The 55,972-nt window shown below is 54.1% G+C and carries 55 protein-coding genes, 1 other RNA gene, 1 pseudogene and 1 other annotated feature (1 of these 58 cut by a window edge); of the genes and pseudogenes, 39 read left to right on the top strand and 18 right to left on the bottom strand.

The genetic code is table 11. The features are described 5' to 3' along the window. Positions 1 to 962, bottom strand: partial view of a muropeptide MFS transporter AmpG gene (ampG, locus tag BTJ39_RS20260; protein ID WP_078004533.1) — the 5' portion only. It extends 523 nt beyond the left edge of the window; 962 of the gene's 1,485 nt are visible here — the first part of the coding sequence; it begins with the start codon at positions 960 to 962; its stop codon lies off the left edge, out of view. Positions 963 to 1,009: 47 nt separating this feature from the next. Further along, complete coding sequence (locus tag BTJ39_RS20255; RefSeq protein ID WP_078004552.1) at positions 1,010 to 1,588, bottom strand: lipoprotein; 579 nt, start codon at positions 1,586 to 1,588, stop codon at positions 1,010 to 1,012. A gap of 286 nt (positions 1,589 to 1,874) precedes the next feature. Between BTJ39_RS20255 and bolA the strand changes: the two genes are divergently transcribed. From bolA to ppiD, 7 genes are all read left to right on the top strand, one after another. After that, positions 1,875 to 2,189, top strand: coding sequence for a transcriptional regulator BolA (bolA, locus tag BTJ39_RS20250; RefSeq protein WP_078004532.1), 315 nt, complete (start codon positions 1,875 to 1,877; stop codon positions 2,187 to 2,189). Between the two features lie 284 nt (positions 2,190 to 2,473). Next, positions 2,474 to 3,778: a trigger factor gene (gene tig, locus BTJ39_RS20245; protein ID WP_078004531.1), complete on the top strand. Its 1,305-nt coding sequence runs from the start codon at positions 2,474 to 2,476 to the stop codon at positions 3,776 to 3,778. A gap of 325 nt (positions 3,779 to 4,103) precedes the next feature. Continuing rightward, entirely contained in the window at positions 4,104 to 4,727 is a 624-nt protein-coding gene (clpP, locus tag BTJ39_RS20240) for an ATP-dependent Clp endopeptidase proteolytic subunit ClpP (protein WP_078004530.1), read from the top strand. A gap of 125 nt (positions 4,728 to 4,852) precedes the next feature. Continuing rightward, on the top strand, positions 4,853 to 6,127 hold the full coding sequence (gene clpX, locus BTJ39_RS20235) for an ATP-dependent protease ATP-binding subunit ClpX (protein ID WP_078004529.1): 1,275 nt from the start codon (positions 4,853 to 4,855) through the stop codon (positions 6,125 to 6,127). A 189-nt stretch (positions 6,128 to 6,316) separates the two neighbouring features. Next, entirely contained in the window at positions 6,317 to 8,671 is a 2,355-nt protein-coding gene (gene lon / locus BTJ39_RS20230; protein ID WP_078004528.1) for an endopeptidase La, read from the top strand. A 225-nt stretch (positions 8,672 to 8,896) separates the two neighbouring features. Further along, positions 8,897 to 9,169 carry a nucleoid-associated protein HU-beta gene (gene hupB, locus BTJ39_RS20225; protein WP_078004551.1) on the top strand — a complete coding sequence of 91 codons (273 nt, stop codon included), beginning with the start codon at positions 8,897 to 8,899 and terminating at the stop codon, positions 9,167 to 9,169. Between the two features lie 236 nt (positions 9,170 to 9,405). Then, positions 9,406 to 11,277, top strand: a complete 1,872-nt coding sequence (gene ppiD / locus BTJ39_RS20220) for a peptidylprolyl isomerase (protein ID WP_078004527.1) — start codon at positions 9,406 to 9,408, stop codon at positions 11,275 to 11,277. A 23-nt stretch (positions 11,278 to 11,300) separates the two neighbouring features. On the opposite strand, the gene BTJ39_RS24920 is transcribed toward ppiD, so the two are convergent. Continuing rightward, positions 11,301 to 11,462, bottom strand: a complete 162-nt coding sequence (locus tag BTJ39_RS24920) for a hypothetical protein (protein ID WP_176110386.1) — start codon at positions 11,460 to 11,462, stop codon at positions 11,301 to 11,303. A 61-nt stretch (positions 11,463 to 11,523) separates the two neighbouring features. Here BTJ39_RS24920 and BTJ39_RS20215 point away from each other — a divergent pair, with 61 nt between their 5' ends. Both BTJ39_RS20215 and BTJ39_RS20210 read left to right on the top strand, forming a co-directional pair. Then, positions 11,524 to 11,871 carry a ComEA family DNA-binding protein gene (locus tag BTJ39_RS20215; RefSeq protein WP_078004526.1) on the top strand — a complete coding sequence of 116 codons (348 nt, stop codon included), beginning with the start codon at positions 11,524 to 11,526 and terminating at the stop codon, positions 11,869 to 11,871. Between the two features lie 101 nt (positions 11,872 to 11,972). After that, positions 11,973 to 12,386, top strand: coding sequence for an acyl-CoA thioesterase (locus BTJ39_RS20210; protein ID WP_078004525.1), 414 nt, complete (start codon positions 11,973 to 11,975; stop codon positions 12,384 to 12,386). A 28-nt stretch (positions 12,387 to 12,414) separates the two neighbouring features. On the opposite strand, the gene queC is transcribed toward BTJ39_RS20210, so the two are convergent. Both queC and BTJ39_RS20200 read right to left on the bottom strand, forming a co-directional pair. Continuing rightward, the gene (gene queC / locus BTJ39_RS20205; protein ID WP_078004524.1) at positions 12,415 to 13,110 is read right to left on the bottom strand and encodes a 7-cyano-7-deazaguanine synthase QueC; all 696 of its coding nucleotides are present in this window, start codon (positions 13,108 to 13,110) and stop codon (positions 12,415 to 12,417) included. Positions 13,111 to 13,173: 63 nt separating this feature from the next. Then, complete coding sequence (locus BTJ39_RS20200) at positions 13,174 to 14,862, bottom strand: SgrR family transcriptional regulator (RefSeq protein ID WP_078004523.1); 1,689 nt, start codon at positions 14,860 to 14,862, stop codon at positions 13,174 to 13,176. 91 nt (positions 14,863 to 14,953) lie between these two features. On the opposite strand from BTJ39_RS20200, the gene cof reads away from it, so the two are divergent. Beyond that, entirely contained in the window at positions 14,954 to 15,775 is an 822-nt protein-coding gene (gene cof / locus BTJ39_RS20195; protein WP_078004522.1) for an HMP-PP phosphatase, read from the top strand. Between the two features lie 52 nt (positions 15,776 to 15,827). On the opposite strand, the gene BTJ39_RS20190 is transcribed toward cof, so the two are convergent. Then, positions 15,828 to 16,763: a DMT family transporter gene (locus BTJ39_RS20190; protein ID WP_078004521.1), complete on the bottom strand. Its 936-nt coding sequence runs from the start codon at positions 16,761 to 16,763 to the stop codon at positions 15,828 to 15,830. A 103-nt stretch (positions 16,764 to 16,866) separates the two neighbouring features. On the opposite strand from BTJ39_RS20190, the gene BTJ39_RS20185 reads away from it, so the two are divergent. The 5 genes from BTJ39_RS20185 (at position 16,867) to amtB (ending at position 22,831) form a co-directional block, all read left to right on the top strand. Further along, positions 16,867 to 17,349 carry an Lrp/AsnC family transcriptional regulator gene (locus BTJ39_RS20185; RefSeq protein ID WP_422386054.1) on the top strand — a complete coding sequence of 161 codons (483 nt, stop codon included), beginning with the start codon at positions 16,867 to 16,869 and terminating at the stop codon, positions 17,347 to 17,349. A 27-nt stretch (positions 17,350 to 17,376) separates the two neighbouring features. Beyond that, on the top strand, positions 17,377 to 19,143 hold the full coding sequence (locus tag BTJ39_RS20180; RefSeq protein WP_078004519.1) for a SmdA family multidrug ABC transporter permease/ATP-binding protein: 1,767 nt from the start codon (positions 17,377 to 17,379) through the stop codon (positions 19,141 to 19,143). Next, positions 19,136 to 20,905, top strand: coding sequence for a SmdB family multidrug efflux ABC transporter permease/ATP-binding protein (locus BTJ39_RS20175; protein ID WP_078004518.1), 1,770 nt, complete (start codon positions 19,136 to 19,138; stop codon positions 20,903 to 20,905). Before BTJ39_RS20180 ends, BTJ39_RS20175 begins: the two co-directional genes overlap by 8 nt. Before the next feature lie 262 nt (positions 20,906 to 21,167). After that, positions 21,168 to 21,506 carry a P-II family nitrogen regulator gene (glnK, locus tag BTJ39_RS20170; RefSeq protein WP_078004517.1) on the top strand — a complete coding sequence of 113 codons (339 nt, stop codon included), beginning with the start codon at positions 21,168 to 21,170 and terminating at the stop codon, positions 21,504 to 21,506. A gap of 35 nt (positions 21,507 to 21,541) precedes the next feature. Then, the gene (amtB, locus tag BTJ39_RS20165; protein ID WP_078004516.1) at positions 21,542 to 22,831 is read left to right on the top strand and encodes an ammonium transporter AmtB; all 1,290 of its coding nucleotides are present in this window, start codon (positions 21,542 to 21,544) and stop codon (positions 22,829 to 22,831) included. 76 nt (positions 22,832 to 22,907) lie between these two features. On the opposite strand, the gene tesB is transcribed toward amtB, so the two are convergent. Beyond that, complete coding sequence (gene tesB, locus BTJ39_RS20160) at positions 22,908 to 23,765, bottom strand: acyl-CoA thioesterase II (RefSeq protein ID WP_078004515.1); 858 nt, start codon at positions 23,763 to 23,765, stop codon at positions 22,908 to 22,910. A 218-nt stretch (positions 23,766 to 23,983) separates the two neighbouring features. Between tesB and BTJ39_RS20155 the strand changes: the two genes are divergently transcribed. Beyond that, entirely contained in the window at positions 23,984 to 24,541 is a 558-nt protein-coding gene (locus BTJ39_RS20155; RefSeq protein ID WP_078004550.1) for a YbaY family lipoprotein, read from the top strand. Between the two features lie 34 nt (positions 24,542 to 24,575). On the opposite strand, the gene BTJ39_RS20150 is transcribed toward BTJ39_RS20155, so the two are convergent. Next, positions 24,576 to 24,887: an MGMT family protein gene (locus BTJ39_RS20150; protein WP_078004514.1), complete on the bottom strand. Its 312-nt coding sequence runs from the start codon at positions 24,885 to 24,887 to the stop codon at positions 24,576 to 24,578. 161 nt (positions 24,888 to 25,048) lie between these two features. Between BTJ39_RS20150 and ffs the strand changes: the two genes are divergently transcribed. Beyond that, positions 25,049 to 25,145, top strand: an RNA gene (gene ffs / locus BTJ39_RS20145) — signal recognition particle sRNA small type. 61 nt (positions 25,146 to 25,206) lie between these two features. Here ffs and BTJ39_RS20140 read toward each other — a convergent pair. Together BTJ39_RS20140 and tomB are read right to left on the bottom strand one after the other, a co-directional pair. Then, positions 25,207 to 25,425: an HHA domain-containing protein gene (locus BTJ39_RS20140; protein WP_078004513.1), complete on the bottom strand. Its 219-nt coding sequence runs from the start codon at positions 25,423 to 25,425 to the stop codon at positions 25,207 to 25,209. 26 nt (positions 25,426 to 25,451) lie between these two features. Then, positions 25,452 to 25,835, bottom strand: a complete 384-nt coding sequence (gene tomB / locus BTJ39_RS20135; protein ID WP_078004512.1) for an Hha toxicity modulator TomB — start codon at positions 25,833 to 25,835, stop codon at positions 25,452 to 25,454. Positions 25,836 to 26,722: 887 nt separating this feature from the next. Here tomB and BTJ39_RS20130 point away from each other — a divergent pair. The 3 genes from BTJ39_RS20130 to BTJ39_RS20120 are packed head-to-tail and all read left to right on the top strand — an operon-like array spanning position 26,723 to position 29,156. After that, positions 26,723 to 27,412 (top strand): metal ABC transporter ATP-binding protein, encoded by a 690-nt coding sequence (locus BTJ39_RS20130; protein WP_078004549.1) that lies wholly within the window; start codon positions 26,723 to 26,725, stop codon positions 27,410 to 27,412. After that, positions 27,412 to 28,281 (top strand): metal ABC transporter permease, encoded by an 870-nt coding sequence (locus BTJ39_RS20125; RefSeq protein ID WP_078004511.1) that lies wholly within the window; start codon positions 27,412 to 27,414, stop codon positions 28,279 to 28,281. Before BTJ39_RS20130 ends, BTJ39_RS20125 begins: the two co-directional genes overlap by 1 nt. After that, positions 28,278 to 29,156, top strand: coding sequence for a metal ABC transporter substrate-binding protein (locus BTJ39_RS20120; RefSeq protein ID WP_078004510.1), 879 nt, complete (start codon positions 28,278 to 28,280; stop codon positions 29,154 to 29,156). Before BTJ39_RS20125 ends, BTJ39_RS20120 begins: the two co-directional genes overlap by 4 nt. Before the next feature lie 91 nt (positions 29,157 to 29,247). Here the strand turns inward: BTJ39_RS20120 and ykgO are convergent, their stop codons facing one another. The 4 genes from ykgO to BTJ39_RS20100 form a co-directional block, all read right to left on the bottom strand. Next, positions 29,248 to 29,388: a type B 50S ribosomal protein L36 gene (gene ykgO / locus BTJ39_RS20115; RefSeq protein ID WP_078004509.1), complete on the bottom strand. Its 141-nt coding sequence runs from the start codon at positions 29,386 to 29,388 to the stop codon at positions 29,248 to 29,250. Positions 29,389 to 29,397: 9 nt separating this feature from the next. After that, a complete protein-coding gene (locus BTJ39_RS20110; RefSeq protein WP_078004508.1) occupies positions 29,398 to 29,655 on the bottom strand; it encodes a type B 50S ribosomal protein L31 in 258 nt (85 codons plus the stop codon). Between the two features lie 134 nt (positions 29,656 to 29,789). Then, positions 29,790 to 32,939, bottom strand: coding sequence for a multidrug efflux RND transporter permease subunit AcrB (locus BTJ39_RS20105; RefSeq protein ID WP_078004507.1), 3,150 nt, complete (start codon positions 32,937 to 32,939; stop codon positions 29,790 to 29,792). A 22-nt stretch (positions 32,940 to 32,961) separates the two neighbouring features. Next, positions 32,962 to 34,161, bottom strand: coding sequence for an efflux RND transporter periplasmic adaptor subunit (locus BTJ39_RS20100; protein ID WP_078004506.1), 1,200 nt, complete (start codon positions 34,159 to 34,161; stop codon positions 32,962 to 32,964). A 149-nt stretch (positions 34,162 to 34,310) separates the two neighbouring features. On the opposite strand from BTJ39_RS20100, the gene acrR reads away from it, so the two are divergent. Beyond that, entirely contained in the window at positions 34,311 to 34,961 is a 651-nt protein-coding gene (gene acrR / locus BTJ39_RS20095) for a multidrug efflux transporter transcriptional repressor AcrR (protein ID WP_078004505.1), read from the top strand. Here the strand turns inward: acrR and rsmS are convergent. Next, positions 34,937 to 35,104 (bottom strand): pleiotropic regulatory protein RsmS, encoded by a 168-nt coding sequence (rsmS, locus tag BTJ39_RS20090; protein ID WP_078004504.1) that lies wholly within the window; start codon positions 35,102 to 35,104, stop codon positions 34,937 to 34,939. The genes acrR and rsmS overlap by 25 nt on opposite strands. Before the next feature lie 73 nt (positions 35,105 to 35,177). Continuing rightward, on the bottom strand, positions 35,178 to 35,711 hold the full coding sequence (priC, locus tag BTJ39_RS20085; protein WP_078004503.1) for a primosomal replication protein PriC: 534 nt from the start codon (positions 35,709 to 35,711) through the stop codon (positions 35,178 to 35,180). Between the two features lie 53 nt (positions 35,712 to 35,764). On the opposite strand from priC, the gene BTJ39_RS20080 reads away from it, so the two are divergent. The 10 genes from BTJ39_RS20080 (at position 35,765) to BTJ39_RS20035 (ending at position 46,643) form a co-directional block, all read left to right on the top strand. Continuing rightward, positions 35,765 to 36,142 carry a DUF454 family protein gene (locus tag BTJ39_RS20080; RefSeq protein ID WP_078004502.1) on the top strand — a complete coding sequence of 126 codons (378 nt, stop codon included), beginning with the start codon at positions 35,765 to 35,767 and terminating at the stop codon, positions 36,140 to 36,142. Positions 36,143 to 36,300: 158 nt separating this feature from the next. Further along, on the top strand, positions 36,301 to 36,852 hold the full coding sequence (gene apt, locus BTJ39_RS20075; RefSeq protein ID WP_078004501.1) for an adenine phosphoribosyltransferase: 552 nt from the start codon (positions 36,301 to 36,303) through the stop codon (positions 36,850 to 36,852). Between the two features lie 81 nt (positions 36,853 to 36,933). Then, entirely contained in the window at positions 36,934 to 38,874 is a 1,941-nt protein-coding gene (gene dnaX, locus BTJ39_RS20070; RefSeq protein ID WP_078004500.1) for a DNA polymerase III subunit gamma/tau, read from the top strand. After that, positions 38,210 to 38,271: a sequence feature (DnaX frameshifting element), on the top strand. Its footprint overlaps the gene before it by 62 nt. Positions 38,875 to 38,922: 48 nt before the next feature. Beyond that, positions 38,923 to 39,255, top strand: a complete 333-nt coding sequence (locus BTJ39_RS20065) for a YbaB/EbfC family nucleoid-associated protein (RefSeq protein ID WP_078004499.1) — start codon at positions 38,923 to 38,925, stop codon at positions 39,253 to 39,255. Continuing rightward, positions 39,255 to 39,860, top strand: coding sequence for a recombination mediator RecR (gene recR / locus BTJ39_RS20060; protein ID WP_078004498.1), 606 nt, complete (start codon positions 39,255 to 39,257; stop codon positions 39,858 to 39,860). Before BTJ39_RS20065 ends, recR begins: the two co-directional genes overlap by 1 nt. A 101-nt stretch (positions 39,861 to 39,961) precedes the next feature. After that, on the top strand, positions 39,962 to 41,839 hold the full coding sequence (gene htpG, locus BTJ39_RS20055; protein WP_078004497.1) for a molecular chaperone HtpG: 1,878 nt from the start codon (positions 39,962 to 39,964) through the stop codon (positions 41,837 to 41,839). 479 nt (positions 41,840 to 42,318) lie between these two features. Then, entirely contained in the window at positions 42,319 to 43,194 is an 876-nt protein-coding gene (locus BTJ39_RS20050) for a DUF6024 family protein (protein ID WP_078004496.1), read from the top strand. Between the two features lie 303 nt (positions 43,195 to 43,497). Then, complete coding sequence (adk, locus tag BTJ39_RS20045; RefSeq protein WP_078004495.1) at positions 43,498 to 44,142, top strand: adenylate kinase; 645 nt, start codon at positions 43,498 to 43,500, stop codon at positions 44,140 to 44,142. Between the two features lie 143 nt (positions 44,143 to 44,285). Then, positions 44,286 to 45,260 carry a ferrochelatase gene (gene hemH / locus BTJ39_RS20040; protein ID WP_078004494.1) on the top strand — a complete coding sequence of 325 codons (975 nt, stop codon included), beginning with the start codon at positions 44,286 to 44,288 and terminating at the stop codon, positions 45,258 to 45,260. A 78-nt stretch (positions 45,261 to 45,338) separates the two neighbouring features. Further along, complete coding sequence (locus tag BTJ39_RS20035) at positions 45,339 to 46,643, top strand: inosine/guanosine kinase (protein WP_078004493.1); 1,305 nt, start codon at positions 45,339 to 45,341, stop codon at positions 46,641 to 46,643. A gap of 2 nt (positions 46,644 to 46,645) precedes the next feature. Here BTJ39_RS20035 and ybaL read toward each other — a convergent pair whose 3' ends face one another. Next, on the bottom strand, positions 46,646 to 48,328 hold the full coding sequence (gene ybaL / locus BTJ39_RS20030) for a YbaL family putative K(+) efflux transporter (RefSeq protein ID WP_078004492.1): 1,683 nt from the start codon (positions 48,326 to 48,328) through the stop codon (positions 46,646 to 46,648). A gap of 505 nt (positions 48,329 to 48,833) precedes the next feature. Between ybaL and ushA the strand changes: the two genes are divergently transcribed. Beyond that, positions 48,834 to 50,498, top strand: coding sequence for a bifunctional UDP-sugar hydrolase/5'-nucleotidase UshA (gene ushA, locus BTJ39_RS20025; protein ID WP_078004491.1), 1,665 nt, complete (start codon positions 48,834 to 48,836; stop codon positions 50,496 to 50,498). 58 nt (positions 50,499 to 50,556) lie between these two features. Next, positions 50,557 to 50,742 (top strand): hypothetical protein, encoded by a 186-nt coding sequence (locus tag BTJ39_RS20020; protein WP_139356390.1) that lies wholly within the window; start codon positions 50,557 to 50,559, stop codon positions 50,740 to 50,742. 122 nt (positions 50,743 to 50,864) lie between these two features. Here the strand turns inward: BTJ39_RS20020 and BTJ39_RS20015 are convergent, their stop codons facing one another. After that, positions 50,865 to 51,482 (bottom strand): helix-turn-helix domain-containing protein, encoded by a 618-nt coding sequence (locus BTJ39_RS20015; RefSeq protein ID WP_078004489.1) that lies wholly within the window; start codon positions 51,480 to 51,482, stop codon positions 50,865 to 50,867. Between the two features lie 163 nt (positions 51,483 to 51,645). Here BTJ39_RS20015 and BTJ39_RS20010 point away from each other — a divergent pair, with 163 nt between their 5' ends. The 6 genes and pseudogenes from BTJ39_RS20010 to BTJ39_RS19990 all read left to right on the top strand — a co-directional run. Then, positions 51,646 to 51,894: a helix-turn-helix domain-containing protein gene (locus BTJ39_RS20010; RefSeq protein WP_078004548.1), complete on the top strand. Its 249-nt coding sequence runs from the start codon at positions 51,646 to 51,648 to the stop codon at positions 51,892 to 51,894. A gap of 2 nt (positions 51,895 to 51,896) precedes the next feature. Further along, positions 51,897 to 52,289, top strand: a pseudogene (locus tag BTJ39_RS25460) (DNA-binding protein); the annotation flags it as partial. A 327-nt stretch (positions 52,290 to 52,616) separates the two neighbouring features. Beyond that, complete coding sequence (locus tag BTJ39_RS20005) at positions 52,617 to 54,290, top strand: hypothetical protein (RefSeq protein WP_422386056.1); 1,674 nt, start codon at positions 52,617 to 52,619, stop codon at positions 54,288 to 54,290. Continuing rightward, a complete protein-coding gene (locus BTJ39_RS20000) occupies positions 54,283 to 54,945 on the top strand; it encodes a phage baseplate assembly protein V (protein WP_078004487.1) in 663 nt (220 codons plus the stop codon). The genes BTJ39_RS20005 and BTJ39_RS20000 overlap by 8 nt, the downstream gene beginning before the upstream one ends. 85 nt (positions 54,946 to 55,030) lie before the next feature. Then, positions 55,031 to 55,381: a phage GP46 family protein gene (locus BTJ39_RS19995; protein ID WP_078004486.1), complete on the top strand. Its 351-nt coding sequence runs from the start codon at positions 55,031 to 55,033 to the stop codon at positions 55,379 to 55,381. Positions 55,382 to 55,392: 11 nt separating this feature from the next. Further along, positions 55,393 to 55,972, top strand: a 580-nt coding sequence (locus tag BTJ39_RS19990; RefSeq protein ID WP_139356389.1) for a baseplate J/gp47 family protein, incomplete at its 3' end; no start/stop codon positions are given.

Below are 55,972 nucleotides of genomic sequence, written 5' to 3'. Positions count from 1 at the left end.
AGCGCCATGCTCCAGATATGCGGCGGCGTTACCGCCAGCAGCCAGTAGCCCAGATTGGAAACCCCCTGCAAAATACCGAATAGCACCAGGGCGCGAAAAAGCGTCATCCGCTGCATCAATATTCCGCCGAATAGCGCACCAACTATGGTAGCGGCCAGGCCGAGCGTTTTATTGACGATGCCAACCTGACCGGGATCAAAGCCCAATCCCTTGAGTAAAAAAAGCGTCGACAGGCTGGTGGCAAAAGCATCGCCCAGCTTGTAGAGGATAATTAATGACAGCATCATCCAGGCATTACTGCGACTGAAAAATTCTTTTAGTGGGGTGAAGACGGCCTCTTGCAGCGAGCGCGGCGCCGCAATCTTTTGACTTGGTTCTGGCGCCAGCAGCGTGGCGATTACTCCTGGAATCATGGTCAGGGCCATTAGCCAGTAAGTGGCCTGCCAGCCGAGGTATTTATCGGCAAGCCATAGCGCCAGACCGCCGGAGACCATCATGGCCAGACGGTAGCCCAGTACGGTAATTGCCGCGCCGGCTCCGCGTTCTTCAGCGGGTAAAACGTCGGTTTTCCAGGCGTCAAAAACGATATCCTGCGACGCTGAGCAAAAGGCGACCAGCACCGCCAGCGCTGCCAGCAGGGTTAAATCGCGCGAGGGCTGTAAGGTCCCCATCAGTGCGATCGCCACGATCAGGGCCAGCTGGGTTAGCAGCAGCCAGCCGCGGCGACGGCCAAGGAAAGGCAGCGTGAAGCGGTCCATCAGCGGCGACCAGAGGAATTTTAGTACGTAAGCCTGACCGACCAGCGAAAAGAAACCGATAGTTTTGGTATCGACGTTTTCAACCGACATCCAGGCTTGCAGTGTGCCGGCGGTCAGCGCCAGCGGCAGCCCGGAAGCAAAGCCAAGAATGAGCAGAATTGCGGATTTACGTTGAGTAAAGATGTGCAGATAGTGGCTGGTCATACTGTTCCGGAAGGTGCGCCCGGTCGGTCAACCGGGCGTTGTGCCTGTTAGCGAGCGTTTTGCTTAATGAAATCCTGCATGCTGTTATCCTGAGCCATGTCGCCGATAACGTCGCCAAGGGTCTGGTTAACCGCTTTCGCTATCTTGGCGTTGGTGGCGGCGAATGCGCCCTCTACGCTGTAGGTCTGACGGTAATTTTTAACCTGCTTGTTGCCATTTTTCGCTGTTGCGATAATCGAAATATCGGCATTAGTGGTAATGCTGTAACGCACGTTGCCCTGGGTAACGTCTGCGTAGAGTTTATTGACGACGATTTGCAAATCGACCTGGCCGTTTGGACCAACCATGTAGCCGCGAGCGGTCATCTGTTTTTCCAACGCCTCCTGAAGCAGGAAGCGCAGATCGCGCTGAGCGGTAAGGGTGACCATTTGCCCATCGCGGCTCACTTTCGCCAGCGCCTGGTCAGGGCGTTGATCGGCGCCGGTAATACTGATAGTCATTGCCGTTAGCGTCGGATCGCGCTGGGGCAGCTGAATTTTAGGATTAATATCGAGGCTATTGTTGCTGCTGGCACAGCCCGCCAGAAACAGGGCAGCCAAAAAAGGTACGGCGATTTTTTTTAACATGATTATAGTCTCTTGCGTGTGAGTTGTGTTGCTGAAAAATTTTTCGCCATCATAACATTGCTTGTTATAAGAGAAAGCCCTGATGGCGTGTAAAGTCATCATAATGAAGGTTTTCAGAATCATTAAACCTGACGGATGAACTGATTAATCGCCTGCTGGTAACCGGGATACCCCGGCCGCCAGGGCGCTATACGCCCGGCAGTTTTTATTTCCCGGGCCGCGATTTTCGATCAAAACAGCTATTATTTAACCCAGAGAAAGCGCTCTGATGTAGAGGAAGTTAACAATGATTCGCGAGCAAATTGACGCTAAGTTGCGGGCTGCTTTTGATCCTCAGCATCTTGAAGTCATCGATGAAAGCTATCGCCACAACGTGCCGGCCGGAGCTGAAAGTCATTTTAAAATTGTGATCGTCAGCGAACACTTCGTCGATCAGCGTTTTCTTCAGCGCCATCGCGCTATTTATAGCGAGCTGGCTGAGGAGATGGCGGGCAGCGTTCACGCGCTGGCGCTGCATACGTATACCGCGAAAGAGTGGGAAGGTCTGCAAGACCGGGTTCCGGCTTCGCCAAACTGCCGTGGCGCCGGCATTCAGGCCTGACCGCCGGACGGCATTGTTGTGCCCATTTAGCGCGTTTTTGCCCTCTGGCGGCGAAAATGTCATGAGTTTGCCTGTTAGTTGAGGTCTGGCAGCCTCGACGTGCTTAATTGATGCCGCTATAATGCCGCGTCTGATTATTCCTGTATGTCTTCGGGATGCTTCTGGTAACAGGGAATACGGTTCTGACATCAGAGGCCGTCCCGGTTGTTAGACGGTCTACGGGCTTAATTAAGCCCGTAGACCGTCTGAAGTTGACCGAGCACGTGATTTTTTGAGGTAACAAGATGCAAGTTTCAGTAGAAACAACTCAGGGCCTTGGCCGTCGCGTAACTATCACTATCCCTCACGATGTGATTGGCAATGCGGTAAAAAGCGAGCTGGTCAATGTCGCTAAAAATGTTCGTATTGATGGTTTTCGTAAAGGCAAAGTGCCGATGAACATCGTCTCTCAGCGTTATGGTTCATCCGTTCTCCAGGACGTCCTGAGCGATTTGATGCAGCGTAATTTCGTTGATGCGATCATCAAAGAAAAAGTAAATCCGGCTGGTGCGCCGAAATACGTACCGGGCGAATATAAAGCCAATGAAGACTTCACCTATTCAGCAGAGTTCGAAGTTTATCCGGAAGTTGAGCTGAAAGGCCTCGATGCCATTGAGGTTGAAAAGCCGGTAGTTGAAGTTGCCGATGCCGACGTTGATACCATGCTGGATACGCTGCGCAAGCAGCAGGCGACCTGGAAAGACAAAGACGGCGCCGCCACGGCGGAAGATCGCGTAACCGTTGATTTCAGCGGTTCGGTTGATGGCGAAGAGTTCGAAGGCGGTAAAGCGTCTGACTTCGTGCTGGCTATGGGCCAGGGTCGGATGATCCCAGGCTTCGAAGACGGTATCGTCGGCCACAAAGCGGGTGAAGAATTCAATATTGAAGTGACTTTCCCGGAAGACTATCACGCTGATAACCTGAAAGGTAAAGCGGCTAACTTCGCTATCGTATTGAAGAAAGTTGAAGAGAGCGAGCTGCCTGAGCTGACTGAAGATTTCATTAAGCGCTTTGGCGTTGAAGACGGTTCAGTTGCCGGTTTACGTGCGGAAGTGCGTAAAAATATGGAGCGCGAGCTGAAAGGCGCAGTGCGCAACCGCGTTAAGTCTCAGGCGATTGACGGGCTGGTAAAAGCCAATGAAATCGACGTGCCTTCCGCGCTGGTCGACGGTGAAATTGACGTGCTGCGTCGCCAAGCCGCTCAGCGTTTTGGCGGCAACGAGCAGCAGGCCCTTGAACTGCCGCGCGAGCTGTTCGAAGAGCAGGCAAAACGCCGCGTAGTAGTTGGACTGCTGCTGGGCGAAGTCATTCGTACTAACGAGCTGAAAGCCGACGAAGCGCGGGTGAAAGGCCTGATTGAAGAGATGGCCTCAGCCTACGAAGATCCGCAGGAAGTCATTGAGTTCTATAGCAAGAATAATGAACTGATGGACAACATGCGTAACGTGGCGCTGGAAGAACAAGCGGTTGAAGCGGTACTGGAAAAAGCAAAAGTGACTGAAAAAGCCACTAATTTCCAGGAACTGATGAACCAGACCACGCCGGCATAAGTCGCTTAGCGTCAGGTTCTGATTCAAGCTCGCAGCTTCGGCTGCGGGCTTTTTTTGTCTCTAACGTCAGTAAACCGCCCATTTTGCGCGCTTAATTGTTCATTTAAACAACAAACACTCAGCTAAGCTGTTTTTCCTGGTTAGGGAATAAAAAAAGTTGTTATGCTTGAATTATCGGGCTGAGATCCCCAAATCGAACCTCATGCAAATGAGGCTGTCTGATTGACCGTCCTGATAGCTGCGGGGAGAGGTAATGAGCGCAGGATGCAAAACGCACCGCCTCATGCCCGGATAGAATCGGTAAAAAATTATTCAGGAGACGGAAATGTCATACAGTGGCGAACGTGAACAAATGGCACCCCATATGGCGCTGGTGCCGATGGTGGTCGAACAAACCTCGCGCGGCGAGCGTTCTTACGACATCTATTCCCGCCTGTTAAAAGAGCGTGTGATTTTCCTGACCGGACAGGTCGAAGATCACATGGCAAATCTGATTGTCGCTCAGATGCTGTTTCTGGAAGCGGAAAACCCGGAAAAAGACATTTATCTGTACATCAACTCCCCGGGCGGCGTTATCACGGCGGGAATGTCGATATATGATACCATGAAGTTTATCAAGCCTGATGTCAGCACCATTTGTATGGGTCAGGCGTGCTCAATGGGGGCGTTTTTATTGACGGCAGGCACTAAAGGTAAGCGCTTCTGCCTGCCAAACTCCCGCGTGATGATCCACCAGCCTCTTGGCGGCTATCAGGGACAGGCGACGGATATCGAAATTCACGCGCGCGAGATACTTAAAGTTAAGCAGCGGATGAATGAATTGATGGCTGAACATACGGGCAAATCTCTTGAAGAAATAGAGAGAGATACTGAAAGGGATCGTTTCCTGTCAGCCAGTGAAGCTGTAGAGTATGGCTTGGTGGATTCAATTTTGACGCACCGTAAGTAACGCTAAGGCGGCTTACCCTGGCTATAGTTATTCTGTAGCGTCAAAAAAAATAGGTATTGAATACGGGTATCGCTAAAGATACCCGCGCCACATCAGGCGAATGAGACTAACGAAGAGGTTTGCAGATGACAGATAAGCGCAAAGACGGTTCAGGAAAGTTACTGTATTGCTCTTTCTGCGGTAAAAGTCAGCATGAAGTGCGCAAGCTGATTGCCGGGCCGTCCGTGTATATCTGCGATGAGTGTGTCGATCTTTGCAACGACATTATTCGCGAAGAGATTAAAGAAGTCGCACCACATCGCGAGCGCAGTGCGCTGCCCACACCCCATGAAATCCGCCACCATCTTGATGATTACGTCATCGGTCAGGAAAGAGCGAAGAAAGTACTGGCGGTGGCGGTTTACAACCACTACAAACGCCTGCGTAACGGTGATACCAGCAACGGCGTTGAATTAGGCAAAAGCAACATTCTGCTGATTGGACCAACCGGTAGCGGTAAAACCCTGCTGGCAGAAACCCTTGCGCGCTTGCTGGATGTGCCTTTTACCATGGCTGACGCCACCACACTGACCGAAGCGGGTTATGTTGGCGAAGACGTAGAAAACATTATCCAGAAATTGCTGCAGAAATGTGACTACGATGTGCAAAAAGCGCAGCGCGGCATCGTTTATATTGACGAAATCGACAAGATTTCCCGTAAGTCCGACAATCCGTCGATCACCCGTGACGTTTCCGGCGAAGGGGTTCAGCAGGCGTTGCTGAAGCTGATTGAAGGAACCGTTGCAGCGGTACCGCCGCAGGGTGGCCGCAAGCATCCGCAGCAGGAGTTTTTGCAGGTTGATACCTCAAAGATTCTGTTTATTTGCGGCGGGGCATTTGCCGGGCTGGATAAGGTGATTTCGCAGCGTACCGAAACGGGGTCGGGCATTGGCTTTGGCGCCACGGTGAAAGGCAAATCGCAGAAAGCCTCTGAAGGTGAGCTGCTGTCCCAGGTCGAGCCGGAAGATCTGATCAAGTTTGGCCTGATCCCTGAGTTTATTGGTCGCTTGCCGGTCGTGGCAACGCTCAACGAACTGAGCGAAGAAGCGCTAATTCAGATTCTGCGCGAGCCGAAAAATGCGCTGACCAAGCAGTATCAGGCGCTGTTCAACCTGGAAGGCGTCGAGCTTGAGTTCCGCGATGAAGCGCTGACGGCCATCGCTAAAAAAGCCATGTCCCGTAAGACCGGCGCGCGTGGTCTGCGCTCTATCGTCGAGGGCGCGCTGCTGAATACCATGTACGATCTGCCTTCGATGGATGACGTCGAAAAAGTGGTGATTGATGAGTCCGTAATTGGGGGCGAATCCGATCCGATGCTGATTTACGGCAAGCACGAAGCGCAGCAGGCGTCAGGTGAATAAATAACCGATGCATTCCAGCGAGTTAGCCTAAAGGGGGAAATTTTTCCCCCTTTTGCTTTTCTGACATCCTTAAACATTGAATGTCAGATAATCATCCCCATATACTCGAATTAGCGGGTGCAGACTGCACGAATAAATGCAGGGTAAGAGTCCCGTAACCTGGCGGAAATTAAACTAAGAGAGAGCTCTATGAATCCTGAGCGTTCTGAACGCATTGAAATCCCTGTGTTGCCGTTGCGTGACGTAGTGGTTTATCCGCACATGGTGATTCCGTTGTTTGTTGGCCGTGAGAAGTCGATCCGCTGCCTCGAAGCGGCGATGGATCATGACAAGAAGATCCTGCTGGTTGCGCAGAAAGAGGCTTCAACGGATGAACCTGGCATTAACGATCTTTTCTCTGTAGGGACGATTGCTTCCATTCTACAGATGCTGAAATTGCCTGACGGTACGGTCAAAGTACTGGTTGAAGGATTGCAGCGTGCTCACATTACTACCCTGGCTGATAATGGCGATCATTTCACCGCTCAGGCTGAATATATGGCCTCGCCGGAAATCGAAGAGCGCGAGCAGGAAGTGCTGGTGCGAACCGCGATTAATCAGTTTGAAGGCTACATCAAGCTTAATAAAAAGATTCCGCCGGAAGTGCTGACATCGTTAAACAATATCGATGATGCAGCGCGTCTGGCCGACACCGTTGCCGCGCATATGCCACTGAAGCTGGCTGATAAGCAATCTGTGCTGGAGATGTCAGACGTCAATGAGCGTCTGGAATATCTGATGGCGATGATGGAGTCAGAAATCGATCTGCTGCAGGTTGAAAAGCGCATTCGCAACCGCGTGAAAAAGCAGATGGAAAAAAGCCAGCGCGAATACTATCTGAACGAGCAAATGAAGGCGATTCAGAAAGAGTTGGGTGAAATGGACGATGCGCCTGACGAAAACGAGGCGCTGAAGCGTAAGATTGATGCGGCTAAAATGCCGAAAGAGGCGCGTGATAAAGCGGAAGCCGAGCTGCAGAAGCTGAAAATGATGTCGCCGATGTCGGCGGAAGCGACGGTGGTTCGCAGCTACGTCGAATGGATGGTGCAGGTACCCTGGAACGCGCGCAGTAAGGTGAAAAAAGATCTGCGCAAAGCTCAGGAAACCCTGGATATCGATCACTATGGCCTTGAGCGCGTAAAAGATCGCATCCTTGAATACCTCGCGGTGCAGAGTCGCGTCAGCAAAATTAAAGGGCCGATTCTGTGCCTGGTGGGGCCACCGGGGGTAGGTAAAACCTCTCTCGGCCAGTCGATCGCGCGTGCCACAGGGCGTAAATACGTCCGTATGGCGCTGGGCGGCGTGCGTGATGAAGCGGAAATTCGTGGTCATCGCCGGACTTACATTGGCTCGATGCCGGGTAAACTTATTCAGAAAATGGCTAAAGTCGGGGTGAAAAACCCGCTGTTTCTGCTGGATGAGATTGACAAAATGTCCTCTGACATGCGCGGCGACCCGGCTTCAGCGCTGCTGGAGGTTCTGGATCCTGAGCAGAACGTAGCCTTTAACGATCACTATCTTGAGGTTGATTACGACCTTTCAGATGTCATGTTTGTTGCTACTTCCAACTCAATGAACATCCCGGCGCCGCTGCTGGATCGTATGGAAGTGATTCGTCTTTCCGGCTATACCGAAGATGAAAAGCTGAACATCGCCAAACAACATCTGCTGCCAAAACAGATTGAGCGTAATGCGCTAAAAGTCAGCGAACTGACGCTGGAAGACAGTGCTATCGTTGGCATCATCCGTTATTACACGCGTGAAGCCGGGGTGCGTAGCCTCGAACGCGAGCTGTCCAAACTGTGTCGCAAGGCGGTTAAAGCGCTGCTGATGGATAAGTCGCTGAAGCATATCACCATCAGTGGCGATAATCTGAAAGATTATCTTGGCGTGCAGCGCTTCGATTATGGTCGTGCTGACAGTGAGAACCGCGTTGGCCAGGTCACCGGGCTGGCATGGACGGAAGTTGGCGGCGACCTGCTGACCATTGAAACCGCCTGCGTACCGGGTAAAGGCAAACTGACCTATACCGGTTCTCTGGGGGAAGTGATGCAGGAGTCGATCCAGGCCGCGTTGACCGTGGTGCGCGCTCGTGCCGAAAAGCTGGGTATTAACGGCGATTTCTATGAGAAGCGCGATATTCACGTTCACGTACCTGAAGGCGCGACGCCGAAAGACGGCCCCAGCGCGGGGATTGCTATGTGTACTGCGTTAGTTTCCTGTCTGACCGGCAACCCGGTGCGTGCAGATGTGGCAATGACCGGTGAAATTACGCTGCGTGGTCAGGTTTTACCCATCGGCGGCCTGAAGGAAAAACTACTGGCAGCTCATCGGGGCGGTATCAAAACGGTGCTTATTCCTGATGAAAATAAACGCGATCTGGAAGAGATTCCGGATAATATCATTGCCGATCTGGATATCCATCCGGTAAAACGCATTGAAGAAGTTTTAACATTAGCGTTACAAAATGCGCCCTACGGCATGCAGGTAGCCACGGCGAAATAGTGATATATGGCAAAAAGCGCGTAAAACCGGGGCTGGCAAGTAAAATGGTACTTGCCAGCCTTTTTTTGTGCCGCTAACTTAGAGGCTGTCAAATCAGCCGCGGCAAAATGAAGCGATGCCGCAGTCTGCCTGACTTAGGCAAACAGATGCCTGTACAATTACTGCGCGATAGCGGCAGATGATCAATCTGACCGCAAGGTAAATAATAAAGAGGGGATGAATAGCGTGAATAAGTCACAATTGATCGACAAAATTGCTGCAAATGCTGATATTTCTAAAGCCGCAGCTGGACGTGTATTGGATGCTTTTATGGGCTCAGTTTCTGACGCTCTGAAAGCTGGCGACGAAGTTGCATTGGTTGGTTTCGGTACCTTCTCCGTCCGTGAACGCGCTTCACGCACCGGCCGTAATCCGCAAACCGGAAAAGAAATTACTATTCCTGCCAGCAAGGTTCCAGGTTTCCGCGCCGGCAAAGCGCTGAAAGACGCCGTTAATTAATGAGATTTTCTCTCAGGGCCCCGCAGAATTATGCGGCTGAGTGAGGATCGTTCTGGCGTTATCAGGTAACATATGGGGCACATCAGGGTGATGATGTGCCTTTTTTTATCTTTCAATGACAATCCCCTTTTCTGGTTGTCATACTACGCGAGAACGCGCAGCGTGAGACGACTTAATGGACGGGTCGCTCAGGCGCCGAGATTTACATTCACACTACAGCGGAGTGTTGTCACACCATGATGGACAATTTACGCACGGCATCGAGCCATGTCGTGCTCAAAATCATACTGGGGCTAATTATTCTGTCATTTGTGTTGACCGGGGTAGGCAACTATCTGGTTGGCGGTAATGCGGACTATGCTGCGAAAGTAAATGGGGACGAAATTAGCCGGGCACAGCTGGAGCGCGCTTATGCTAATGAACGGGCGCGTCAGCAGCAGATGCTGGGCGATCAGTTTTCTACGCTGGCGAGTAATGACGGTTTTATGCGTCAGATGCGCCAGCAGGCGCTTTCTCAGTTGGTTGATGAGAAACTGCTCGATCAGTATGCAAAAAAGATTGGCCTGGCCATTAGCGATGATCAGATTAAGCAGGCTATTTTTAGCCAGCCCGCTTTCCAGAATAACGGCAAGTTTGACAATGCAAAATACAACAGCATCCTGTCTAACATGGGTTACGCTCCCGATCAGTACGCTGAAGCGCTGCGTAAGCAGCTGACTGTACAGCAGCTTATCCAGTCGGTTGCCAGTACCGATTTCCTGTTAAAAGGTGAAGCAGACTCGCTGGCTGCGCTGGTCTCCCAGCAGCGTATTGTTCGTGAAGCGACCATAGACGTTGATGCGCTGGCAGCAAAGCAAAGCGTTAGCGACGACGAAGTTAAAAATTACTACCAGCAAAATAAAGCCAGCTTTATGGCGCCGGAGCAGTTCCGCGTCAGCTACATCAAATTGGATGCGGCTAGCATGCAGGAGTCGGCCAGCGAAAGTGATATACAAAACTGGTACGATCAGCATAAGCAGGAGTATACCCAGCCAGAACGTACCCGCTTTAGCATTATCCAGACCAAAACCGAAGCCGATGCGCAGGCGGTGCTGGATGCGCTGAAGAAAGGTGCTGACTTCGCCGCGCTGGCTAAACAAAAATCTATCGATCCTATTACCGCGCGTAAGGGCGGCGATATGGGATGGCTGGAACCGGAAACCATGCCGGATGAGCTGAAAAATGCCGGTCTGAAGGATAAGGGGCAGCTGTCCGGGGTGATTAAATCCTCTGTCGGTTATCTGGTCGCGCGTCTGGATGATATTCAGCCGCAGCAGGTTAAGCCGCTGGCGCAGGTGCATGACCAGATTGCGGATAAAGTGAAGCAGGAAAAAGCGATAGACGCTTACTACAAGCTACAGCAAAAAGTTAGCGATGCCGCCAGTAACAACAACACTTCGCTGGCCGGAGCCGAGCAGGCTGCCGGGGTGAAGGCGGTTGAAACCGGCTGGTTCACGCGCGACGACGTGCCGGCAGCGTTGGATTTCAAACCTGTCGAGCAGGCTATTTTCAATGGCAGCCTGCAGGGGCAGAATGGCGCGCCGGGCAGCAATTCCGATATTATCACCGTTGATGGCGACCGGGCTTTCGTGCTGCGTATTGCTGACTATAAAGCACAGGCGGTGAAGCCGCTTGCCGAGGTAAGCGACCAGATAACGCAGGATATTCGCCGTGATAAGGCCACGCAGGAAGCTAAAGCGCAGGCGGAAAAACTGCTGGCAGAGCTGAAAGCCGGTAAAGGTGATGAGGCGATGAAAGCGGCGAAGCTGACGTTCGGTGCGCCGCAGACCTTGAACCGGACCGACCGCTCGGCAGTCACTCAGGCGGTGTTTGAGCTGCCTCTGCCGCCAAAAGACGGTGCTTCATACGGCCTCAGCGAGGACGGTAAAGGAAACGTCGTGCTGCTGGCGCTGGATAAAGTGCAGGCCGGAAGTATGCCTGAAGCGCAAAAAAATGCGCTGGTTCAGGGCGTCACGCAGAATAATGCTCAGATCGCTTTTGAAGCGCTGTTGAGCAGTCTGCGCAAAGAAGCCAAAATAAAATACGGTTCGGGCGTAGACGTTCAGTAACCACCAGTCTGCTAATTAGCTAACTAAAAGGCCGGAGCAAGAAATTGCCCGGCCTTTTTTATTGCCGTTTTTTCTGTTCTCCCTGCTCCGCAGCCAGATATTGCGCGCGCCTTCGCAACATTAAATGAGTTTGCTGCACGCTGAAGCTTTATTTTCGGCATGTTTTCCATCGCTGCAATAGCCATGTTGTTGCACTTTCGCCGGCTGGTTACGCTGACTGCACCGTGACAAACAAGGAGAGAAGGTATGGAAAAATCATGGTATTACGCGATTATTTTTAGTGGCCTGCTGACTGCAGGCGTAGGGCATGCGCTGGCTGAAACGCCAAAATCAGCTGAACCCGCCAGGTCGCCGGCACGGGTGGAAAAGACGGTTGATAAAGGCGGCGCTGTAAATGGCGAAAAAGTCAGTATCAACCAGGCTAGCGCGTCAGAGCTGGCGAAGGTGCTTAACGGTGTGGGGCTAAGGAAGGCGGAAGCGATAGTCAGCTACCGCAAGCAATACGGTCCGTTCACGGCAATTGAGCAATTAAGTGAAGTTCCCGGTATTGGTGAGGCGCTGCTGAAACGAAACCTGGCAAATCTGAAGCTGTGATCGTGCTCCCATCGCGTTACTGGCAGTGTGGACTTACACAATAAGGCTGCCAGGATTAGAGGTCATACCAGTTGGTGTGACCTTTAACCGGAGCCAGGATAATGCAAACAACGATTAAAGTCAGAGGCTATCATCTTGATGTTTATCAGCACGTCAATAACGCCCGCTATCTGGAGTTTTTGGAGGAAGCGCGCTGGGCGTGGCTGGAGCAGGAGGATGCTTTCCACTGGCTGCAGGAAAACCACTATGGCTTTGTGGTGGTCAACATCAATATTAACTATCGCCGTCCGGCAGTATTGGGGGATGTGCTGAACGTAGCAAGCGAACTGGTTGAGTTTGGCGGGCGCAGCGGTGTCATCAGCCAGACGGTCACGCTGTCACCCGGTGGTGAAGTGGTAACCGATGCCAGGCTGACTTTTGCCTGTATCGATCTGAAAACCCATAAAGCGCTGCCCATTGAAGGCGAGTTGAAGCAGCGGCTCAGCAGTATGGTCAAATCACGCGAGGCCGTGTAGTTTAGCCCCCGCTGTGGCGAAACCGGCCTCAGGCGAGGCCGGTTTTGCTTTTCATTGCCTGCATAACGGCGGCGGGTGCCTGCTGATACTGTTGTAAACCGTTGGCGCGCAGGTGACAGGCGGCGCATTCGCCGCAGCCATCGCCCTGGATACCGTTATAGCAGGTAAGGGTTTGCTTGCGGACTAAATCGAGTCGCTGCCAGTAGTCGGCCAGCGCCCAGGTTTCTGCCTTGTTAAGCCACATCAGCGGCGTTTCAAAACGCACCGGGCGCGCCATCCCCAGTTCAACGGCATGATTCAGCGCCTTTACGAATTCATCGCGGCAATCAGGATAGCCGGAAAAGTCCGTTTCACACACGCCAGTAATCACCGCTTCGGCGTTGACCTGATAGGCATAAATAGCAGAGAGCGTCAGAAACAGGATGTTACGACCGGGAACGAAGGTGCTGGGCAGGCCGCTGGCATCAGGATCGTAATCCGGCACCGGGATGTTATCGCGTGTCAGGCTGCTGATTGCCAGCTCATTGAGCAGGGTAACGTCCAGCACTTTATGCGCGCTGGCGCCCAGCTGTTGACTTAATTGCCTGGCGGTATCAATTTCGGCCCGATGCCGCTGACCGTAGTCAAAGGTGATGCAGTGGACGTCATCATATTGTTTCAGCGCCTGAATCAGACAGGTCGTTGAGTCCTGACCCCCGCTAAAAACCACGACCGCACGTTTCATATATTCGCTCCTCTTCATTCAGGCGCGTATGGTAGCGCCAGCGACGAAGAAAGCCCAGTCGGATTATGTTGGCGGCGGTATCCATGCGCGGGTGAAATCAAACCATCCCCAGGCGTTCAGATGAATACCCTGCACGCCGGGCGGGGCGCTGACCTGATAGCGATAGTTAAAGAGCGGAGTGACGATCGCCGCGGCCATTAATTTTTGTAACGCCTGGCTTAGTTCATCGCAGCGCCTGCCTTCATTCTCATGGCGCTGAATACGCTGTAGCGTTAGCAGCAGCTGCTGCCAGCCCGCGTCTCCCAGTACCGCTGGCCACAGAGGATCAAGGCGAAGCCAGCTTTCGAGGGTAAATTCGGGCGCTTCGCCAATCAGACGATCGCCCATAATAATGTCGGCTTCCCCCAGCCCCGTATGGTTGAGCCAGTTTTTCTCCGGATGGAAATACACCTCAAGCTGGCAGCCGCGTGCGGCAAGTGCCTCACGTAGCGCCTCAGCCATAGCATGTAGCTCTACGGGCAGATGATAATGCAGTTTAAGCGCTGGCGGCAGCGGCGCTTCCTCGCCTTCAAGCGGAGGGACCGGCCAGCCTGGCAACATGGCGTGGGTTGGCGTAATCAATCCCTCTTCCAGGGGCAGGTGTTCGATCAGGCGCGCTTCGGTCAGCACCCGCAATAGCGACCGGGCCTGCGCGGCGCTGAAACCAGTATGGTGCCGCAACGCCATATAGCAAAAGCCGAGGCTGATGCTACGTTCAACCGGGCGTAGCGCATTCAGCTCGTATTCGTTACCAATGGCAATTTGTACCGGATGGCGACAGCTGGTGCCCAGCGTCCGATCAAACAGACCGGGCGTTATCCAGTATTCAACCGTTTCGACCAGCGGGTGCCTGAGATGGTACTGGCTATGGCTTTCCAGCCTGACCAGTGCATCGGAAAAGCTGGTCAGGCGAAACGGACCTGCGCCAACCTGAGGCTGGGTGGGATGAGCCATGAAGCAGGGGACGGAGGCAAGGCGGTGAGCCAGCCAGTTATCAGGACAGCGCAATTGAAATCGCAGGCAAAGCGCGTGCGGTAGCGAAACCTCGCTTACGCAGTCAAGCAGACGCTGGCCGGTGAGCGATTGCAAAATTGCCTGTAGCCTGGCTAGCAGTTGCCCGCCATCAATGCTTTCTCCGTTATGCCAGTGGAGCTGCGGACGCAGATAAAAATGCCAGGTTAGTCCATCCGCGCTCTGCTGCCAGTGGTGCGCCATATCCGGCACGGCACGGTTATTAACAAAGCGGGTTAGTCCGGCATGGAGCTGGCTGGCAAGCTGCTGTTCCGCCCGTCCGCTCAGCGTTAACGGATCTAAGGTTCCAAGGGCGCGGTAATAGGGTATCCGTAAGGTTGGCCGGTTGTTAAGCCATTGTCCGCCCATGAGCGGCGACAGTAACTTCTCCAGCTTTGTCGGATCAACCTGCGCCAGCGCCAGCGCATTTTGTGCCTGTCCGCGATCCAGCTCCTCACGCAGCAGCTCTGCACGCAATGCTTCCGGATGATGGTAAAAAAGCAGCGTACCACGTTTGCCTCTGCCCGCCGCCGCCTGCCATTCTGCCCAGCCAAACTGCTGCCAGCGCGACAGCAGCGTACGCATATGACGCTCGCTGCAGATGCAGGCTTGCGCCATGGCGGCAACGCTGGTGGACTGACTGGCGCCTTCTCTGAGTTGCCAGAGGCGTAAATACTGGTTGAGACGCTGAAGTTGTCGCATAAATACGGAACATTTTTTTTAATGTTGACACTATTAGTTCCGTAAATATCGTTCAATACTAGCGTGGTGTAAATCAGATGCAGGAAAAATTATGGCCCGCCTTGCCGCTTTTGATATGGACGGCACTTTATTGTTACCCACTCATACCCTGGGGGAAGCGACGCTGGCAACGCTGCGCGCCTTGCAAAAAAAACAGATCGCCGTCACTTTCGCCACCGGGCGGCACTACCTTGATATGCAGCCGCAAATCGCGCCGCTGGCGCTTAACGCCTGGCTAATTACCGGTAATGGCACCCGTATTCATGATAGCGAAGGCAAGGTGCATTTCGCCGCTGACCTGCCACCCGACGTGGCGGAAGAGGTCATTCATGCTAACTGGAATACAGCGGCGACGCTGCACGCGTTTAACGATTGCGGATGGTTCACCTCCCATGAGCTGCCAGCGCTGCTTTACGCTCATCGCGCCAGCGGGTTCAGCTACCAGCTGATGGATCTGAGAAAGCTGCCGGCGCACCAGGTGACGAAGCTGTGCTTTATTGGTGAGCATGGCGAACTGTGCCAGCTAAAAGCGCGGCTACGAGAGGCGCTTAGTGAGCGGGTGCATCTTTGCTTCTCCGCATGGGAATGTCTTGAGGTCTTACCGCTGTCCTGCAACAAGGGCGAGGCGCTGAGCCGGCTGGCAACATCCCTCGGTTTTACGCTGCACGAATGCATGGCGTTTGGTGATGCCATGAATGACCGTGAAATGCTTGCCCGGGTAGGAAAGGGGTATGTCATGGGCAACGCGATGCACCAGCTAAAAGCTGCCCTGCCGCACCTGCCGGTCATTGGTACCTGCGCGACACAGGGCGTGTCGCATTTTCTTAATCACTGGCTGAGCACACCACACCTCGCCTATTCCCCCGAATATTGAGGCACTTTCCAGTGAGCCGGGCAGGATGCCCGGTTTTTTTATGGCTGGCAGACTAGCTGGTCTGCCGTGAGCGATTGCCTGCAGCAGCAGCCTGTGGACGGCGAGCCGGGCCGCGGTAAAGGGTCAGCAGGATCCCTGATAGAAAGGGGATTAGCAGCAGCAGTGAATCCGGGCTGATGCTGTTGCCGCTTAGCTGGTTCTCAAGTGCGATGGCGACCAGCGGGAAAACCAGAAACACCAGCGATGCCTGAAAAGGTTTAGCAAACTGCTGCAACGCAAAATAGCACAGGATGCCGCCAACGCCGGCCACCACGCCCAGATAGCCAATCGCCAGCAGGGCCTGCGGTGCAAAGCGGCCGAAGTCGGGGGCTTCGCTTAGCCCTGTCAGAGTCAGTAAAACGCCCGCCCCCAGGCAGGGCAACGCATTGTAGCTCAGTACAGAAATACCTGCGCATCGCTTCTTACACTGCACGTACATCGTGGCGTGAATGAGCACGGCGGCGACCAGAGCCGCAATTCCCTGTAGCAAACTCTCACCATTGGAATGGGTTTCCTGCCATAAAATAGTACAAAGCGTAGCAGTACTGATTGCCAGACCGATCAGCTGCTGGAAGCTGGTTTTTTCCCCAAGAAAAATCATCGAGGCTGCAAGCACCGCTGCCGGCATCGTAGCAAAAATAATCGCCGCAAGGCTGGCGGTAGTAAAACGTTCGCCATAAATCATCAGCGTAAAGGGAATAGCAAAATAAAAAAGCATCACGGCGAGCTGAAACAGTCGCTGCCCGGCAGGAAATAGCAGCGGCGCTTTTTTATAGCGCGCCAGCGCTATCAGCAGCGGCGAGGCGCAGAGAAAGCGCAGGCCGGTGGCAAATATCGGGGGAACCGTTGCCACGGTAATTTTCATTGCCATCCAGGTTGTCCCCCATGTTAATGCGACGGCAATAAATAATCCGCTGATTAACAGGTTTCGTTTAAGTTTTTGGCTCATTCTGGCTATCCCTGAGGTATATATTTATCTGCCAAGATTAGCTAAAACCTGAGAGAAAAGGTTACTATAATGCCACTGCAAAAGGCCTTGTCTGGAGAAAATTTTGCCAATAAATAACCTTGATGATAAAGACTTAATGCTGCTAAATCTGTTACAGAAGGATTGCATGCTATCGCTGCAGGCGCTGGCGGATGCGGTGCATCTGACGACGACCCCTTGCTGGAAGCGCCTTAAGCGTCTGGAAGATGAGGGCTATATTCGCAGTAAAGTCGCGTTGCTTAATAACGAAAAGCTCGGACTGTCGCTCACGGCATTTATGATGATTAAAACGCAGCAGCATAGTCGGGAGTGGTACAAGCAGTTTGTCGACGCCGTACAAATAATGCCGGAAGTGATGGCCTTTTATCGTATGGCAGGCGAGTACGACTATTTACTGCATGTTCAGGTGGCGGATATGAAGAGCTATGATGCATTTTATAAAAAGCTGCTAAATAGCGTTTCCGGGCTGATTGACGTGACTTCCAGTTTTGCTATGGAGGAAATAAAATACACGACTGCGCTACCCGTGTTGGCGCGTGAAGCCTGAGTTTTGCCCGATCATTGAGGTTTGTTTGTGAGACTGTTCAGTCAGCTTCGTCATTTTTTCCTGCGCGAATGGCGCCGCTATCTCGGCGCGGTATCGCTACTGGTGGTTATTGCTCTGCTCCAGCTCATTCCGCCTAAACTGGTTGGGGTCATTGTTGACGGAATTACCCAACAGCGCATGACCAGCAGTACGCTGCTAATGTGGATCGGCATTATGCTGCTGGCCGCGCTGGTAACCTATTTGCTGCGCTATTTCTGGCGTATATTGCTGTTCGGCGCATCCTATCAGCTGGCGGTGGAACTGCGGGAAGATTTCTATCGTCAGTTGAGCCGCCAGCATCCTGCTTTCTATTTGCGACACCGTACCGGTGATCTTATTGCCAGGGCCACCAATGACGTTGATCGGGTGGTTTTTGCTGCCGGAGAAGGTGTGTTGACGCTGGTGGATTCACTGGTGATGGGCATCATGGTACTGCTGGTAATGAGTACCTCGATTAGCTGGCAGCTGACGCTGCTGTCGCTGCTACCCATGCCGGTAATGGCGTTGATCATCAATCGCTACGGTGAGCAGCTGCATCAGCGTTTTAAAACCGCGCAGGCGGCGTTCTCTTCGCTAAACGATCAAGCCCAGGAAAGTCTGACCAGTATCCGCATGATTAAAGCGTTTGGCCTCGAAGATCACCAGTCAGAAAAATTTACCGCGATCGCCCGCGATACCGGAGCAAAGAATATGCGCGTGGCGCGGGTCGATGCCCGCTTTGATCCGACCATTTATCTGGCGGTTGGTTTATCAAATTTACTGGCCGTTGGCGGCGGTAGCTGGATGGTATGGCAGGGAACCTTAACCCTTGGGCAGCTTACCAGCTTCGTGATGTACCTGGGCTTGATGATCTGGCCGATGCTGGCGCTGGCGTGGATGTTCAATATCGTTGAACGCGGCAGCGCGGCCTGGACGCGCATTCAGGCATTGCTGGCTGAGGCGCCCACCGTGGTTGATGGCGCCAGCACCCTACCCGAAGGGCGCGGGTTGCTGCAGATTGCGATTCGTCAGTTTAACTATCCCGGGAGCCGCCAGACGGTGTTAAGCCAGCTGGATGTTAATCTCAAGCCGGGGCAGATGCTGGGGTTGTGCGGGCCCACCGGTAGCGGAAAAAGCACGCTGCTGAGTTTGATTCAGCGCCATTTTGATATTGAGCACGGCGATATTCGCTTTCACGGTGAGTCATTAACGCGTTTCCGGCTGGATAGCTGGCGTGCTCGTTTGGCGGTGGTTAACCAGACGCCCTTTCTGTTTTCCGATACGGTGGCGAATAACATTGCGCTTGGCCACCCCGGCGCCAGCCGGCAGGAGATTGAGCATGCCGCTCAGCTGGCGAGCGTTCATGATGATATTTTGCGCCTGCCGCAGGGATATGAAACCGAAGTTGGCGAGCGCGGCGTGATGTTGTCGGGCGGGCAGAAGCAGCGAATTTCGATTGCCAGGGCGCTGCTGCTTAATACAGAAATTCTGATCCTTGACGATGCTTTATCGGCGGTAGACGGCCGGACCGAGCATCAGATCCTGCACAACCTTCGGCGCTGGGGGAGTGGAAAAACGCTGATTATCAGCGCGCACCGGCTGTCGGCGTTAGTGGAGGCGAATGAGACGCTGGTATTGAAAACAGGGGCCGTGGCGCAGCGCGGAACCCACAGCCAGCTCAGTCAGCAGTCAGGCTGGTATCAGGATATGTATCGCTATCAACAGCTAGAAGCAGCGTTGGACGATGAAAGTGACGAGGAGCAGTACCATGGCTAATGTTGTTCACCTTTGGCCAACGCTACGTCGCCTGCTTGGTTACAGCTCCCCCTGGCGCAAGCCGATGATGAAAGCGGTGCTGATGCTGTGGATCGCTGCTGGCGCAGAGGTCCTTGGACCGGTTTTAATCAGCTATTTTATCGATAACATGGTTGCGCAACGACGCATGCCAGTCGGGCTGGTTGTCGGTATTTTTTCTGCGTTTGTGCTGCTGCAGGCACTGGCGGCGCTGTTGCACTATGGTCAGTCGCTGCTGTTTAACCAGGTGGCGGTTGGCGTGGTGCAGCGCCTGCGTAGCGACGTCATGGACGCGGCTTTGCGCCAGCCGTTAAGCACGTTTGACAGGCAGCCTGTAGGGCAGATTATTTCCCGCGTCACCAACGATACCGAAGTGATAAGGGATCTGTATGTCACCGTCGTCGCGACGGTATTACGCAGCGCGGCGCTGATCGGCGCGATGCTGATCGCGATGTTCAGTCTTGACTGGCGCATGGCGTTTATTGCGCTGACCATTTTCCCGCTGGTGCTGACGGTGATGTTGATTTATCAACGCTACAGTACGCCTATCGCCCGGCGCGTCAGAAGCTACCTTGCTGATATTAATAATGGTTTTAACGAAGTTATTAATGGTATGAGCGTCATCCAGCAATTTCGCCAGCAGGCGCGCTTTGGCGAGCGAATGGGCGAGGCGAGTCGCTCTCATTACCTTGCCCGTATGCAAACGCTGCGCCTTGACGGCTTTTTGCTGCGGCCACTGCTGAGTCTGTTTTCCGCCTTTATTCTGTGCGGATTAATGCTGCTGTTTGGATTTTCCCATGCGGGCTCCGTAGAGGTGGGGGTTCTGTATGCGTTTATCAGTTATCTTGGCCGTCTTAACGAGCCTCTGATTGAACTGACCACTCAGCAATCCATGCTTCAGCAGGCGGTGGTTGCCGGTGAGCGAATCTTTGAGCTGATTGACGCGCCGCGCCAGAATTATGGCGGCGATGATCGGCCAATGCTGAGCGGTGAGATCGCCATTCACGATCTGAGCTTTGCTTATCGTGCCGGTCATCAGGTGCTACAGCACATTAATCTGAGCGTGGCATCAAGGAGCTTCGTCGCCCTGGTCGGGCATACCGGCAGCGGTAAGAGTACGCTTGCCAGCCTGATGATGGGCTATTATGCCCTGCAACAGGGTGCCATCTTATTATCTGGCCGGCCATTAGCCGACTATTCGCATCGGGCGCTGCGTCAGGGGATTGCCATGGTGCAGCAGGATCCGGTCGTGATGGCAGATTCGTTTTACGCGAACGTCGCGCTGGGCAGGACTCTCTCTGAAGAGCAGGTCTGGCAGGCGCTGGAGAGCGTGCAGCTTGCCGAACTGGCGCGGGCGATGAGCGAGGGTTTACATACGCCTTTGGGAGAGCAAGGGAATAACCTCTCCGTTGGACAAAAGCAGCTTCTGGCGCTGGCACGGGTGCTGGTGGAGCCGCCGCAGATACTGATACTCGATGAGGCCACGGCAAATATCGACTCGGGCACCGAACAGGCTATTCAACAGGCGCTGCGCGCGGTACGTGAGAAGACAACGCTGGTGGTGATCGCCCATCGCCTTTCAACCATTGTTGAGGCTGACGCTATTATGGTCTTGCATCACGGTCAGGCGGTGGAGCAGGGACGACATGAAGAATTGCTGGCCCGTCGGGGACGCTACTGGCAAATGTATCAGCTGCAGCAGGCCAGCGATGCGCTGTCAGCAAACGCGATAGCGAACATCTAGTCTCTTTTTGCACCATAAGCAAGCACAGGCCGGTCCGTTCTGCCGCTTGCGCACCTCATTAACGCATGGCGCACTTTAATGGTGCGCATCTTTATATTTATTCTTTTTTACTTCCCCACTTTCCTCCCGACGGCTGACAGAAAAGGCCCGTTCGCCATGTTGAACATGGCGAAAATATATCCTTCAGTATTTATGGCACAGCCTTTGCTTAGAAATAATCACATCGGGCATCTGGTCATATTCAATACCTGGAGGGGATCACATGAAGCTGGTTACCGTAGTAATTAAGCCATTCAAGCTGGAAGACGTACGCGAGGCGCTCTCTTCTATCGGTATTCAGGGGCTGACAGTGACCGAAGTTAAAGGCTTCGGTCGTCAGAAGGGCCACGCAGAGCTGTATCGTGGCGCTGAATACAGCGTCAACTTTCTGCCAAAAGTGAAGATTGATATTGCGATTGCAGACGATCAGCTCGATGAAGTCGTCGATGTGATTAGCCAGGCTGCCTACACCGGAAAAATTGGTGATGGCAAAATTTTTGTTGCTGAGTTGCAGCGGATTATCCGCATTCGCACCGGTGAAACTGATGAAGCAGCGCTGTAATTATTTGCCAGCGGTAGAGTAAGGGGATGGGGAAAATGAATAAAAAAATGATTGAGTCCGCACTGGTCAGCCTGGCGCTAATGCCGTCGCTGGCGATGGCGGCGGCGCCTGCTGTAGCGGATAAGGCTGATAACGCATTTATGATGATTTGTACGGCGTTGGTGCTGTTTATGACCATACCCGGCGTCGCGATGTTTTACGGTGGGCTGATCCGCAGTAAAAACGTGCTTTCCATGATGACCCAGGTCTCCGTTGCTTTTGCGCTGGTCTGCGTGCTTTGGGTGCTGTACGGCTATTCGCTGGCTTTTAGCGAAGGTAATGCTTTCTTCGGCAGCTTTGGCTGGGGAATGCTAAAAGGTATTGCTCCCACGGCGTTAATGGGCACCTTCTATCAATATATTCACGTGGCTTTCCAGGCTTCGTTCGCCTGTATTACGGTGGCGTTGGTGGTTGGCGCGCTGGCCGAGCGGATTCGCTTCTCAGCGCTACTGATTTTTGCCGTTATCTGGTTAACGCTGGCTTACCTGCCCATTGCTCATATGGTCTGGGCTGGCGGTTTCCTTGCTGCCGATGGCGCGATGGATTTTGCCGGTGGCACCGTGGTACATATTAACGCCGCCGTAGGCGGGTTAGTAGGCGCCTACCTGCTTGGCAAACGCGCCGGATTCGGTAAAGAGGCCTTCAAACCACATAATTTGCCGATGGTTTTTACCGGAACGGCCATCCTGTATGTTGGCTGGTTTGGTTTTAACGCCGGTTCTGCCAGCGCGGCGAATGAAATTGCGGCGCTGGCTTTTCTTAACACCGTGGTGGCGACGGCTGGCGCAATGCTCAGTTGGACCTTCGCTGAATGGGCGCTGCGCGGCAAGCCGTCTTTGCTGGGTGTTTGTTCCGGGGCTATTGCCGGATTGGTCGCCATTACTCCGGCCTGTGGTTATGTCGGCGTGGGGGGGGCATTGCTGATCGGCCTGATTGGCGGCGTGGCCGGCGTATGGGGTGTTTCCAGCCTTAAGCGTTGGTTAAAGGTAGACGACCCCTGCGACGTATTTGGTGTTCACGGGGTGTGCGGCATTGTTGGTTGTATCCTGACCGGCGTTTTTGCCGCGCCTTCGCTGGGCGGCGTCGGCTATGCCGAAGGCGTGACTATGGGCCATCAGGTGTGGGTTCAGCTGTTCAGCGTCGGGGTTACCATTGTCTGGACGGCGGTGGTTGCGCTGATTGGTTTTAAAGTGGCGGATCTGATTGTCGGACTGCGCGTGCCTGAGGATCACGAGCGAGAAGGGCTGGATGTGAATAGCCACGGCGAGAATGCTTACAACCAGTAAGTGAATGCCTGAAGCCGATCGACAGTTAGTACCGGGGAGAACCGCAGGTTCTCCCCTTGATTTATTCCGTTCAGGGTTACCGGATCCTCATGACGCCTTCCTGCACGCTTGAGGCAACCAGCCGGCCATCCTGGGTATAAAATTCACCGCGTACAAACCCTCTGGCACTGGATGCGGATGTGCTTTCCACGCTGTAGAGCAACCATTCATTTAAGTCAAAAGGCCGGTGAAACCACATAGAATGGTCGATGGTCGCTACCTGCATTCCCGGTTCGAGAAAGCCTTTGCCGTGCGGCTGAAGCGCTACCACTAAAAAGTTGAAGTCTGAGACATAGCCGAGTAAATACTGGTGGAGAGGCGCACCGGCAGGAACGGAACCATTTGCCCGTAGCCAGACGCAGCGGCGCGGCTCGTCAACGTGCCCTTTTAACGGATTGTGAAACGTAACCGGCCGCACTTCAAACGGCTTCTCCGCCAGAAATTTTTCGCGGGTGGCGCTGGGGAGTAAATGGGCCAGCTGTTGGGCTATGTCCGTTTCAGAAGGCAATCCGTCCGGCCCCGGCGCCTCAGGCATCGTCTTCTGGTGCTCGAATCCCTGCTCCGTACCCTGGAAAGAAGCGGTCATATAAAAAATCGGCTGGCCGTTTTGAATAGCGCTGACGCGACGGGCGCTAAAACTTTTGCCATCGCGCAGGGTTTCCACATCATAAATGATGGCTTTCTGGCTATCGCCTGGCCGTAAAAAGTAGCTGTGAAAAGAGTGGATAATGCGCTCTGCCGGCACCGTTTGTTTCGCCGCGTAGATAGCCTGGCCTACAACCTGTCCGCCGAACACCTGACGTAAGCCCAGGTCCTCGCTCTGACCGCGAAACAAGCCTTCTTCCAGTTTTTCAAGATTGAGCAGGGCAAGTAAGTTATTGAGCGCTTGACTCATGGCTGTCGTCTCCCGATGCAAAAAGCCAGTTTGCGAGAACGCACCGGTTAACGCAATCTTTGCTGTTAAGAATACCCTGAACTGGCAGCAATATCGTTGTCCAGTGGATGGTCAGGCAAAAATCAGTAACTTGTGCCAATATTAAGTTAATGGGGCTTCAGGCCAGCGACTGTTTGCTGGTCGCCCTGTTCCACATTGATTATAAGGAGAAGACGTCAATGAAATTCTGGCAGGTATTAAGCGGTGCCGCGCTGGCGGTAGTGATCTCTGGCTGCGCGGATAAAAGCAACGACGTTGCAACGCCTACGTTGGGATCGGAAGTAAAAGGGCAGCAGGCTGCGCTAAGACAGCCAAACGTCAGCGGTAGCGTATGGATCCGTCAGAAAGTGGCTTTACCCCCGGACTCAGTGCTGACGGTTACGGTATCAGATGCTTCCGTTTCCGATGCGCCTTCAAGGGTTATTGCCCAGCACGTGGTGAGAACCGAAGGCAAACAGTCACCGTTCCACTTTGTGCTGCCTTATAACCCCAGCGATATTCAACCCAACGCGCGTATTCTTTTAAGTGCGGCGGTTGCAGTGAAAGGTAAGCTGGCATTTATCACTGAAAGCGCGAAGCCAGTGATTAATCAGGGCGGGACTAAGCAGGATTTGGTGCTGGTGCCGGTGCCTTCAGTCGCGGTTCCCACCGCGCCGGGAGCAGCAACAACGGTACCTTCAACGTCGCCGACCCAGGTTACGCCTTCTGCAGCCGTTCCGGCGCCTACCAATATGTAAGCTGAATAAGGCGGTGCGGTGCGCCGCCTTATTTTCAGATTTTCCAGCGATAGCGTGTCAGAGAGATTTTGCCTTCGCGGCTGACTTCAACCCCTTCGGCTAGCAATGCCGCGCGCTGACGGGACAGGTCCGGCCCGGTCAGCGAAATTTGTCCACTTCGATTGATGACCCGATGCCATGGGAGCTTACTGCCCTCCGGTAAACGCTTGAGTACGCCGCCAACCTGACGAGCGGCGCGTGGTGAACCCGCCAGCAGGGCCACGTCACCATAAGTCGTTACGCAGCCGCGCGGGATAGCGGCAAGCACCTGGTAAACTCGCTGATAGAAATTATCCCCATCGTCCATTTTCAGATCCAGCGTATCTCCGGTGTTGTGTTCGGATTATCAGAGCCGCTTGCGCGTGAGAATGAGCAAGAAACCATCGCTTGTCTGGCCTGAGCTTGCAATTGGCAGGGGCATCATTGATAATGCCTGCGCTCTGGAAACAGGGCAATCAATGGAGGCTCTGTTGGTTCTCCCGCAATGCTAACCTGTGAACCCGGTCAGATCCGGAAGGAAGCAGCCGCAGCAGATGACGCGTGTGCCGGGATGTGGCTTGCAGGGCCTCCACCACTAAGACTCCCTGTCCTTACTCGTTAATCCATTTCCATGCCGTGATGCTATTTCAGCGAACATATTTCCAGACTGAAACCGGAACTTTGTCATAAAGTTTATTCATCGTCAGTTCTGCCAGTCGATGGTCGGCAGCTGAATAAAATATCGCCAGCTCTTCATCAGATAATTCGTACTTGTTTTTTTCAATCACTCGTTCAAGTGTATCGATAGAACGACAACGTCGCAGGCGCATCAGATAATCACTTTTAGTAAGAACTTTTTCAGTCATTTTTAAACCGTATTAAAAATAATGGGTTACTGGTAAGTGTGGCTTTCATGGGATGCCCACTGCCGGCACTCTTCATCAAAAATATTAAACAGATTGCGGGCAGAGCTCTGCCAGTTCTGTAACTCGTGTGTGTTGATGCCATAATTGCTAAAAAGCATAAAGGTATCATCCAGGTATTGATCTACCTGAGCAGAAAAGTCGCCGTCTTCCTGGTGCTTAATCTTATAATTCATCATAAAAGCAGCAATATGCTCAACCAGTTCATTGAGCTGAATATTGAGTGCTGAAGTTGGATCGTTTACCCAGCCATGATGACTGTCTCCCAGACTGGTGAGACTTTCGTCATAAAGGTGCTGGCACAAGAATTTTAACTGGGCGATATCATGCCTTTTCGGTGAGTATTCGTCCATCTTTTTCCCCTTTTGTAGCAAACAAACCGGCCACGTTAAACACAGCTGTATAGCGAGTGATTAGTCAGGAAACGAGCAGAACTCAATGTAAACTAATGTATCATGCAAATAAATTGGGATGAGTAATAGCAGCCAGCCGATGATTAAAAATTACAAAATATTTCAGGTTAAAGGCTTAACGCTGCTGAATAGCTTATAAATAATTTCGTCAATAGGTAATCAATTAACAGTCAGGTTGGTAAAATGTTGTAGACGCTCAGGTGTAGCATCCGCCGACGAGAACCTTAAGTTATAACGTATATTATTACGCTGGTTGTTAAAAGATGCCAGAGGCAATAAATAAAATAGTCGAATAAAATACCTTCGTCTCACCAGGATGTATCGAAAATATTCTTTAACTTTTTTTCTATTTCAACCTTAGTTTGCTGCAAAGGTTTGCTCACTTTTACTTATACTGACGATGTTAATTGAAAATGAATGTTGTGCACTCTGCCTCACAGGATGCAACTGTTCTCAACCGTTAGCAGCGCTATAGTGAGGTTGCCCGATCGGCATCTGGAGATGAATGCATTTATAATGCGATAAATGTTTTATTTATCATAGCTGAATTTTCCTAATTTGCCCGCAGGTTGACGTTTTTCTGACTGCTTTTGCTGCATGCAGTTCATATAGTTTTCTTTATTGTAATGGTTAGAAACACTTTTGCGTTGCAAGGATTGCACCAGCCGGAATAATATTATTGTTATGTTATAACATTATTGTGGCTGTGTGATGCAGATTATCCCCTCCAACGTCAGCTTGCTGACGCTTTCCGCCTTCGTTCGTTGCGCATTAGTTTTACTGCCAGCCGCCGCGCTGCTGCTGATTTGCTGGTGGGCAACGTTGGTATGATCACTTTTAATCAGCTTCGCGTTGGCTATCGCGGAAGGGCGGTCACGCCCGCTATTGATGGCACGTTGGCGCAAGGTTCAATGACCGCGCTGGTGGGCGCAAACGGAAGTGGAAAATCGACATTATTAAAAACCCTGGCCGGGGCTATTCCGCCAGTCAGCGGCTCGGTAAGTCGTCCCAATCCCCCCGTGCGCTTCGCCTGGCTCCCGCAGCAGGCCGATATAGAAAAACAGTTTCCGGTGTCGGTGTTTGACATCGTTGCCATGGGATGCTGGCCGCGCACTGGTTGGCTGCGCGCCGTTTCACGCAGTCAGCGTAATGAGATTATGCTGGCGTTAGAAACCGTTGGTATGGACGCATTTGCTAAAGCGCAGCCGGGCACCTTGTCCGGTGGTCAGCTGCAGCGCGTCTTGTTTGCTCGCATGTTAATGCAGCAGGCGCAATTACTGCTGCTGGACGAACCCTTTAGCGGTATTGATGAAAAAACCGTTGCGTTGCTGCTGTCTCTTCTGCATGAGCGCCATCAGGATGGATGTACCCTGGTGGTGGTTTTGCACGATTCGCAAACGGTAGAGCGTCATTTTATGCAGGTGCTGCGCATTGGCAGCGAGCAGGTTAGCTGGCAGCAGAATCAGGCAACGGTCGTTCCGCTGGCGGCGGCTCGTCGCGGAGGAACGTCATGTTAATGCATTTCTTCCAACCGCTGCTGGAGTTTGGCTTTATGCGGCGGGCCTTAGTGGCCTGCCTTGCACTATCCGTTAGTTCAACACCGCTCGGCATGTTTCTTTCATTGCGGCGGATGAGCCTGGTCGGCGATGCGCTCTCGCACGCTGTTTTACCCGGCGCGGCTTTAGGTTACCTCATCTCTGGGCTCTCACTGGTGGCGATGGGCATCGGCGGCGTTATTGCCGGGCTGACGGTGGCGCTGCTTTCCGGCGCGGTTAGCCGCTTTACACCGCTGCGCGAGGATGCCAGCTTTGCCGGTTTCTACCTGGGGTCGCTGGCACTTGGTGTGACCCTCGTTTCATTAAAAGGCTCCAGCGTCGATTTGCTGCACGTGCTGTTTGGCTCGCTGCTGGCGGTGGATAACCCGTCATTGCTGCTGGTAACCCTCATTTCTTGCGTCACCCTGATCGTGATGGCGCTGATCTATCGCCCGCTGGTTATTGATGCCTTCGATCCGGGTTTTTTGCGCACGCAAAATCGCTGGAGCTCACCGCTGGTGCACGGCATCTTTCTGCTGCTGGTGGTGATCAACCTGGTGGCCGGTTTTCAGGTGCTGGGCACGTTAATGTCCGTTGGACTGATGATGTTGCCTGCCGCCAGCGCCCGCTTCTGGAGCCAGCGCCTGCCCTGGCAAATTAGTTGTGCGGTGGTGCTGGCGATCCTCGCGACCTTTATTGGTCTGCTGCTGTCATTTTATCTTTCTTTACCTGCCGGCCCGGCGGTCGTGCTCAGCGCCGCCGGGCTATTTTTTATTTCGATTTTACTGGGGCCGAGCGGCGGTTTGTTAAGCCGGCGCTCGCCTGTTTTTATGGCAAAGGAGTCAAAATGAAAAAGTATACCCTGGCGCTGGCTGTGGCCGCGTTAAGCTTTACTGCCGTTATTCAGGCAAAGACCGTTGATGCTGTAGCCAGCTTTTCCGTGCTGGGTGATATTGTTAAGCAGGTTGGTGGTGAACACGTTGCGGTCAAATCGCTGGTTGGGGCAAACGGCGATCCGCATACCTTCGAGCCGACGCCACAGGATGGCCTCGCGCTGTCCAAAGCTAACGTGGTTTTTGTCAGTGGCCTTGGCATGGAAGGCTGGATGGACCGTCTCATCAGCGCTTCCGGCTATAAGGGGAAGGTGGTGGTGGCTTCTGATGGCGTTTCCAGCCGTTCGATGGACGAAGATGGCAAGCAGGTCACCGACCCTCACGCCTGGAACAGCATGAAAAACGGTGTTATCTACGCGCAGAACGTGATGAACGCGCTGATCGCCGCCGATCCGCAGGATGCCGAATACTTCCGTCAGCACGGCGGCGCTTATATTGAAAAGCTGCGTAAGCTGGATAGCTGGGCAGAACAAACCTTCAAGGCGATTCCGGTTGCGAAGCGTAAAGTGCTAACCAGCCACGATGCCTTTGGCTACTTTGGCCAGCGCTATGGCGTCACTTTTCTGTCGCCGGTCGGTTTTTCAACCGAGGCAGAAGCCAGTGCGGGGGATGTTGCCAGGCTGATCCAGCAGTTGAAACAGGAAAAAATTCATACCTATTTCATCGAAAATCAGACCGATCCTCGCCTGGTAAAACAGATAGCTTCCGCCAGTGGCGCGAAGCCGGGCGGCGAACTTTATCCTGAAGCGCTGAGCGATAAAGGCGGGGACGCCGCCACCTATACTCAGGCGTTTGAACATAACGTCAAGGTGCTGGCTGCGAGTATGAAATAGTTACATACCGCGTTTAACGATAAAAAAGGCGGATCGCGATGCGATCCGCCAGTCGTCACTTCTATTTTATCTGAAGAAGATCCCTCTGCGATCAGCGTTTCTTCTTTCTTCCTTGCACCGCTTTAAAACGCGGATTGCTTTTGCAAATGACGTACACGCGACCGTGACGTCGTACTACTTTGCAATCTTTATGGCGAGTTTTCGCCGCACGTAGTGAACTCAGTACCTGCATCGCTCAACCTTACTGGCGTGAAGTAGAAAAACGGCCAAAGCGCTGATTAAAGCGGGCAGCGCGGCCTTCGCGGGTCAGATCCTTCTGCTTGCCGGTGTAAAAAACATGGGAAGCTGAGGAGACGTCGAGAGTGATATAGGGAAAGGTTTCACCTTCCAGTTCGATAGTGCGTTCGGTCTTAATCGTCGAGCCGACTTTAAAATATGCGTCGACAGAGGTGTCGTGAAAAACCACCGTCCGGTACTCGGGATGGATACCTTCTTTCATAATAACCAGCCTTGTATGTTATAACGTAACATTAATTATGGCGGTTTTATCATCATGCGACAACCCTTCTGGTGATAAAAAGATAAAAAAAAGGCCGCCCACAGGCGACCTCATGACTAACGTAACAGAACAGTTTACTGGTGGTGTTCCGTATCGTGACCGGCTTCCAGCTCGGTTTTATGCCGCGAGAATCGACGACGGACGACAACAAAGAACACCGGGACAAAGAATATCGCCAGTACCGTTGCCGTCACCATGCCGCCCATCACTCCGGTACCCACCGCATTTTGCGCACCTGAGCCTGCGCCGGTGCTGATAGCCAGCGGCAGCACCCCGAGAATAAATGCCAGCGAGGTCATCAGAATCGGACGCAGACGCATACGGACAGCTTCAAGGGTTGCTTCAACCAGACCTTTACCTTCGATTTCCATCTGGTCTTTAGCAAACTCCACTATCAGTATGGCGTTTTTAGCCGAGAGGCCGATGGTGGTTAGCAGTCCGACAAGGAAGTAAACGTCGTTGCTCAGGCCGCGTATCGTCGTCGCAATCAGCGCGCCGATAACCCCCAGCGGCACGACCAGCATAACCGAAAATGGAATCGACCAGCTTTCATAGAGTGCGGCAAGGCAAAGGAATACCACGACCAGTGAGATGGCAATCAACGCCGGCGCCTGGCTGCCTGACAGACGTTCCTGATAGGACATGCCCGTCCAGTCGAAGCCGATGCCTTCCGGCAGCTGATGGGCCAGCTGTTCCATTAGCGCCATAGCGTCGCCAGAGCTTTTACCGGGCGAAGGTTGCCCCAGAATTTCCATTGAGGGCAGGCCGTTATAGCGTTCCAGGCGCGGCGAGCCGTATATCCATTTGCCCGTAGCGAAGGCGCTGATTGGCACCATCGAACCGTTGGTGGCGCGTACGAACCAATTATCAACATCGCTTGGCAGCATACGATACTGGGCCTGACCCATGACGTAGACTTTTTTCACCCTGCCTCGGTCAATAAAGTCATTGATGTAGCTGCCGCCCCAGGCCGTAGCGATTGTGGTATTGATATCGCTCAGCGACACGCCCAGCGCCAGTGCTTTTTGCTGATCGATAGTCAGCTTGTACTGCGGCGTATTTTCCAGGCCGTTAGGGCGCACACCGACAAGGGTGTCAGGGTGTTTAGCAACCATGCCAAGCAGCTGGTTACGCGCCTGAGTGAGCTTGTCATGGCCGAGGTTAGCCTGATCGATCAGTTCAAAGTCGAAGCCGGTGGCGTTACCTAGTTCGATAATTGCCGGCAGGTTGAACGGAATAACCATCGCATCTTTAATCTGTCCAAGAGCCTTCATTGCACGACCGGCAATGGCTGGTACCTTGTTTTCAGCGCCTTCGCGCTCATCCCAGGGCTTGAGACTCATAAAGGCGATACCGGTATTTTGTCCGCGACCGGCAAAACCAAAGCCGTTAACGGTAAATACCGACTTAACGTTATTCTTCTCTTTGGTCAGGAAGTAGTGGGTTACCTGATCGAGCACCTTCTGCGTCCGCTCCTGGGTCGCGCCGGCCGGCAGCTGAGCCTGAGCCAGCAGCAGCCCCTGATCCTCTTCGGGCAAGAAAGATGAAGGTAGTTTAATAAACAGATAACCCATACCCACTACAATCAGCAGATAGATAATCAGATAGCGCCCGGTGCTGCGAATAATATGACCGACACTGTCCGTGTAGTGATGCGTGCTTTTTTCAAAAACCCGGTTAAACCAGCCAAAAAAGCCGGTGGTTCTGCCATGGCTGCCTTTTTGCACCGGTTTAAGAATGGTGGCACACAGGGCGGGCGTCAGCACCAGTGCGACGATAACCGACAGGATCATGGCCGACACGATGGTGATGGAGAACTGACGGTAGATTACGCCGGTCGAGCCGCCGAAAAAGGCCATCGGAATAAATACCGCCGAGAGCACCAGCGCGATACCTACCAGCGCGCCCTGGATTTGCCCCATCGATTTTCGCGTTGCCTCTTTGGGCGGCAATCCTTCCTCCGCCATCACGCGCTCGACGTTTTCGACCACCACGATGGCGTCATCTACCAGCAGCCCGATCGCCAGCACCATGCCGAACATCGTCAGGGTATTTATCGAATAGCCAAAGGCGCTGATAATGGCGAAGGTACCGAGCAGCACCACCGGAACCGCAATGGTTGGAATGATGGTGGCGCGGAAGCTTTGCAAAAACAGGTACATTACCAGGAATACCAGCACGATAGCTTCGGCAAGGGTTTTCACCACTTCATTAATTGAAATTTTAATAAAGGGCGTGGTGTCATAGGGATAAACCACTTTCAACCCGGCAGGGAAGAAGGGCTCCAGTTTACCCAGCGTGGCTTTTACCGCATCGGCGGTATCCAGCGCATTCGAACCGGTTGCCAGCTTAATACCGATACCGGATGCGGGCTGGCCGTTAAAGCGGGCGATAACCTCGTAGTTTTCACCGCCAAGCTCAATTTTCGCCACGTCGCGCAGCAGTACGTGCGAGCCATCGCTATTGACCTTCAACAGAATTTTTCCAAATTCATCGGTTGAGGTCAGTCGCGTCTGAGCAATGATAGAGGCGTTTAGCTGCTGGCCAGGCACCGGCGGAGTTCCCCCCAGCTGGCCTGCGGCAATCTGCGTATTTTGCGTTTTCAACGCGTTAACTACGTCAACCGGCGTCAGTTGATAGTCATTAAGCTTGTGCGGATCTAACCAGATTCGCATGGCATACTGCGCCCCGAAGATCTGCGTATCGCCAACGCCGGGCGTACGGCTGATAGGATCTTTGATGTTCGAGGCAACGTAGTCAGCAATGTCGTTCTGGTTCATGGTGCCGTTGGTGTTGATAAAACCGGCGACCATCAGGAAGCTACTCGATGATTTCTGTACCTGAATACCCTGCTGCTGCACCTCCTGCGGTAACAGCGGCATTGCCAGCTGCAGTTTGTTCTGCACCTGAACCTGGGCGATGTCCGGGTCGGTGCCGGACTGGAAGGTCAGTGTTAGCTGCAAGGTACCGGATGAATCGCTGTTTGAGGACATATACATCAGTCCGTCAATGCCATTCATATTCTGCTCGATAACCTGCGTAACGGAGTCTTGCAGCGTTTTAGCATCGGCACCCGGATAGTTTGCACGAATCTGAACCGCCGGTGGAGCAACTTCAGGATATTGCTCGATCGGCAGTTTCAGAATCGATAGCGCGCCCGTCAACATAATGATGATGGCGATTACCCAGGCAAATATGGGGCGATCGATAAAAAACTTAGCCATGAATCAAAGTTTCCTTTAAGGCTTATTTATTTTGTTCAGACTGAGCCTGAGAAGGGGCGCTCTGGTTTTTCGCATCCTGGTCGCTGGCTTCCTGCGGATTGACCGTTATCCCCGGTTTCACACGCTGCAGGCCGGTAACGATGACGCGATCGCCCGATTTAAGTCCTTTGGTCACCAGCCACTTATCGCCAATCGCCTGTGAGGCATCGATGGTGCGCATTTCGACTTTATTGTCAGCCCCGACAACCATGGTTGTCGCCTGGCCGGTTGGCGTGCGGGTTACCGCCTGCTGCGGAACCAGCAGCGCGTCCGGGTTAGTGCCTTCTTCAAGGCGGGCGCGGACAAACATACCGGGCAGCAGATTTCCATCAGGATTCGGGAAAATAGCGCGTAGCGTAATTGACCCGGTGGTTTGATCGACCGTTACGTCTGAAAATTCCAGCGTACCGGTTTGAGGGTAAAGGGTGCCGTCCTGGCTAATCAGTCTGACCTGCGCTTTGCCGGCAACCTGCTTAAGCTTTCCTTCCTGCAGTTCATTGCGCAGGCGCTGGAAATCTTCGCTGGGTTGGGTCACGTCAACATACATCGGATTGAGCTGTTGCACGGTTGCCAGCGCAGTAGTCTGTCCGGAACTGACCAGCGCCCCTTCAGTGACGGCAGATTTACCGATGCGGCCGCTGATAGGGGAGGTGACCTTGGTGTAGGCGAGATTAATGCGCGCGGTTTCTACTGAGGCCTCAGCGGTTTTTACTGCCGCTGCGGTTTGCGCAGCATTGCCCAGCGCGGTGTCATAATCCTGTTGGCTGAGATATTTGGTTTTCACCAGCGACTTATAGCGATTAAGCGTCATTGCCGCCACTTTGGCGTTAGCCTGTGCCTGAGCAAGTTCGCCTTTGGCGCTATCATAGGCGGCCTGATAGGTTGCCGGATCTATCTGATAAAGTGATTCACCCGCCTTGATTTCGCTGCCTTCAACAAAGTTACGCTTGAGAATAATACCGGAAACCTGGGGGCGAACTTCGGCTATACGGAACGGCGAGGTGCGACCTGGGAGGTCAGTTGTAATGGTCATCGATGTGCTTTTTAGCGTGACAATCCCAACTTCGGGCGCCTGCTGCTGATTGGCTTGCTGACCATTTTTGTTATCACAACCTGCCAGCATTACGCTGCCAGAGAGCATCAGAACGACCGCCAGAGGCGAGATCCCTCTGTTTTTGTTCATAAATAAACCTCGAATGTCCAATATCGAATGTTTTGTTCAATGGGATCGCAATACCGTATAGCCCATTGCTGCGTTTGAATTATGGTCGTGCTATGGTACATACGTTCGCAAATGTATGTAAATCGGCATGATTGTAAAGAACTTCCTTTATGGCACGAAAAACCAAAGAACAAGCTCTTGTAACAAAAAAACAAATTATTGATGCAGCCATCGCTCGCTTCTCTGAGTTTGGCGTTTCAGCAACCTCACTGGCGGATATTGCCAGCGCGGCGGGCGTGACGCGCGGTGCAATCTACTGGCATTTCAAAAATAAAACGGACTTGTTAAATGAAATTCTTGCTCAGTCGGAATCTGGCCTGGAAAACTTAGAACAAGAGTATCGATTAAAATACCCTGCAGATCCACTGTCTGTGCTACGCGCCATGCTTATCTACGTGCTTAAAGCCACCGCCTGCGACCCGCACCGACGTTCACTTTCAGAGATCATTTTCCACAAATGCGAATTTGTTGGTGAAATGAAGACTTTACAGCTGATGCAGCAGAATCTCTATCTTGAATGCTATGAAAAAATTGAAGATGTATTACACGAATGTGTTGCTGCAGGACAGTTGCCGTCGGGGCTGATAACCCGCCAGGCGGCAATTATCATCCGCGCCTACATGACCGGCCTGATGGAGAACTGGCTGTTCATGCCGGAAAGCTTCAACCTGGCACAGGAAGCGCCACAGCTGGTTTCCACACTGATTGAGACGCTGCAGCACAGCTCGGTGCTGTCTCAATCGGCGCTGGAGTTCTCCTGAGCGGATTGCAATTTTTTTTGGAAATCGCGTTTGACGATCTCCAGCGCGGCCAGCACGGTTGCGGCCTCAATGGTGTTCTCTTCTAATAGCATGATTAAATCTACCGCCAGCTTGATTTCTGGCGGTGCATTTTCCAGCGACATTCCTTCCCCCGGTAAACATGGCGGCGATGGTATTTACGGTAAAAAAATCATCGCCATGTGGTTATCCCGCCATTTATTGGTAATTTTCGCGCGACTCAATGCGACGCTCGATGTTTTTTAATGCCTGTCGGCAGCGCTGCAATCGGCCTTCCAGCGCGGCGATTTCGCGTTGGACCTGCGGCGCGCTGGCAGATGTGCCCTGTTCTAACTGCTTTTCACGGTCGGCGATCATTGCTTGCAAGCGGCGTTCATAATCCTGATGCTCGGAAAGCCTTTCATACAGGGTCTTACCCGGTTCCGCTTCCGCTGGCTCTGACTGGCGTAGCGACTGCGTCGCCAGCTCGCGCTCCAGCGCAGCGATTTGCTGCACCAGACGTTCCGCAGACCATGCCACCTGCTCACTGCGATTGTGGGCTACGGCCTGGCTCAGCTGTGCCATATTACGCTCGGCTTCCTGCAAGCAATCGATTAATTTCACACTCTGGCTATGAAATAACTGATTGTCAAAACGCGCCCGTGCGCTACGCTGTTGAGCAACGGGCGCCAGCCGTTCAGCCAGTTCAGTCAGCTTTGCCTGTAGCTGCGCCAGCAACCGATCGCTTTTCATTCATTTTCCTTGGTCAGACTGCAGATGCTGACTGTGAGCATAACAGGTACGCAATGCAACGGACTATTTTACTGATTACCGGCTGGCTGGCGATGTTTCTGGCGCTGGCCGGCGTGCTGTTACCTTTGCTGCCCACTACGCCATTTTTATTACTGGCCGCCTGGTGCTTTGCCCGTTCCTCGCCGCGCTTTCATCACTGGCTGCTGAACCGCTCATGGTTTGCCTCTTATTTACGCAACTGGCAACGCCATCGTGCTTTACCCGCGGCGGCAAAACGGCGAGCCATTGCGTTTACCGTTCTGAGCTTTGCGGTTTCACTGTGGCTGGTCAAGCTGCTTTGGCTGCGCGTTATGCTGCTGCTTATTCTCGCTGTGCTGCTGTGGTTTATGTGGCGGCTACCGGTGATAAAACCTGAGGACGATCAAGTCTGAAGGGCGTTATCTGGTTGCAATCAGCGGGTGTTTTGCATAAATTTAGGGGTTTTCGTGCGTGGCTTTCCCGGCAAAATTCGACAGGCAGCCGTCCTTCAAGTCGGGGCGGTAAAAGGGAGCTACGCGAGTCAGATTCGGTTTTTACCAGGCGTATCATTATGACTGCTACAGCAGAGCAGATTAAGTTTCTTGAAAATAGTATTAAAAGTATTGCCGATTACCCAAAGCCGGGGATCCTGTTTCGTGACGTCACCAGCCTGCTGGAAGCTCCGAAAGCCTTCGCGCTCAGCATTGAGCTGCTGGTCTCCCGCTATCGTGATCAAGGCATTACTAAGGTTGTAGGAACTGAAGCCCGCGGCTTTTTGTTTGGCGCCCCCGTCGCGCTCGGACTTGGCGTCGGTTTCGTTCCGGTACGCAAACCGGGCAAACTGCCGCGTAAAACCCTGAGCGAGAGCTACGAACTGGAATACGGCAGCGATGCGCTGGAACTGCATCAGGATGCGATTCATGCCGGTGATAAAGTGCTGGTTATCGACGATCTGCTGGCAACCGGCGGTACCATCGAAGCGACCGTGAAGCTGATTCGTCGCGCTGGCGGTGAAGTTAAGCACGCGGCTTTTGTTATAAACCTGTTTGATTTGAGCGGCGAAAGCCGGCTTCAGGGCCTCGGCGTAGAGAGCTACAGCCTGGTTAATTTCCCCGGCCACTAACGGTCTGGATAACAGCCTCGCTGTAAGGGTGGGGCTGTGTTAGCATGACCTACCGGTAAACTCAACTTCCCCCACTAATTCATGAGCTATCAGGTCCTTGCCCGCAAGTGGCGCCCACAAGCGTTTTCCGAAGTTGTCGGACAGCAACATGTGCTGACCGCGCTGGCCAATGGCCTGTCGCTGGGGCGCATCCATCATGCATGGCTGTTTTCCGGTACGCGCGGCGTCGGCAAAACGACGATTGCCCGCCTGCTGGCGAAAGGGCTGAACTGCGAAAGCGGCATCACCGCGACGCCGTGCGGACAGTGCGATAACTGCCGTGAGATCGAGCAAGGGCGCTTTGTCGATCTTATCGAGATAGATGCCGCCTCGCGTACCAAGGTCGAAGATACCCGCGATTTACTCGATAACGTCCAGTACGCGCCGGCGCGCGGGCGTTTCAAAGTTTATCTGATTGATGAAGTGCATATGCTCTCGCGCCACAGCTTCAATGCGTTGTTAAAAACGCTGGAGGAGCCGCCGGAGCACGTTAAATTTCTGCTTGCCACCACCGATCCGCAAAAGCTGCCGGTCACCATCCTGTCGCGCTGCCTGCAGTTTCATCTCAAGGCGCTGGAGCCGGAGCTGATTCGTCAGCAGTTGGCCTACGTGCTGGAGCAGGAAAAGATTACGGTCGAACCACGGGCGCTGCAGCTGCTGGCGCGCGCAGCCGATGGCAGTATGCGCGACGGACTGAGCCTCGCCGATCAGGCTATTGCGATAGGGCAAGGGGCGGTTAACGTAGAAACCGTCAGCGCGATGCTCGGCACGCTGGACGACGAACAGCCGCTAGCGCTGATTGAAGCGCTGGTGCAAGGCGACGGCCAGCTGATGATGACCCAACTGGCCCAGGCAGCGAGCCGCGGCGTGACCTGGGATGCGCTGCTGGTGGAAATGCTGGCGTTGCTCCATCGCATCGCCATGACCCAACTATTACCCGGCGGGCAGAAAGACGAATCCGGCAATGAAGCACGTCTGAACGAACTGGCGCGCACGCTGCCGCCGGCTGAGCTGCAACTTTACTATCAGACGCTGCTGGTCGGCCGCAAAGAGCTGCCCTACGCGCCGGACCCGCGCATGGGGGTGGAAATGACGCTGCTGCGGGCGCTGGCCTTCCATCCTTTGCAGATAATAACCGAGCCCGCAGCACGTCCGGTGATGACCACCCAGCAGAAGCCTCAGCCCGTTGCAGGCGCCGAACGGCCTGCCGCTGCAGCGGCCAATCCTGCGCATATTCCCGCGCCTCCGGCATCAGATGCGCCGTCGAACCTGCCTGACAGTACCAGCCAGCTGTTAAAAGCTCGCAGCCAGCTACAGCAGCAGGGGGAGAATAAAGCAAAAAAGAATGAACCGGCGGCGCGGAGTGCGCGGCCGGTGAGTCCGGCGCTGGAGCGGCTGGCTGCCGTTACCGAACGCGGGCAGCAACGCCTGCAGGCCGCAGCGGAAAAAAGTACACCGGCGGCAAAAAAGGAAGCCTATCGCTGGAAGGCCCAGACGATAGTTGACGTTGCCGCGGCGCCGGTGACTACGCCGAAAGCGCTGCGAACTGCTCTGGAGCATGAAAAAACGCCGGAGCTGGCGATCCAGCTGGCGCTGGAGTCGCAGCAGCGTGATGGCTGGGCGCTGCAAATCACGCAGCTACATTTGCCAAAGCTGGTGCAGCAGCTGGCGCTGAACGCCTGGAAGGAAGAGACGGCTGAGGGCATTTGCCTGCATCTTCGCAGCAGCCAGCGTCATCTTAATTCGACCGGGGCGCAGCAAGCCCTGAACGAAGCGCTAAATCAGCACGCCGGGCGCCCTCTTGAACTGCAGATTGTGGAAGATGATAATCCGCAGGTGAAAACACCGCTGGAGTGGCGTCAGGCAATATATGAAGAGAAGCTGGCGCAGGCGCGTCAGTCAATTCGCGCGGATAATCATATTCAGACGCTGTGCCGCTTCTTTGATGCGGAAGTTGATGATGAGAGTATTCGCCCCGTTTAACGAGCCGCGCGCATATCGTGGATGCGGCCTGATCTGAGAGAGAAGACTATGTTTGGTGGTAAAGGCGGTCTGGGTAACCTGATGAAACAGGCCCAGCAGATGCAGGATAAAATGGCCAAAGTTCAGGAAGAGATCGCTGCGCTGGAAGTGACTGGCGAATCCGGCGCAGGCCTGGTGAAAGTAACCATCAACGGTGCGCATAACTGCCGTCGCGTTGAGATCGACCCCAGCCTGCTGGAAGATGATAAGGACATGCTGGAGGATCTGGTGGCTGCGGCATTCAACGATGCGGCGCGCCGTATTGACGAAGCGCAGAAAGAAAAAATGGCTTCCGTTTCTTCCGGTATGCAGCTGCCGCCGGGCTTTAAGATGCCGTTCTGATGCAGACCAGCCCGCTTCTTGAATCCCTGATGGAGTCGCTGCGCTGCTTGCCCGGCGTTGGGCCGAAGTCAGCACAGCGCATGGCTTTTCATCTGCTGCAGCGCGATCGCAGCGGCGGGATGCGCCTCGCGCAGGCGCTGACGCGGGCGATGTCGGAGATTGGGCATTGCGCTGACTGCCGGACCTTTACCGAGCAGGACGTGTGCGCCATTTGCGCCAATCCTCGTCGTCAGCAGAACGGCCAGATCTGCGTGGTGGAAAGCCCGGCGGATATTCATGCCGTTGAGCAAACCGGGCAGTTCGGCGGTCGTTACTTCGTGCTGATGGGGCATCTGTCGCCCCTTGATGGCATTGGCCCTGACGATATCGGTCTCGATCGCCTGGAACAGCGGTTGGAACGGGAAAGCATTTCCGAGGTGATCCTGGCCACTAACCCGACGGTTGAAGGCGAAGCCACTGCTAACTATATTGCCGGGCTGTGCAGCCAGTACGGCGTTGATGCCAGCCGTATCGCCCATGGCGTGCCGGTGGGCGGCGAGCTGGAAATGGTGGACGGAACCACGCTGTCACATTCGCTGGCCGGGCGTCAAAAGATGAAGTTCTGAGCAGTCAGGGGGCGGTATTCTATCGCCCCCTTGAAAATCTCCGCGTTAACCCCATCTGTAACCTCAACGTTTGTAATAACCTGTTCTCAGTTGAGGTAGCAATGACCATGAAAGGACAAGAGACCCGTGGCTTCCAGTCAGAGGTAAAGCAACTTTTACATCTGATGATCCACTCTCTGTATTCAAATAAAGAAATCTTCCTGCGTGAGCTAATCTCCAACGCCTCTGATGCTGCTGACAAGCTGCGTTTCCGTGCGCTTTCCAGCGCGGAACTCTATGAGGGTGACGGCGAGCTGCGCGTCCGGGTGTCGGTAGATAAAGAAAAGCGTACGCTGACGCTGAGCGACAACGGTATCGGGATGAGCCGTGATGAAGTCATTGAAAACCTTGGCACTATTGCTAAATCCGGCACCAAAGCCTTTCTTGAATCCCTGGGATCCGATCAGGCCAAAGATAGCCAGCTGATCGGCCAGTTCGGCGTTGGTTTTTATTCCGCGTTTATCGTGGCCGATAAGGTGACCGTTAAAACCCGCGCCGCCGGCGCCAGCGCTGATTCAGGCGTATTCTGGGAGTCGGCCGGCGAGGGCGAATATACCCTGGCGGATATTACCAAAGAAGATCGCGGCACGGAGATCACCTTGCATCTGCGTGAAGGCGAAGATGAATTCCTCGACGCCTGGCGGGTGCGCAACACTATCAGCAAATACTCCGATCACATCGCACTGCCGGTAGAAATCGAGCAGCAGGATGAAGAGAACAGCACCACCACCTGGGAGAAAATTAACAAGGCTCAGGCGCTGTGGACGCGTAATAAATCGGATATCAGCGAAGAAGAATATAAAGAGTTCTATAAGCACATCGCCCACGACTTTAGCGACCCTTTAAGCTGGAGCCACAATCGCGTTGAAGGCAAGCAGGAGTATACCAGCCTGCTGTATATTCCAGCTCAGGCGCCCTGGGATATGTGGAACCGCGAGCACAAACACGGCCTGAAGCTTTATGTGCAGCGGGTGTTCATCATGGATGATGCTGAAGTCTTTATGCCGAACTACCTGCGCTTTGTGCGTGGCCTGATCGATTCCAGTGACCTGCCGCTCAACGTTTCTCGTGAGCTGCTGCAGGACAGCCGTCTGACGCAAAGCCTGCGCGGCGCGCTGACTAAACGTGTCTTGCAGATGCTGGAGAAAGTGGCAAAAGACGATAACGAAAAATACCAAACCTTCTGGCAGCAGTTTGGCCTGGTGCTGAAAGAAGGACCGGCGGAAGACGCCGCCAACGGAGAAGCGATCGCTAAACTGCTGCGTTTTGCCTCTACCAGCAGCGAAGGTTCGGCGCAGACCGTCTCGCTGGAAGATTATGTCAGCCGCATGGTTGAAGGGCAGGAGAAGATCTACTTTATTACCGCTGACAGCTATGCGGCGGCGAAAAGCAGCCCGCATCTGGAGCTGTTCCGTAAGAAGGGCATTGAGGTGCTGCTGCTCTCCGATCGCATCGATGAGTGGATGATGAGCTACCTGACCGAGTTTGACGGCAAATCCTTTCAGTCGGTGAGCAAAGCCGATGAGTCGCTGAGCAAACTGGCGGATGAAGAGAGCAGCGAAACGCAGAAGGAAGCTGAAAAAGCGCTGGAACCTTTTGTTGAGCGCGTTAAAACGCTGCTCGGCGAGCGGGTTAAGGAAGTACGTCTGACCCATCGTCTGACCGATACGCCGGCCATCGTCACCACCGATGCGAATGAAATCAGTACCCAGATGGCGAAGCTGTTCGCCGCTGCGGGCCAGGCCGCGCCGGAAGTGAAATACATTTTTGAAATTAATCCGGATCACGCGTTGGTTAAACGTATTGCCGATACTCAGGATGAAGCGCGCTTCGGTGAGTGGATCGATCTGCTGCTGGATCAGGCGCTGTTTGCGGAGCGTGGCACGTTAGAAGATCCTAATCAGTTTATCCGGCGCATGAACCAGCTGCTGCTGGCTTAATTGACTCTCTGTCGGACAAAAGGCGAGCAACTGCTCGCCTTTTTACTTGCCCGCTCGCCTCTGAAAAATAATTTTTTCTTGTTCTGACGAGCTTTGTCTTGCCAGCAGTGCAAAAGTCCATTATTACCGTAAGCAGTAACATCATCCGTTAACGCATGATGGTTTTGCTAGCGCCAGAACTTTCGACCTTGCCGCACCGGGTGGGGCAGCAAGCTGGTGCGGCAGAGCGACGGCGAGAATTAGGCATGCAAAAGGGTTATTTTAGACCTTTTGCTTAGCGCTACGGTAAGGCAAAATCTGAACCTGCCGCCGTCGGAAATCAGGACTATGATATAGATATGGTCGGCTAGTCGCGATCCGACGCAGAGATTGAGTAATTAGCATTATTACTAAACGCTCGTCTCCCTGTAAAATCGCGACAGATTTAATATTTCGCGAAACGTTATGCCACTGCTGTATCAACATGAGTTAATAAATTGATGGACGCATCTTCATTGCCACCCCAGCTTCAGCAGGTTCATGGCGAACAATTTTACGAGCGAGCGCATATGCTAAGAGACGAACTTCGTGAATCCTTGTCACGTATTTACAAGCTTGACGACTACGACATCTTCTTTGTGCAGTCAGTTCGCGTTGGGCTGGTTATTCTGTCACACCTGTTTCATAAACAGGAAACGACCAGATGTCTGGCAAAACATGCGCATTTTCAGCCGGTAAGCGAGCTGTTTAATGCCCCAGGGCACATTACCGGGCCGGGCAGCGTGCGCGTTATTACCCACGTTGATCCTGGTACGGGCGAAGTTCACAGCCTGAAAGATAGCCTGGGCAAGGGCGTGGTTGATGCTTCCCACAGCTTTGCGACTAACCTTCATGGCGAGTTAATTCGCGATAGCTCTATCTTTGTTGCGCCGCTGCATGAGCATGCCTCGCTGGCGCCGGGACTGGCGATTATTGCGCTGCGTCCGGAACACTTCAGCACCCTGATGCGCAGCGAGCTGCGCCTGTTTGAAGAGTCCACCTCGGCGGCGAAGCCACTGCAAGAGGCGATGGCGCATCTCGATAGCGCAGAGTGGAAGCCGTATAACGTCGCGCAGGTTAAGCCGGTAAAAATGCTGAATATCGGCGGCATAAATTTTACTTCAATCAGTAATCCGAACCTGCCTTTTAGCTGCTTCGAGGTTCCGCCGCTGAGCGAGGAGCTGCAGCAGCGGGTGAAAATGGCCGGTGCCAGCTATTTTCCCCAATCGCATACTATTCGCCTTTCATGCCGCGCGCGTGGTGATGGACGTAAAGCGGTGGACATGAGCGCTGAGGTGCAACAGGCGCTGTCGACGCTCTGGAACCGGCCACAGTAATACTCACATACCGCGAACATCAGGTTCGCGGTATGCGCTTTATGCGTCGGCGCAAAACGCCCTGCCGGCGTCAGGATTAAACCCTTTATCACCTCCAGTACTCCGAAATTGCTCCCGAACGCCCGGGCATCTGAAACGCTGCTAAAGGGAGGATTACCGCGCTATTTACGCTTATCAGCCCCGTTTCCCGTCAACTATGGCGCAGCCGCCTTGCCAGCCCTTCCTTGTCGGCCGGGTGCCTTAATGATATGTTCATCACCTTCTGGTTTGATTAATTAAGCGATTCGCAAGGGGATTTACGCAATGCGTATTATTCTGCTCGGTGCTCCGGGCGCAGGTAAGGGGACTCAGGCTCATTTCATCATGGAGAAATACGGTATTCCGCAAATCTCCACCGGCGATATGTTACGCGCCGCTGTTAAAGCAGGATCGGATCTGGGTCAGCAGGCTAAAGCGCTGATGGATGCCGGTAAACTGGTTACTGATGAGCTGGTTATCGCGCTGGTCAAAGAGCGTATTACCCAGGATGATTGCCGCAAAGGCTTTTTGCTCGATGGCTTCCCGCGCACTATCCCGCAGGCGGATGCAATGAAAGAAGCGGGCATCAAGGTTGATTATGTTCTTGAGTTTGCCGTTCCCGACGAGCTGATCGTCGAACGCATTGTTGGTCGCCGGGTGCATGCGCCTTCCGGACGGGTTTACCACGTTAAATTTAATCCGCCGAAGGTAGAAGGCAAAGATGACGTTACCGGCGAAGAGCTGACCATCCGCAAAGATGATGAAGAAGCAACGGTGCGTAAACGCCTGGTTGAATATCATCAGCTGACCGCCCCGCTGATCGCCTACTACGGCGAACAGGCGCAGCAAGGTCAGACCGAGTACCACAAAATTGAGGGTACGCGCTCGGTGAAAGAGGTTAGCGCCGAACTGGTTGAAATCCTCGGCTGATCCTGACGGTAGGGCCGGTTTTCGGCCCTCCTGTTGCAACAATCGGTTTTACCCCGTTTTTTTTCCGCTACAATACACCCCTGATTCTCATTCGCATCCTCCGCCACAGGACGGTTTTGCGCATCTTTGAGTAAGGAACAACAATGCGCCATGAAAAAGCAGGCATTTTGTTGGCTAATCTGGGGACACCTGATGCGCCGACTCCCGCTGCGGTTAAACGTTACCTGAAGGAGTTTCTCAGCGACAGAAGAGTGGTTGATACGCCTCGTTGGCTGTGGTGGCCGATTCTTAACGCCGCGATTTTACCGCTGCGTTCACCGCGAGTAGCGAAGCTGTACGCCTCCGTCTGGATGGAAGAAGGATCGCCATTAATGGTATGGAGCCAGCGGCAGCGGGCGGCGCTGGAAGCGCATTTGCAGCTGCCGGTTGCGCTGGGAATGAACTACGGTAATCCCAGTATGAAATCGGCCCTTGATAGCCTGATGGCACAGGGCGTAACCCGACTGATTGTATTACCGCTTTATCCGCAGTTCTCCTGCTCAACCGTTGCTGCGGTCTGGGATTGCATCACGCGGGCTTTTGCCGGTTATCGCTCACTGCCGGAAGTCCATTTTATCCGTGATTACGCGACTCATCCCGCCTATATCTCGGCCCTGAAAGCCTCGGTCGAACGCGCCTTCGCCCGTAATGGCAAGCCTGATTTACTGGTTATGTCTTTCCACGGCATTCCCCAGCGCTATGCGGATGAAGGCGACGATTACCCGCTGCGCTGTCGTGAAACCTTCAATGCGTTAACGGCGGCGCTGGGGCTTAATGAAAATGAAGCGATGATGACTTTTCAGTCACGCTTCGGGCGCGAGCAATGGCTCAAGCCTTACACCGATGAAACGATGCGCCAGCTGCCGGCGCAGGGCGTTAAGCATGTACAGGTTATGAGTCCTGGATTCTCCGCTGACTGTCTGGAAACCCTTGAGGAGATTAGCGAGCAAAACCGGGATTTCTTTTTGCATGCTGGCGGTACGCGCTTCGACTATATTCCGGCGCTCAATGATGACGCTGAACATATTGCGATGATGGCCGATCTGGTTAAACCCTGGCTTGACGGGCTGGCTTCCTGAGCAATCAGTCCATGCGCAAGATCGCAGGCTGGCGATGTGCTATCATCGCCAGCTTGTGCCATCTCCAGTCGAATCACCATGAAATTTCCCGGAAAGCGTAAGTCCAAACACTATTTTCCCGTCAACGCCCGCGACCCGCTCATTCAGCCTGTCCAGCCTGAAGCCGAAACCGGCGCCAGCTGGGTGGTCGGTATCGATCAGACGCTGGTGGATATTGAAGCGAAAGTGGATGATGAATTTATAACCCGCTATGGCCTGAGCCGTGGGCACTCGCTGGTGATAGAGGATGACGTTGCCGAGGCGCTTTATGCTGAGCTGATGCGCGATAATCTGATCACCCATCAGTTTGCCGGCGGGACGATTGGCAATACGCTGCACAACTATTCGTCGCTGGCTGATGACCGTTCGGTTCTGCTGGGCACCATGTGCAACAACATCCAGATTGGCGGTTACGCCTATCGCTACCTGTGTAATACCTCAAGCCGCACGGATCTTAACTATTTGCAGGGCGTTGACGGCGCCATCGGACGCTGTTTTACGCTGATTGGCGACAGCGGCGAACGGACTTTCGCTATCAGTCCGGGCATGATGAACCAGCTGCGTCCGGAAAACATTCCCGAAGCGGTAATTGAAGGCGCGTCAGCGCTGGTGCTTACCTCTTATCTGGTGCGTTGCAAACCCGGAGAACCGATGCCCGCCGCGACCATGCAGGCCATTGAATATGCTCATCGACATCATGTGCCGGTTGTGCTGACGCTGGGCACCAAATATGTGATTGCTGATAATCCGGGGTTCTGGCGCGATTTCCTGCGCGATCACGTGGCGATCGTTGCCATGAATGAAGAAGAGGCCGAGGCGCTCACCGGCATCAGCGATCCGCTGCAGGCCTGCGACAAGGTGCTGGAGTGGGTGGATCTTGTGCTCTGTACTGCCGGGCCTTCGGGCCTGTTTATGGCCAGCTATACCGAAGAGTCGGCGAAGCGTAAAACTAACCATCCGCTGCTGCCCGGCGTGATAGCGGAGTTTAATCAGTACGAGTTCAGTCGGGCGCAAAGACGGCAGGATTGCCAGCAGCCGCTGCGCATCTATTCCCATATTGCGCCTTACATGGGCGGTCCGGAAAAGATCATGAATACCAACGGGGCAGGGGACGGCGCGCTGGCGGCGCTGCTGCATGATATTACTGCCAATGATTATCATCGCCTCAACGTGCCAAATTCTATTAAGCACGCCCGGCGCTATCTGACCTACTCTTCTCTGGCGCAGGTTTGTAAGTACGCTAACCGCGTTAGCTATCAGGTGCTGAACCAGCATTCACCGCGACTGACCCGCGGTCTGCCGGAGCGCGAGGATAGCCTCGAAGAGGCCTACTGGGAACGCTAGCTTTACAGCGGGCAGCCTTGGGGTTCGGCGTTATGCTTCTCCAGCGTCATTGTCAGCATACTGCCGGCGATTTCCCGTTCGCCCATCACCACGCTATTAGCCCCGCGCTCAAGGATGTATTCGACTTCATCGTCGTAGTGCGCGCGGGCGATAATATCAATCGTCGGGCGCTTTTCCCGCGCGGCGGTAACTATTTCCCCGGCTTCATAGCCGTTAGGGATGGTCAGCAGCAGCCAGCGCGCGCAGTCGAGACGCGCCACGTCCATGATGTCTCCGCGCGCGGCGTTGCCCAGCACCGCCATCATTCCCTGTTCGCGCAGTGACTCAACGCGGGGGCGGCTGTTTTCTACCACCACCAGCGGTATGCCGGCTTCCACCAGCCGCTGGCTCAGTAAGCTGCCAACCCGTCCGTAGCCTACCACCACCGCATGGTTGCAGATATCGATAGGGATCTGACTGTCTTCCTCGGCCGCCTCTTCCAGCGTCTGCTCTTCCATGGTTTCGTTTTTTTCCAGCCAGCGTCCCAGTATGGCAAACAGAATCGGGTTAAGCATGATGGAGAGAATCGCGCCGGCCAGTACCAGGTTACGTCCTTCGTCATGCATCAGACCTAGTGAAATGCCCAGGCCGGCGAGAATAAATGCGAATTCGCCGATCTGGGCAAGGCTGACGGCGATAGTGAGCGCCGTGCGTTTCGAATGGCCAAACAGCCTGACCAGCAGCAGCGCCGCCAGCGACTTGCCCAGCACGATAATAGCCAGCGTACCGACCACGGCCAGCGGATGGGTAAGCAGGATCATCGGATCAAACAGCATGCCGACGGAAACAAAAAACAGCACGGCGAAAGCATCGCGGAGCGGCAGGGTATCGTGGGCGGCGCGGTGGCTAAGTTCCGACTCGTTCAGCACCATGCCGGCGAAGAACGCGCCGAGGGCGAAGGAGACATCAAAAAACTCCACTGCGCCGAAGGCGATGCCCAGCGCCAGCGCCAGCACCGCGAGGGTAAAAAGCTCGCGCGAGCCGGTTGCGGCGCTGCGCGCTAAAATCCAGGGCACAACCCGGCGGCCAACCACCATCATCAGCACCATAAAGGCGGCAACTTTACCAATAGTCAGCAAAAGGTCTAACAGCAGCAGGCTGAAGCTGGCATTGCCTTCTTCAAACATGCCGGCGATGGCCGGTAGCAGCACCAGCGTCAGAACCATAACCAGGTCTTCAACAATCAGCCAGCCGATGGCTATCTGACCGCGCTGGCTGTCAATCAGCTGGCGTTCTTCCAGCGCGCGCAGCAGCACCACGGTGCTGGCGGTGGAGAGGCACAGGCCGAACACCAGCCCGGTCATCAGCGGCCAGTGGAGCAGCGCCGATAATCCCAACCCCAGCAGCGTCGCCACGGCGATTTGCAATATTGCGCCGGGGATAGCGATGGACTTGACCGCCATCAGGTCTTTCATTGAAAAGTGCAGTCCGACGCCGAACATCAGCAGAATGACGCCAAGTTCAGCCAGCTCCGGCGCCAGATTGGTATCAGCCACGAAGCCCGGGGTGAAGGGGCCTGCCAGCACGCCAGCCAGCAGATAGCCGACCAGGGGAGAGATGCGCAGCCGGTTTGCCAGCATGCCAAATAAGAAGGCAAGAACCAAACCTCCCACCACGGTGGTTATCAGGGGAGTTGTATGATGCATTCCTGCCTCCTTTGTGTGCAATTGTATCCACTTGTAAGTTTTTAGTTTATGGCAAAACGCTTTTTATCGCTTGTTAATTTCTGTGGTTCTCTGAAATTAATCGCATGCGTCGCACAATAAATGCCATAACGGGGATTTAAACGTCTGATGTAGACTAGCTGATTGATTTAGCGTGAATAGATACTTAGCTTGCCGCAATATGCCCGGGCTTTATTTCTGTTTTATTGCAGCTTAGCATAGTAAAAGCTGGCTTCTTAAGCTGTTATCAGGGAATTTCAGCTTTCTTTACATATTGATCGAATACCGATCGGCGGGCTGGTGTTTCTGAATCGCGAAAAATGACGCCTGTCGCCAGGGAACATTAGCGCGGCTGCGTGATGTCTCAGTATAAGCCTGAGTCATTATCTTCACGATGTCGACCTATTGCATAATACTCCGTATGGGATATGTCACCGCAACACCACAGACACATTTTAACGTTAGCTAACCGAAGGGGGGCGTGTATTTGAAACGCGTACAACAGGCTGCGCTTGCCGCATTGATCTTATCGCTGATAGCGGCTCCGCTTACTGCCAGCGCCTGGGTGAAAGATCGCACCTATAAATTTACCGTGCTGCATACCAACGATCACCACGGCCGTTTCTGGCACAACGAGCATGACGAATACGGTCTGGCTGCGCAAAAAACCATGATGGATAAAATCCGCTATGAGGTTCAGGCGCACGGCGGCTCGGTATTGATCCTCTCCGGTGGCGACATCAATACCGGCGTGCCGGAATCGGATCTACAGGATGCCGAACCGGATTTTCGCGGGATGAATCTGGTGGGTTATGACGCTATGGCGATCGGTAATCATGAATTTGATAACCCGCTATCGGTACTGCGTCAGCAGCAGAAGTGGGCTAAGTTTCCGCTGCTCTCCGCCAATATTTACCAGAAAAGTACCGGTAAGCGGCTGTTCCAGCCCTGGGCGCTGTTCAATCGTTCGGGGCTGAAAATTGCGGTTATAGGTTTAACCACGGATGATACGGCAAAGATCGGCAACCCGGCCTATTTTACCGATATGGAATTCCGCAAGCCGGCAACGGAAGCCAAAGCGGTGGTTGAAGAGCTGCGCGCTAAAGAGAAGCCGGATGTTATTATCGCCGCTACTCATATGGGGCATTACGATAACGGCAACCACGGTTCTAACGCCCCCGGCGACGTTGAAATGGCGCGCGAGCTTCCCAAAGGCTATCTGGACATGATAGTGGGTGGGCATTCTCAGAACCCGGTGTGTATGGCAAATGAGAATGAGAAACAGAAGGACTATGTGCCCGGCTCGCCCTGTACGCCCGACCGTCAGAACGGAACCTGGATCGTTCAGGCCCACGAGTGGGGGAAATATATTGGCCGCGCCGATTTCACCTTCCGCAACGGCGTGCTGAAGCTGGTTCATTATGAACTGGTGCCGATTAACCTGCGTCATAAGGTCACAAATGCCGACGGCAGCACCAGCTGGGTAAACTACACCCAGGAAATTCCGAAGAATCAGGCAATGGAAAGGCTGCTGACGCCGTTCCAGAAAAAAGGCCAGGCGCAGCTGGGGGTTAAAATCGGCAGCGTTAACGGGCGCCTGGAAGGCGATCGCAGCAAGGTTCGTTTCCAGCAGACCAATATGGCGCGTCTGATCCTGACCGCACAGATGGATCGCACTCAGGCTGATTTCGCCGTGATGAGCGGCGGTGGGGTACGCGATTCGATCGACGCTGGCGATATCAGCTATCGCGACGTGCTGAAAATTCAGCCGTTTGGCAATACGCTGGTTTACGTCGATATGAAGGGCAGCGAGGTGGAAAAATATCTGGCGGTGGTAGCGAACAAGCAGGTGGACTCTGGTGCTTACGCGCAGTTTGCTAACGTCAGCCTGATTGCCGATGGCAAGGGCGTCAGCGAGGTTAAAATTAAAGGTCAGCCGCTGGATGCCAATAAAACCTACCGCATGGCGACGCTGAGCTTTAATGCCAGCGGCGGCGACGGTTATCCTGAGATTGATAAATTACCGGGCTACGTCAACACCGGATTTGTCGATGCGGAAGTGCTGAAAGGTTATATCGAGAAGCACAGCCCGCTGGATGCCAGCAGCTTCGCCCCCGGTAATGAGATTGTGTACCAGCGCGATGCTATGTAAAGCGGGCGGCGGGCAAGGGGGCCATTGGCGTTATGGCCCCCTTGACCCCGGGCTTCGGGTGTTTATTTCACCTGCGGTGGGTCTCGTTCCGTTCGCCCGGGCAGCGGCTTGTGGGGAGGAAATCATTTCTGCACTGATCGGATATTTTCCTGGCGGCCGCGAACTCAACAGCGGCGCGGCTTGTGAGGGGTTTAGTGATTTTGCACTACTGCGAAAAAATGACTTAAAAATGATTTTTTCGTAATAAATTCTGCACTCGAATGATTGTGGTTTGCGTGAGTTTAAAGTGCATTTAAACGGTTGGTTACTTCATGAGATCGACTGGTTGATTATGTTGATAACATGGAAATTACCACCTACCGTTACTCAACCAGCCTGCTTGTGATTAGATGCTAGGCTTTGGGGGGCTGTTTCGCCCAAATTATCGGAACCACACTCTCTAGCCCCTTCATCAAGACGAGCCGCCTCCTCAAGCGTTTTAGGCTGCAAGCCAAGCACCTTCTCCTTCATGACCCGATCAAGCTTCAGCAGCTTTATGTTGTCCTCGTCCAGCAAGTAGAGAACCACCTCGATGCCCTTTCGGACTAGGACTTCAAGGAATTTATCTTTTTCATCCTGGGACAAAAAAGATAATAGCTCTAATATTTTCTCATCTGCTTTTGTCATGTTTGTAGATGAATGCGTCTTTCGGAATGAGTCATTCATTTCGTTCTTTTTTTCGGGTTTGAGTGGTGCCTTCCCATCCCCTGTAAGTAGCCAATCTAAAGTAACTCCTTCCTGTTCCGCTATCTTGAGCAGCTGGGCTTTGCGTGGAGTTGGGTTGATATCCTTACGCTTGTAATAATTTTGAAGGGTACTGACTTTCATACCCCACGCCCTTGCAGCTTCGGATCTTGAGGGATAGCGATCTACAAGCTGAAAAACTCTATGGATAACAGGTTCTTTTGCTTCATCAGGAAAAGAACGATCTGGTGCTTTTCTCATTTTACGTACTTTTCAACCTATCTAATTGAAATGCATAAAGAAATAAAAGAGCGAAAAGAGTTGTGAAAAATACTTGATATTCGTTCTTTTTGGTCTTAATCTTTTACCCGTAGAGATAACCGCCCGGTTATCCGCATGGTTAACTTTTTAGGATAGATGAATGATGAATCGAAAAGAAGCCCTGGGCGCAGATTGGCACCCTGAAATCATCAAAGCGGAGATCCACAAACGAGGATTGTCGTTCCGCGCTCTGTCTCTCAAGGCGGGTTACAGCAAAGATTCGCTGAAAAGTGTGCTGCGGACACCATGCAAGCCCTATCAGCAAATCGTCGCTGATGCCCTGGGGGTTTCGCCGGAAATCATCTGGCCCAGCCGTTATCAGATTGAAAGCTATATCCAAAAGGCGTCCTGATTATGTTTGTTGTCGCAAAAGAACTGCTGGGTCTCCCCGGGCTGCCTGCGACAGCAAAGGGGATGCGAGAGGCCCTTTGTCGCTTTTCTGCAGGCTCGCCTGAGTTTGTGCGCAAGCGTTCTGGCTCCAAAGCCTTTGAGTATCACGTTGATTGCCTGCCAGAGAAGGCGCGGGAGATCGTTAAACAGCGCCATTACAGCAAGGTGCTTGAGCAATCTGATTGCCGGAGCGTGGCGCCAGTTGAGCGTAAAACCGATGTTGTGAAGGTTCGGGCCGAGCTGGAGATCATGCGCAAATGTCCAGCTCTGCTGGAACGTAAGCTGGGGACACTGACCGACGCTCAGAAGAGAATAGCCGATGCGCGTATTACGCTGGTGCTGGAAGTCTTCCGGCTGATGAATCCGCAAGGCGTACCCGAGCTGAAGGGCTTAACGCGTAAAGATGCTGTTGAACTCATCGCCAGCCGTTCTGCGGAGGGAACCTTGCCCGAACGTATCCAACGAGCCGCTGATATTGCCAATGCCCGCAAAGGTAATACGCGCCAAGGAATTAGCGTGCGAACTCTGCAAGGGTGGGTCTCTGATTACCAGCAGACGAATACGCCTGGCGAGCGTCAGGCGTTGCTGGCACCGGGTAAAATCAAGGCTAAAGCCGTGGAGTCTTATCCCTGGATGGCGGAATTTCTGCGGTTTTATTGCACTCCCAAGCGCCCTACAGTGGCGATGGCCTACGAGGATTTTGAGGCGGAGTGGGCAAAGCATCACGGCAATAACCCCGTCATGATGTCGACGCTGCCCTCGGTGGATACCGTGCGCTATGCGCTGAAAAAGATACCCAAAGCCGAGCGTGAGCGCGGTCGCATGACCGGCTCAGATTACAAGTCCCTGCTGCCGTTCGTGCGTCGCGACTGGTCAGTGATGCCGGTGAACGGGGTCTGGGTCGGCGATGGCCACGGCATGAAGATGGAAGTTATCAATCCTGCTACCGGCAAGCCGTTCAGACCCGAAATCACGCTGGTTATCGATGGGTGTACGCGCGTGGTGGTGGGCTGGAGTCTTGGGGTATCGGAGAGTCAGGTGGCCGTGGGTGATGCTCTGCGCCATGCCGTATCACAGTATGGCGTGCCGCTGATTTATTACTCCGATAACGGCGGCGGTGAAAAGAACAAGGTCTTCGACGCTGACATTACGGGTATTTTTTCCCGTCTTGAAATCGAACACCCGACCGGTATTCCCGGCAATCCGCAGGCGCGTGGCATCATTGAGCGCCTTAACCAGGAAATCCCCAAGCGTGCCGCGATGAAATTCGGCTCCTGGGTGGGTAAATCTGGTGACCGGGAGACGCAACGCAAGTACCGCAAGCAGGTTGACTCAGCGGTGAACGCCATTGAAAACGGCAAAGCGCTTAACGAGGTGCAGCAGGCGGCCTTATGCAAAGTGCCAACATGGGAACAGCTGATTGAGGAGATTGAGCGCCAGGTGGAGCGCCATAATAACCGACCTCACAGCAGCCTGCCCGTGCGCGACAACGGCCAGCACTGGTCACCGCTGGCGTACCGAAAACACCTGATTGAACGCGATAACATCGGCATTATGTTTCTCACCAGCGCGGAGCAGGAGGTGATTGCGCAGGTAGTCAGACCGCTGGGGGTGACCGCTATACGCATGCAGGCCGAAAAGCCTGCCGGCGTGAAAAAGGTCAGCATCGAGCCTGGCGACAGTGCCTGGGATGCGCTGAAACGCGCCGCCGAGACCAGCGGCCTGTGGCCGTGGATGGCACCGGACGGCACGCTGGTTATCGGTGGGCCGGACTACAGCACCCCACCGGTGGGTAAGCTGGTGATGAACCGCAGCGGTGACGGTAACAACCTGCTGTCGCTGTCAAAGCGCACCGACATGAGCGGGCGTTACTCCCAGACCACCGTACTGGCACAGAGTCACGGCTACGGCCACGAAGACGGCAAGGCCAACCGCCGGTGTACGGTCAAAGATACCAGTATGACGCTGTACCGCCCCCGCATCGTGGTGGTCGGCGACGCCCAGAGCGATGAAGAGGTGCAGTTTCGCGCCCGCAAGCTGCAGGCGGACGCCCGTCTCAACGGATTTTCCCTGTCTGCAGTGGTGCGGGGGTTCACCAGCAGTGCCGGTACGCTGTGGGCACCCGGCCAGCGGGTCAGCGTCCAGAGCGATGTGCACGGCATCGATGACGTGTATTTCATCATGCGTCGTACCTTCCGGGGCGGGCGTGGTCAGCGCCAGGAAACCTCGCTGCTGCTGCGTGAAGACGGTATCTGGCTGCCAGACGCGTATCCGAAATCCGGTCACCGTAAAGGTCATCGCCGTGGCAAGAAAGACAAGAGCCTTCTGACAACCTGGGAGCAGGTCGACAATGCCTGATTTTATTGCACTGACAGACAAACGTATCCGCAAGGCTCTCAGCGGCCTGCGGCTGGCCTTTCGCGGCGTACTGACCCGCATCACCACCGCCGGCGGCGTGCAGACAGCACAGGTGGCCGGGCTTGCCGGCGAAACCCTGGAGGGCGTGGAAATCTTTCAGCAGTACGGATTCACCACCGTCCCGCCAGAGGGGGCGATGGCAGTCGTTCTGCCGCTGGGTGGCCGAACCAGTCATGGCATCGTCATCGCCACCGAGCACAGTCGTTACCGCTTGCAGGGGCTGGAGTCCGGCGAGGTGGCCATCTATACCGATGAAGGCGCCAGCATCGTCCTGAAACGTAACCGCATCATTGCCGTAGAGTGTGACGAATGGCTGCTTAACTGTAAAAAGTACAGCGTCAACGCGTCGGAGTCCGCGTCGTTTACCACGCCGGAACTCAGCACCTCGGCGAAGCTGATTGCCCAGGGGCAAATCAGCGGCAACGGCGGGATGGCTATTCGTGGTGGTGAAGGTGGCGTTACCGCCTCGTTTGCGGGTAATATCAGCCATACGGGCGGCATCATCACATCGGTGGCCGTGACCATTAACGGCGTGCAAATGGGCATGCACATTCACGATACGCCCAACGGCCCGTCCGGAAAGCCGCGCAACTGACCCTCCGGGGCATCCTGCCCCCGGGCTTAGCCGCTTCACCCTCGTACCTTCCATCCTCCACCGCGCCTGCGGCATTCTGCCCGCTATGGACGCTTATCTCTGTCACGCCTCCGGCGATTACACCGGCAAACGCTGTACTGACCTGCACAACGCGGTCTGGCTGCGTCTGCGCATCCGCAAGGGCAGTTACTGGGCCGACCCACAGATGGGGTCGCGCCTGCATACGCTGGCTCGCGCCAAAGACACGCCACAGACCCGCATTCTGGCGCGTCAGTATGCCGAGCAGGCGCTGCAGCCGCTGCTGGATGATAAACGCGCCACCGCGCTCAGCGTTGAAGTCAGCGCCCCCGACACCGGCTGGCTGAAACTTACCATCACAGTGACTCAGGCCGGCGGCGATGTGCTGACGTTCACGCTTCCGGTAAAAGTGATTTAAACGGGGTTTACATGGCACGTACCGTACCGGCACTCGCCGACATTACCGAACAACAGTTGCGGGACATCCGCAATCAGCTCCCCGATGCCGACGTTGCTGGCGACAGCGATTACGCCATCCGGGCGTATGCCGTCTCCGGCGTGGCGCAGGGGCTGTACAACGACCAGACCTGGATACTGCGCCAGATATTTCCCGATACCGCCGACCATGACTGGTTGGTGATGCATGCCCGTACCCGTGGACTGTCCCCCAAACCCGCCAGCCCGGCAGGCGGTCAGGTGCAGCTTACCGGCACTGCCGGTCTACGCGTTGCTGCCGGCCTGCAGTTTCGTGCCATAAACGGTAGTGTGCTCTACCAGACCACAGCAGACACCAGGCTTGGCGATAAAGGCGCGGGCACTGTCAGTGCCCGCGCCATGACTGCCGGCATGGCGGGTAATCTTGGCGACAACACCGCCGGCACACTGCTCAGTGCGCCGCAGGGGCTGGACAGCACGGTGACCATCACGAGCATGCGTGGTGGCACGGAGGCCGAGAGCGACGCCTCGCTACTGGCCCGCCTGCTGGAGCTGATGCGCCGCCCGCCTGCCG

This window comes from Izhakiella australiensis, from assembly GCF_002006995.1.
Classification (GTDB): Bacteria; Pseudomonadota; Gammaproteobacteria; order Enterobacterales; family Enterobacteriaceae; genus Izhakiella; species Izhakiella australiensis.
The sequence above is the reverse complement of the archived record's forward strand: the minus strand, read 5'-3'. Positions and strand labels throughout refer to the sequence as shown.

What these genes read in the sequence shown, in the direction of transcription:
- BTJ39_RS20255 (WP_078004552.1), bottom strand. Translation starts at nt 1,588, where the DNA reads ATGTTAAAAAAAATCGCCGTACCTTTTTTGGCTGCCCTGTTTCTGGCG.
- bolA (WP_078004532.1), top strand. Translation starts at nt 1,875, where the DNA reads ATGATTCGCGAGCAAATTGACGCTAAGTTGCGGGCTGCTTTTGATCCT.
- tig (WP_078004531.1), top strand. Translation starts at nt 2,474, where the DNA reads ATGCAAGTTTCAGTAGAAACAACTCAGGGCCTTGGCCGTCGCGTAACT.
- clpP (WP_078004530.1), top strand. Translation starts at nt 4,104, where the DNA reads ATGTCATACAGTGGCGAACGTGAACAAATGGCACCCCATATGGCGCTG.
- clpX (WP_078004529.1), top strand. Translation starts at nt 4,853, where the DNA reads ATGACAGATAAGCGCAAAGACGGTTCAGGAAAGTTACTGTATTGCTCT.
- lon (WP_078004528.1), top strand. Translation starts at nt 6,317, where the DNA reads ATGAATCCTGAGCGTTCTGAACGCATTGAAATCCCTGTGTTGCCGTTG.
- ppiD (WP_078004527.1), top strand. Translation starts at nt 9,406, where the DNA reads ATGATGGACAATTTACGCACGGCATCGAGCCATGTCGTGCTCAAAATC.
- BTJ39_RS24920 (WP_176110386.1), bottom strand. Translation starts at nt 11,462, where the DNA reads ATGGCTATTGCAGCGATGGAAAACATGCCGAAAATAAAGCTTCAGCGT.
- BTJ39_RS20215 (WP_078004526.1), top strand. Translation starts at nt 11,524, where the DNA reads ATGGAAAAATCATGGTATTACGCGATTATTTTTAGTGGCCTGCTGACT.
- BTJ39_RS20210 (WP_078004525.1), top strand. Translation starts at nt 11,973, where the DNA reads ATGCAAACAACGATTAAAGTCAGAGGCTATCATCTTGATGTTTATCAG.
- queC (WP_078004524.1), bottom strand. Translation starts at nt 13,110, where the DNA reads ATGAAACGTGCGGTCGTGGTTTTTAGCGGGGGTCAGGACTCAACGACC.
- BTJ39_RS20200 (WP_078004523.1), bottom strand. Translation starts at nt 14,862, where the DNA reads ATGCGACAACTTCAGCGTCTCAACCAGTATTTACGCCTCTGGCAACTC.
- cof (WP_078004522.1), top strand. Translation starts at nt 14,954, where the DNA reads ATGGCCCGCCTTGCCGCTTTTGATATGGACGGCACTTTATTGTTACCC.
- BTJ39_RS20190 (WP_078004521.1), bottom strand. Translation starts at nt 16,763, where the DNA reads ATGAGCCAAAAACTTAAACGAAACCTGTTAATCAGCGGATTATTTATT.
- BTJ39_RS20175 (WP_078004518.1), top strand. Translation starts at nt 19,136, where the DNA reads ATGGCTAATGTTGTTCACCTTTGGCCAACGCTACGTCGCCTGCTTGGT.
- glnK (WP_078004517.1), top strand. Translation starts at nt 21,168, where the DNA reads ATGAAGCTGGTTACCGTAGTAATTAAGCCATTCAAGCTGGAAGACGTA.
- amtB (WP_078004516.1), top strand. Translation starts at nt 21,542, where the DNA reads ATGAATAAAAAAATGATTGAGTCCGCACTGGTCAGCCTGGCGCTAATG.
- tesB (WP_078004515.1), bottom strand. Translation starts at nt 23,765, where the DNA reads ATGAGTCAAGCGCTCAATAACTTACTTGCCCTGCTCAATCTTGAAAAA.
- BTJ39_RS20155 (WP_078004550.1), top strand. Translation starts at nt 23,984, where the DNA reads ATGAAATTCTGGCAGGTATTAAGCGGTGCCGCGCTGGCGGTAGTGATC.
- BTJ39_RS20150 (WP_078004514.1), bottom strand. Translation starts at nt 24,887, where the DNA reads ATGGACGATGGGGATAATTTCTATCAGCGAGTTTACCAGGTGCTTGCC.
- BTJ39_RS20140 (WP_078004513.1), bottom strand. Translation starts at nt 25,425, where the DNA reads ATGACTGAAAAAGTTCTTACTAAAAGTGATTATCTGATGCGCCTGCGA.
- tomB (WP_078004512.1), bottom strand. Translation starts at nt 25,835, where the DNA reads ATGGACGAATACTCACCGAAAAGGCATGATATCGCCCAGTTAAAATTC.
- BTJ39_RS20130 (WP_078004549.1), top strand. Translation starts at nt 26,723, where the DNA reads ATGATCACTTTTAATCAGCTTCGCGTTGGCTATCGCGGAAGGGCGGTC.
- BTJ39_RS20125 (WP_078004511.1), top strand. Translation starts at nt 27,412, where the DNA reads ATGCATTTCTTCCAACCGCTGCTGGAGTTTGGCTTTATGCGGCGGGCC.
- BTJ39_RS20120 (WP_078004510.1), top strand. Translation starts at nt 28,278, where the DNA reads ATGAAAAAGTATACCCTGGCGCTGGCTGTGGCCGCGTTAAGCTTTACT.
- ykgO (WP_078004509.1), bottom strand. Translation starts at nt 29,388, where the DNA reads ATGCAGGTACTGAGTTCACTACGTGCGGCGAAAACTCGCCATAAAGAT.
- BTJ39_RS20110 (WP_078004508.1), bottom strand. Translation starts at nt 29,655, where the DNA reads ATGAAAGAAGGTATCCATCCCGAGTACCGGACGGTGGTTTTTCACGAC.
- BTJ39_RS20105 (WP_078004507.1), bottom strand. Translation starts at nt 32,939, where the DNA reads ATGGCTAAGTTTTTTATCGATCGCCCCATATTTGCCTGGGTAATCGCC.
- BTJ39_RS20100 (WP_078004506.1), bottom strand. Translation starts at nt 34,161, where the DNA reads ATGAACAAAAACAGAGGGATCTCGCCTCTGGCGGTCGTTCTGATGCTC.
- acrR (WP_078004505.1), top strand. Translation starts at nt 34,311, where the DNA reads ATGGCACGAAAAACCAAAGAACAAGCTCTTGTAACAAAAAAACAAATT.
- rsmS (WP_078004504.1), bottom strand. Translation starts at nt 35,104, where the DNA reads ATGTCGCTGGAAAATGCACCGCCAGAAATCAAGCTGGCGGTAGATTTA.
- priC (WP_078004503.1), bottom strand. Translation starts at nt 35,711, where the DNA reads ATGAAAAGCGATCGGTTGCTGGCGCAGCTACAGGCAAAGCTGACTGAA.
- BTJ39_RS20080 (WP_078004502.1), top strand. Translation starts at nt 35,765, where the DNA reads ATGCAACGGACTATTTTACTGATTACCGGCTGGCTGGCGATGTTTCTG.
- apt (WP_078004501.1), top strand. Translation starts at nt 36,301, where the DNA reads ATGACTGCTACAGCAGAGCAGATTAAGTTTCTTGAAAATAGTATTAAA.
- dnaX (WP_078004500.1), top strand. Translation starts at nt 36,934, where the DNA reads ATGAGCTATCAGGTCCTTGCCCGCAAGTGGCGCCCACAAGCGTTTTCC.
- BTJ39_RS20065 (WP_078004499.1), top strand. Translation starts at nt 38,923, where the DNA reads ATGTTTGGTGGTAAAGGCGGTCTGGGTAACCTGATGAAACAGGCCCAG.
- recR (WP_078004498.1), top strand. Translation starts at nt 39,255, where the DNA reads ATGCAGACCAGCCCGCTTCTTGAATCCCTGATGGAGTCGCTGCGCTGC.
- htpG (WP_078004497.1), top strand. Translation starts at nt 39,962, where the DNA reads ATGACCATGAAAGGACAAGAGACCCGTGGCTTCCAGTCAGAGGTAAAG.
- BTJ39_RS20050 (WP_078004496.1), top strand. Translation starts at nt 42,319, where the DNA reads ATGGACGCATCTTCATTGCCACCCCAGCTTCAGCAGGTTCATGGCGAA.
- adk (WP_078004495.1), top strand. Translation starts at nt 43,498, where the DNA reads ATGCGTATTATTCTGCTCGGTGCTCCGGGCGCAGGTAAGGGGACTCAG.
- hemH (WP_078004494.1), top strand. Translation starts at nt 44,286, where the DNA reads ATGCGCCATGAAAAAGCAGGCATTTTGTTGGCTAATCTGGGGACACCT.
- BTJ39_RS20035 (WP_078004493.1), top strand. Translation starts at nt 45,339, where the DNA reads ATGAAATTTCCCGGAAAGCGTAAGTCCAAACACTATTTTCCCGTCAAC.
- ybaL (WP_078004492.1), bottom strand. Translation starts at nt 48,328, where the DNA reads ATGCATCATACAACTCCCCTGATAACCACCGTGGTGGGAGGTTTGGTT.
- BTJ39_RS20015 (WP_078004489.1), bottom strand. Translation starts at nt 51,482, where the DNA reads ATGAGAAAAGCACCAGATCGTTCTTTTCCTGATGAAGCAAAAGAACCT.
- BTJ39_RS20010 (WP_078004548.1), top strand. Translation starts at nt 51,646, where the DNA reads ATGAATCGAAAAGAAGCCCTGGGCGCAGATTGGCACCCTGAAATCATC.
- BTJ39_RS20005 (WP_422386056.1), top strand. Translation starts at nt 52,617, where the DNA reads ATGGCCTACGAGGATTTTGAGGCGGAGTGGGCAAAGCATCACGGCAAT.
- BTJ39_RS20000 (WP_078004487.1), top strand. Translation starts at nt 54,283, where the DNA reads ATGCCTGATTTTATTGCACTGACAGACAAACGTATCCGCAAGGCTCTC.
- BTJ39_RS19995 (WP_078004486.1), top strand. Translation starts at nt 55,031, where the DNA reads ATGGACGCTTATCTCTGTCACGCCTCCGGCGATTACACCGGCAAACGC.